This is a genomic window from Nocardia sp. NPDC004573 (assembly GCF_053602135.1).
Map to the genome: position 1 here is coordinate 1 of NZ_JBSGDA010000003.1, position 55,940 is coordinate 55,940.

The 55,940-nt window shown below is 70.2% G+C and carries 50 protein-coding genes (1 of these 50 running past the window's edge); 20 read left to right on the plus strand and 30 right to left on the minus strand.

The features are described 5' to 3' along the window. Both ACWEKR_RS05410 and ACWEKR_RS05415 read left to right on the plus strand, forming a co-directional pair. Nucleotides 1–8,280, plus strand: an 8,280-nt coding sequence (locus tag ACWEKR_RS05410; RefSeq protein ID WP_452353448.1) for an amino acid adenylation domain-containing protein, incomplete at its 5' end; no start/stop codon positions are given. 188 nt (nt 8,281–8,468) lie between these two features. Beyond that, nucleotides 8,469–10,085, plus strand: coding sequence for an MFS transporter (locus tag ACWEKR_RS05415; RefSeq protein WP_452353449.1), 1,617 nt, complete (start codon nt 8,469–8,471; stop codon nt 10,083–10,085). A gap of 108 nt (nt 10,086–10,193) precedes the next feature. On the opposite strand, the gene ACWEKR_RS05420 is transcribed toward ACWEKR_RS05415, so the two are convergent. Genes ACWEKR_RS05420 through ACWEKR_RS05430 form a run of 3 tightly spaced genes read right to left on the minus strand, consistent with a single transcriptional unit; the run spans nt 10,194 to nt 11,841 of the window. Then, a complete protein-coding gene (locus ACWEKR_RS05420; RefSeq protein ID WP_452353450.1) occupies nt 10,194–10,808 on the minus strand; it encodes an ATPase in 615 nt (204 codons plus the stop codon). Then, a complete protein-coding gene (locus tag ACWEKR_RS05425; RefSeq protein WP_452353451.1) occupies nt 10,805–11,287 on the minus strand; it encodes an anthrone oxygenase family protein in 483 nt (160 codons plus the stop codon). Before ACWEKR_RS05425 ends, ACWEKR_RS05420 begins: the two co-directional genes overlap by 4 nt. Further along, nucleotides 11,284–11,841 (minus strand): peroxiredoxin-like family protein, encoded by a 558-nt coding sequence (locus ACWEKR_RS05430; protein WP_452353452.1) that lies wholly within the window; start codon nt 11,839–11,841, stop codon nt 11,284–11,286. The genes ACWEKR_RS05425 and ACWEKR_RS05430 overlap by 4 nt, the downstream gene beginning before the upstream one ends. A gap of 72 nt (nt 11,842–11,913) precedes the next feature. On the opposite strand from ACWEKR_RS05430, the gene ACWEKR_RS05435 reads away from it, so the two are divergent. Continuing rightward, nucleotides 11,914–12,525: a TetR/AcrR family transcriptional regulator C-terminal domain-containing protein gene (locus ACWEKR_RS05435; protein ID WP_452353453.1), complete on the plus strand. Its 612-nt coding sequence runs from the start codon at nt 11,914–11,916 to the stop codon at nt 12,523–12,525. On the opposite strand, the gene ACWEKR_RS05440 is transcribed toward ACWEKR_RS05435, so the two are convergent. Then, complete coding sequence (locus ACWEKR_RS05440) at nt 12,500–13,672, minus strand: GDSL-type esterase/lipase family protein (RefSeq protein WP_452353454.1); 1,173 nt, start codon at nt 13,670–13,672, stop codon at nt 12,500–12,502. The genes ACWEKR_RS05435 and ACWEKR_RS05440 overlap by 26 nt on opposite strands. 109 nt (nt 13,673–13,781) lie before the next feature. On the opposite strand from ACWEKR_RS05440, the gene ACWEKR_RS05445 reads away from it, so the two are divergent. Beyond that, nucleotides 13,782–14,255 (plus strand): MarR family winged helix-turn-helix transcriptional regulator, encoded by a 474-nt coding sequence (locus ACWEKR_RS05445; RefSeq protein ID WP_452353455.1) that lies wholly within the window; start codon nt 13,782–13,784, stop codon nt 14,253–14,255. Here the strand turns inward: ACWEKR_RS05445 and ACWEKR_RS05450 are convergent. Then, a complete protein-coding gene (locus ACWEKR_RS05450; RefSeq protein ID WP_452353456.1) occupies nt 14,167–14,643 on the minus strand; it encodes a TetR/AcrR family transcriptional regulator C-terminal domain-containing protein in 477 nt (158 codons plus the stop codon). The genes ACWEKR_RS05445 and ACWEKR_RS05450 overlap by 89 nt on opposite strands. Between ACWEKR_RS05450 and ACWEKR_RS05455 the strand changes: the two genes are divergently transcribed. After that, on the plus strand, nt 14,629–15,072 hold the full coding sequence (locus ACWEKR_RS05455; protein ID WP_452353457.1) for a zinc-binding dehydrogenase: 444 nt from the start codon (nt 14,629–14,631) through the stop codon (nt 15,070–15,072). The genes ACWEKR_RS05450 and ACWEKR_RS05455 overlap by 15 nt on opposite strands. Here ACWEKR_RS05455 and ACWEKR_RS05460 read toward each other — a convergent pair. Together ACWEKR_RS05460 and ACWEKR_RS05465 are read right to left on the minus strand one after the other, a co-directional pair. Further along, nucleotides 15,033–15,809, minus strand: a complete 777-nt coding sequence (locus tag ACWEKR_RS05460) for an SDR family oxidoreductase (protein ID WP_452353458.1) — start codon at nt 15,807–15,809, stop codon at nt 15,033–15,035. The genes ACWEKR_RS05455 and ACWEKR_RS05460 overlap by 40 nt on opposite strands. 95 nt (nt 15,810–15,904) lie before the next feature. Beyond that, nucleotides 15,905–16,468, minus strand: a complete 564-nt coding sequence (locus ACWEKR_RS05465; RefSeq protein ID WP_195085572.1) for a CGNR zinc finger domain-containing protein — start codon at nt 16,466–16,468, stop codon at nt 15,905–15,907. Between the two features lie 30 nt (nt 16,469–16,498). Here ACWEKR_RS05465 and ACWEKR_RS05470 point away from each other — a divergent pair, with 30 nt between their 5' ends. Next, a complete protein-coding gene (locus ACWEKR_RS05470) occupies nt 16,499–16,897 on the plus strand; it encodes a RidA family protein (RefSeq protein WP_159842799.1) in 399 nt (132 codons plus the stop codon). A 33-nt stretch (nt 16,898–16,930) separates the two neighbouring features. Here ACWEKR_RS05470 and ACWEKR_RS05475 read toward each other — a convergent pair whose 3' ends face one another. From ACWEKR_RS05475 to ACWEKR_RS05490, 4 genes are all read right to left on the minus strand, one after another. Next, complete coding sequence (locus tag ACWEKR_RS05475) at nt 16,931–18,988, minus strand: 5-oxoprolinase/urea amidolyase family protein (RefSeq protein ID WP_452353459.1); 2,058 nt, start codon at nt 18,986–18,988, stop codon at nt 16,931–16,933. Further along, nucleotides 18,985–19,599, minus strand: a complete 615-nt coding sequence (locus tag ACWEKR_RS05480) for an urea amidolyase associated protein UAAP2 (protein ID WP_452353460.1) — start codon at nt 19,597–19,599, stop codon at nt 18,985–18,987. The genes ACWEKR_RS05475 and ACWEKR_RS05480 overlap by 4 nt, the downstream gene beginning before the upstream one ends. After that, nucleotides 19,596–20,348: a DUF1989 domain-containing protein gene (locus ACWEKR_RS05485; protein ID WP_452353461.1), complete on the minus strand. Its 753-nt coding sequence runs from the start codon at nt 20,346–20,348 to the stop codon at nt 19,596–19,598. The genes ACWEKR_RS05480 and ACWEKR_RS05485 overlap by 4 nt, the downstream gene beginning before the upstream one ends. A gap of 71 nt (nt 20,349–20,419) precedes the next feature. Next, nucleotides 20,420–21,955, minus strand: coding sequence for an amino acid permease (locus tag ACWEKR_RS05490; RefSeq protein ID WP_452353462.1), 1,536 nt, complete (start codon nt 21,953–21,955; stop codon nt 20,420–20,422). Nucleotides 21,956–22,175: 220 nt separating this feature from the next. Here ACWEKR_RS05490 and ACWEKR_RS05495 point away from each other — a divergent pair, with 220 nt between their 5' ends. Continuing rightward, nucleotides 22,176–22,850: a TetR/AcrR family transcriptional regulator gene (locus tag ACWEKR_RS05495; RefSeq protein WP_452353463.1), complete on the plus strand. Its 675-nt coding sequence runs from the start codon at nt 22,176–22,178 to the stop codon at nt 22,848–22,850. 3 nt (nt 22,851–22,853) lie between these two features. Here the strand turns inward: ACWEKR_RS05495 and ACWEKR_RS05500 are convergent, their stop codons facing one another. From ACWEKR_RS05500 to ACWEKR_RS05530, 7 genes are all read right to left on the minus strand, one after another. Then, on the minus strand, nt 22,854–24,542 hold the full coding sequence (locus ACWEKR_RS05500; protein WP_452353794.1) for a TerD family protein: 1,689 nt from the start codon (nt 24,540–24,542) through the stop codon (nt 22,854–22,856). 73 nt (nt 24,543–24,615) lie between these two features. Then, complete coding sequence (locus ACWEKR_RS05505; protein ID WP_452353464.1) at nt 24,616–25,182, minus strand: hypothetical protein; 567 nt, start codon at nt 25,180–25,182, stop codon at nt 24,616–24,618. 58 nt (nt 25,183–25,240) lie between these two features. After that, the gene (locus ACWEKR_RS05510; protein WP_159842813.1) at nt 25,241–26,041 is read right to left on the minus strand and encodes a family 1 encapsulin nanocompartment shell protein; all 801 of its coding nucleotides are present in this window, start codon (nt 26,039–26,041) and stop codon (nt 25,241–25,243) included. Next, on the minus strand, nt 26,038–27,096 hold the full coding sequence (locus tag ACWEKR_RS05515; protein ID WP_452353465.1) for a Dyp-type peroxidase: 1,059 nt from the start codon (nt 27,094–27,096) through the stop codon (nt 26,038–26,040). The genes ACWEKR_RS05510 and ACWEKR_RS05515 overlap by 4 nt, the downstream gene beginning before the upstream one ends. 57 nt (nt 27,097–27,153) lie before the next feature. Further along, entirely contained in the window at nt 27,154–27,480 is a 327-nt protein-coding gene (locus ACWEKR_RS05520; RefSeq protein ID WP_159842817.1) for a cupin domain-containing protein, read from the minus strand. 186 nt (nt 27,481–27,666) lie between these two features. Next, a complete protein-coding gene (locus ACWEKR_RS05525) occupies nt 27,667–28,173 on the minus strand; it encodes a dihydrofolate reductase (RefSeq protein WP_452353466.1) in 507 nt (168 codons plus the stop codon). Then, a complete protein-coding gene (locus ACWEKR_RS05530; protein ID WP_452353467.1) occupies nt 28,170–28,997 on the minus strand; it encodes a thymidylate synthase in 828 nt (275 codons plus the stop codon). The genes ACWEKR_RS05525 and ACWEKR_RS05530 overlap by 4 nt, the downstream gene beginning before the upstream one ends. Before the next feature lie 108 nt (nt 28,998–29,105). On the opposite strand from ACWEKR_RS05530, the gene cobF reads away from it, so the two are divergent. Then, nucleotides 29,106–29,849, plus strand: coding sequence for a precorrin-6A synthase (deacetylating) (gene cobF, locus ACWEKR_RS05535; protein WP_452353468.1), 744 nt, complete (start codon nt 29,106–29,108; stop codon nt 29,847–29,849). Between the two features lie 57 nt (nt 29,850–29,906). Then, complete coding sequence (locus ACWEKR_RS05540) at nt 29,907–30,776, plus strand: Fpg/Nei family DNA glycosylase (RefSeq protein ID WP_452353469.1); 870 nt, start codon at nt 29,907–29,909, stop codon at nt 30,774–30,776. A gap of 4 nt (nt 30,777–30,780) precedes the next feature. On the opposite strand, the gene ACWEKR_RS05545 is transcribed toward ACWEKR_RS05540, so the two are convergent. The 4 genes from ACWEKR_RS05545 to pdxR form a co-directional block, all read right to left on the minus strand. Then, complete coding sequence (locus ACWEKR_RS05545; RefSeq protein ID WP_452353470.1) at nt 30,781–32,289, minus strand: carboxylesterase/lipase family protein; 1,509 nt, start codon at nt 32,287–32,289, stop codon at nt 30,781–30,783. 13 nt (nt 32,290–32,302) lie between these two features. Further along, nucleotides 32,303–33,739: a dihydrolipoyl dehydrogenase family protein gene (locus tag ACWEKR_RS05550; protein WP_452353471.1), complete on the minus strand. Its 1,437-nt coding sequence runs from the start codon at nt 33,737–33,739 to the stop codon at nt 32,303–32,305. Nucleotides 33,740–33,747: 8 nt separating this feature from the next. Beyond that, nucleotides 33,748–33,993 (minus strand): DUF2630 family protein, encoded by a 246-nt coding sequence (locus tag ACWEKR_RS05555; protein WP_452353472.1) that lies wholly within the window; start codon nt 33,991–33,993, stop codon nt 33,748–33,750. 91 nt (nt 33,994–34,084) lie between these two features. Continuing rightward, nucleotides 34,085–35,455: a MocR-like pyridoxine biosynthesis transcription factor PdxR gene (gene pdxR, locus ACWEKR_RS05560; protein WP_452353473.1), complete on the minus strand. Its 1,371-nt coding sequence runs from the start codon at nt 35,453–35,455 to the stop codon at nt 34,085–34,087. 81 nt (nt 35,456–35,536) lie between these two features. Between pdxR and ACWEKR_RS05565 the strand changes: the two genes are divergently transcribed. Further along, a complete protein-coding gene (locus tag ACWEKR_RS05565; RefSeq protein WP_452353474.1) occupies nt 35,537–36,211 on the plus strand; it encodes a pyridoxamine 5'-phosphate oxidase family protein in 675 nt (224 codons plus the stop codon). Between the two features lie 132 nt (nt 36,212–36,343). On the opposite strand, the gene ACWEKR_RS05570 is transcribed toward ACWEKR_RS05565, so the two are convergent. The 3 genes from ACWEKR_RS05570 to ACWEKR_RS05580 all read right to left on the minus strand — a co-directional run bounded on the left by ACWEKR_RS05570 (nt 36,344) and on the right by ACWEKR_RS05580 (nt 39,425). Further along, entirely contained in the window at nt 36,344–37,111 is a 768-nt protein-coding gene (locus tag ACWEKR_RS05570) for an MspA family porin (protein WP_452353475.1), read from the minus strand. A gap of 293 nt (nt 37,112–37,404) precedes the next feature. Then, nucleotides 37,405–38,646, minus strand: coding sequence for a hypothetical protein (locus ACWEKR_RS05575; RefSeq protein WP_452353476.1), 1,242 nt, complete (start codon nt 38,644–38,646; stop codon nt 37,405–37,407). 5 nt (nt 38,647–38,651) lie between these two features. Continuing rightward, a complete protein-coding gene (locus ACWEKR_RS05580) occupies nt 38,652–39,425 on the minus strand; it encodes a crotonase/enoyl-CoA hydratase family protein (protein ID WP_452353477.1) in 774 nt (257 codons plus the stop codon). A 53-nt stretch (nt 39,426–39,478) separates the two neighbouring features. Here ACWEKR_RS05580 and ACWEKR_RS05585 point away from each other — a divergent pair, with 53 nt between their 5' ends. After that, on the plus strand, nt 39,479–40,129 hold the full coding sequence (locus tag ACWEKR_RS05585; RefSeq protein WP_452353478.1) for a TetR/AcrR family transcriptional regulator: 651 nt from the start codon (nt 39,479–39,481) through the stop codon (nt 40,127–40,129). Next, the gene (locus ACWEKR_RS05590) at nt 40,116–41,735 is read left to right on the plus strand and encodes an acyl-CoA dehydrogenase family protein (protein WP_452353479.1); all 1,620 of its coding nucleotides are present in this window, start codon (nt 40,116–40,118) and stop codon (nt 41,733–41,735) included. Before ACWEKR_RS05585 ends, ACWEKR_RS05590 begins: the two co-directional genes overlap by 14 nt. A 96-nt stretch (nt 41,736–41,831) precedes the next feature. Here ACWEKR_RS05590 and ACWEKR_RS05595 read toward each other — a convergent pair whose 3' ends face one another. Beyond that, nucleotides 41,832–42,233, minus strand: a complete 402-nt coding sequence (locus ACWEKR_RS05595) for a nuclear transport factor 2 family protein (RefSeq protein WP_452353480.1) — start codon at nt 42,231–42,233, stop codon at nt 41,832–41,834. 71 nt (nt 42,234–42,304) lie between these two features. Here ACWEKR_RS05595 and ACWEKR_RS05600 point away from each other — a divergent pair, with 71 nt between their 5' ends. Together ACWEKR_RS05600 and ACWEKR_RS05605 are read left to right on the plus strand one after the other, a co-directional pair. Further along, complete coding sequence (locus ACWEKR_RS05600; protein WP_452353481.1) at nt 42,305–43,231, plus strand: LysR family transcriptional regulator; 927 nt, start codon at nt 42,305–42,307, stop codon at nt 43,229–43,231. Nucleotides 43,232–43,324: 93 nt separating this feature from the next. Further along, nucleotides 43,325–44,026, plus strand: coding sequence for a nucleoside/nucleotide kinase family protein (locus tag ACWEKR_RS05605; RefSeq protein ID WP_452353482.1), 702 nt, complete (start codon nt 43,325–43,327; stop codon nt 44,024–44,026). On the opposite strand, the gene ACWEKR_RS05610 is transcribed toward ACWEKR_RS05605, so the two are convergent. Then, nucleotides 44,013–44,909, minus strand: coding sequence for an RNA polymerase sigma-70 factor (locus tag ACWEKR_RS05610; protein ID WP_195085548.1), 897 nt, complete (start codon nt 44,907–44,909; stop codon nt 44,013–44,015). The genes ACWEKR_RS05605 and ACWEKR_RS05610 overlap by 14 nt on opposite strands. Before the next feature lie 163 nt (nt 44,910–45,072). Further along, nucleotides 45,073–46,260 carry an NAD(P)/FAD-dependent oxidoreductase gene (locus ACWEKR_RS05615; protein ID WP_452353483.1) on the minus strand — a complete coding sequence of 396 codons (1,188 nt, stop codon included), beginning with the start codon at nt 46,258–46,260 and terminating at the stop codon, nt 45,073–45,075. A gap of 170 nt (nt 46,261–46,430) precedes the next feature. On the opposite strand from ACWEKR_RS05615, the gene ACWEKR_RS05620 reads away from it, so the two are divergent. Continuing rightward, nucleotides 46,431–46,979, plus strand: coding sequence for a potassium channel family protein (locus ACWEKR_RS05620; RefSeq protein WP_452353484.1), 549 nt, complete (start codon nt 46,431–46,433; stop codon nt 46,977–46,979). 21 nt (nt 46,980–47,000) lie between these two features. Here the strand turns inward: ACWEKR_RS05620 and pgi are convergent, their stop codons facing one another. Beyond that, a complete protein-coding gene (pgi, locus tag ACWEKR_RS05625) occupies nt 47,001–48,638 on the minus strand; it encodes a glucose-6-phosphate isomerase (protein WP_452353485.1) in 1,638 nt (545 codons plus the stop codon). Nucleotides 48,639–48,845: 207 nt separating this feature from the next. Between pgi and ACWEKR_RS05630 the strand changes: the two genes are divergently transcribed. Next, nucleotides 48,846–50,303 carry an NAD-dependent succinate-semialdehyde dehydrogenase gene (locus tag ACWEKR_RS05630; protein ID WP_452353486.1) on the plus strand — a complete coding sequence of 486 codons (1,458 nt, stop codon included), beginning with the start codon at nt 48,846–48,848 and terminating at the stop codon, nt 50,301–50,303. A 325-nt stretch (nt 50,304–50,628) separates the two neighbouring features. After that, nucleotides 50,629–51,819: a hypothetical protein gene (locus ACWEKR_RS05635; RefSeq protein WP_452353487.1), complete on the plus strand. Its 1,191-nt coding sequence runs from the start codon at nt 50,629–50,631 to the stop codon at nt 51,817–51,819. 152 nt (nt 51,820–51,971) lie between these two features. On the opposite strand, the gene ACWEKR_RS05640 is transcribed toward ACWEKR_RS05635, so the two are convergent. Then, nucleotides 51,972–52,265 (minus strand): chorismate mutase, encoded by a 294-nt coding sequence (locus ACWEKR_RS05640; RefSeq protein WP_159843126.1) that lies wholly within the window; start codon nt 52,263–52,265, stop codon nt 51,972–51,974. Nucleotides 52,266–52,648: 383 nt separating this feature from the next. On the opposite strand from ACWEKR_RS05640, the gene pcrA reads away from it, so the two are divergent. The 3 genes from pcrA to ACWEKR_RS05655 all read left to right on the plus strand — a co-directional run. Further along, a complete protein-coding gene (gene pcrA, locus ACWEKR_RS05645) occupies nt 52,649–55,234 on the plus strand; it encodes a DNA helicase PcrA (RefSeq protein ID WP_452353488.1) in 2,586 nt (861 codons plus the stop codon). Nucleotides 55,235–55,330: 96 nt separating this feature from the next. Beyond that, nucleotides 55,331–55,717 (plus strand): hypothetical protein, encoded by a 387-nt coding sequence (locus ACWEKR_RS05650; protein WP_452353795.1) that lies wholly within the window; start codon nt 55,331–55,333, stop codon nt 55,715–55,717. Nucleotides 55,718–55,765: 48 nt separating this feature from the next. Then, nucleotides 55,766–55,940, plus strand: partial view of a hypothetical protein gene (locus tag ACWEKR_RS05655; protein ID WP_452353489.1) — the 5' portion only. The gene runs 20 nt beyond the window's last position; the window shows 175 of its 195 coding nt (coding positions 1–175); its start codon is at nt 55,766–55,768; its stop codon lies beyond the right edge, outside the window.

The window sequence follows — 55,940 nt, forward strand, 5'->3', positions numbered from 1 at the left end:
CTGACGAATGCCGAAGCGGAGTTCGAGACCGATGTCGCGCCGGTGGTGCGGATCGATGAGCTCGATTTGTCGGGTGTGGACGCCACGCCGCTGGTTGATGCCGATCGTGTGAGGCCGTTGCGGCCGGAGAACACGGCGTATGTGATTTTCACGTCTGGTTCGACGGGTCGGCCGAAGGGTGTGGCGGTTCCGCATGGGGCTATCGCGAACCAGTTGCAGTGGAAGAACGTCGAGTTCGGTCTCGATGCCGCTGACGCGATTCTGTTGAAGACGGCGGCGACGTTCGATCTCTCGGTGTGGGAGTTCTGGTCGGCGGCGGTGTGCGGTGGTCGTCTGGTGATCGCTTCGCCGGATGGTCATCGGGATCCGGCGTACCTCAACGAGTTGATGGCTCGGGAGTGGGTCACCACGCTGCATGTGGTGCCGTCGATGCTGGACGCCTTGCTCACCGCCGGTATGCCGAACTCGCTGTGGCGGGTACTGGCCATCGGTGAAGCCCTGCCGGGTGCGGTCGCCCAGCGGTTCCTGCGGGAGCACCCGCGCACGGAACTGTTCAACCTCTACGGTCCGACCGAGGCGGCGGTGTCCATCACCAGCCACCGGGTCACTCTCGCCGACGAGACCTCCGTGTCGATCGGTGCGCCGGAATGGAACAGCCAGGTCTACGTCCTGGACTCCCGGCTGCGGCCGGTGCCGGACGGCGTCTCCGGCGAGCTGTACCTCGCCGGTGCGCAGTTGGCGCGGGGTTACTTCGGTCGTGCGGATCTGACCGCCGATCGGTTCGTGGCCAACCCGTTCCAGCCGGGTGCGCGGATGTACCGCACGGGTGACTTGGTCGCCTGGACCAGCACCGGTGAACTGGAATACCGGGGTCGCACGGACTTCCAGGTGAAGATCCGTGGCTTCCGTATCGAACTCGGTGAGATCGAAGCCGCGCTGCTCGCGCTGCCGCAGATCGCGCAGACGGCGGTGATCGCGAAGTCGGACCCGAAGACCGGTGACCGTTTGGTGGCCTACCTGGTCCCGAGTGATGCCGAGACCGGTCTCGATGTGGCGCAGGTGAAGTCCGAACTCACCGCTGGGTTGCCGTCGTACATGGTGCCCGCGGCGTTCGTGGTCCTGGATGCGTTGCCGTTGAACGTCAACGGCAAGCTCGACCGCAAGGCGCTGCCGGAACCCGAGTTCGAGGTTCAGGCCTTCCGTGCTCCGTCGACTCCGATCGAGGAGATCGTGGCGTCGGTGTTCGCCGAGGTACTCGGGGTCGAACGTGTCGGTGCCGACGACGACTTCTTCGCTTTGGGTGGTAACTCGCTGCTGGCGACGCAGGTCGCGGCGCGGATCGGTGCTGCGCTGGATGCTCGTGTGCCGGTGCGTGTGCTGTTCGAGGCCTCCACCGTCGCCGGATTGGCCGTGAAGGTCGAGCAGCACGCGGGAGCAGGCGGCCGTCGCGAGCTGGTGGCGGGGCCGCGTCCGGAGCACATTCCGTTGTCGCTGGCGCAGCAGCGCATGTGGTTCCTCAACCAGTTCGACACCGCCTCGGCGGTGAACAACATCCCGGTGGCCGTGCGGCTCACCGGCGAGCTGGATGTCGAAGCGCTGCAAGCGGCGGTCGGGGACGTCATCGCCAGGCACGAGACCCTGCGCACCGTCTACCCCGAACAGGGCGGCGCGGCGCACCAAGTCGTCGTGCCCGTCGAACGGGCCCTGCCCGACTTGCGGCCGGAAGCGGTCGCGCCCGAGGACATCCGCCACCGGATCATCGAGGTGATCTCGGCCGGATTCGACGTGACCACCGAGGTCCCGCTGCGGGCCAAGCTGTTCCGGGTGACGGACGGGTCAGCCGACACGTCGTATGTGCTCGTGTTCGTCGCGCACCACATCAGCGCGGACGGCTGGTCGATGGGCCCGCTGACGCGTGACGTGATGCTGGCCTACGCGGCCCGTTCGGCCGGGGTGGAGCCGGGCTGGGCGCCGCTGCCGGTGCAGTACGCCGACTTCAGCCTGTGGCAGCGCGACGTGCTCGGCTCCGAGGACGACCCGGAGAGCCTGATCTCGCAGCAGGCCCAATACTGGCGCACCGCGCTGGCCGGGCTGCCCGACGAGCTCAACCTGCCCGCCGACCGGGCGCGTCCGACGACGCAGTCGTTCGCCGGTGGGCGCGTGGTGTTCCCGATCTCCGGCGAGCTGCACGGCAGGCTCACCGAGATCGCGAGGGAGCAGAACGCGACGCTGTTCATGGTCGTGCACGCCGCGCTGGCGCTGTTCCTGGCGCGCATGTCCGGCACCGACGACATCGCCGTCGGCACGCCCATCGCGGGCCGCGGCGAAGCCGAACTCGACGATGTGATCGGCATGTTCGTCAACACCCTGGTGCTGCGGTCGCACGTGGACGGCGACCTGACTTTCGGTCAGTTCCTGGCCCGCACCAAGGACGCCGACCTGCAGGCGTTCGCGCACGCGGACCTGCCGTTCGAGCGGCTGGTGGAACTGCTCAACCCGGAGCGCTCCACCGCGCGCCACCCGCTGTTCCAGGTGGCGCTGTCGTTCGAGAACCTGCCCGAGAGCAGCTTCGAGCTGCCCGGACTGCATGTGGGCGCGGTCGATTTCGACGTCGACACCGCCAAGTTCGACCTGTCGCTGACCATCCGCGAGGCCGGGGACAACCCCGACGACGCGGGTATGTACGCGGAGTTCTCCTTCGCGCGCGACCTGTTCGACGACGAGACGGTGCAGGTGTTCGCCGAGCGCTTCACCAGGCTGCTCACCGCCATCACCACCGACCGCGAAACCCCCATCGGTGACCTGCCGCTGCTGGACGCGGCCGAGTACCACCTGCTCACGCACGTGGCGGGCGAGGACGTCATGGCCACCGGCCTGCTGCCGGACCTGCTGCAGCGCGGCGCGCGGCTGGACCCGGAGCAGATCGCGGTGCGCTACCAGGGCCGCTCGATCACCTACCGCGAACTGGACGAGTACTCCTCGCGCCTGGCGCGGGTGCTCATTTCGCGCGGGGTGGGCCCGGAGCGCATCGTGGCGCTGTCGTTCCCGCGGTCCTACGAGATGGTCGCCGCGTTCTGGGCGGTGGCCAAGGCCGGCGGCGCGCACGTGCCGGTCGACCCGACCTACCCCGAAGACCGCATGCGGCACATGGTCAACGACTCCGGCGCGGTCATCGGCATCACCGCGAGCGAGTACGTCGACCGGCTGCCGCGTGAGGTGGAGTGGCTGCGGATCGACGATCCGGAGCTGGGTGAACTGGTCGAAAGCCAGTCCGCCGAGCAGGTCACCGACGCCGACCGGATCTCGGCGCTGGCGATGCGCCACCCGGCGTACGTCATCTACACCTCCGGCTCGACCGGTATGCCCAAGGGCGTCACCGTGACCCACGCGGGCATGGGCGGCCTGGTCGGCGTGGCGGCGGATCTGTACCAGCTGGAAGCGCACCACCGATTCCTGCACATCTGCTCGCCCAGCTTCGATCCGTCGGTGCTGGAGTGGCTGTGCGCCGCCTACACCGGCGCGACGCTGGTGGTCGTGCCGTCGACCATCATCGGCGGCCCGGACCTGGCGGAGCTGCTGCGCACCGAGCGGGTGAGCCACACCATCATCACCCCCGCGGTGCTGGGCACGGTCGATCCGGAAGGGATGGAGGCGCTCGAGGTGGCGTCGGTCGGCGGTGACGTGACCACGCCGGAGCTGCTGGCCAAGTGGTGGCCGGGCCGGAAGTACTTCAACGCCTACGGCCCGACCGAGACGACGATCATCTCCTCCTACGCCCAGCTCACTCCGGGCAGGCACATCACCATCGGCCGTCCGGTGCGCGGCATGTCCGCGCTGGTGCTGGACAACCGGCTCAACCCGGTGCCGCCGGGCGTCGCGGGCGAGCTGTACCTGGCCGGTGGCGCGCTGGCGCGCGGCTACCACAACCGCCCAGACCTCACCGCGGAACGGTTCATCGCCAACCCGTGGAGCGACGAGGGCGCGCGGATGTACCGCACGGGTGACGTGGTGCGCTGGTTCGCCGAACCCGGTGAGCGGGCGGGCAACGCCGCGCTGGCGTCGGTGCCGTGGCAGCTGGACTACGTGGGCCGCTCGGACTTCCAGGTGAAGATCCGCGGCTTCCGCATCGAGCTCGGCGAGATCGACACCGTGCTGGCGAGCCACTCCGACGTCGAGTACGCGATCACGATCGGCCGCAAGACCGAGGCGGGCGCGACGATCCTGGTGTCCTACGTGCTGGCCGCGCCGGGCCGGGAGATCGACACCGCGCGGCTGACCGAATACGCCTCGCGCAGCCTGCCGCCGCACATGGTGCCGACGGCGATCGTGGTGATCGACGAGATCCCGCTGACCCCGGTCGGCAAGCTGGACCGCAAGGCGCTGCCCGAGCCCGAGCTGGCCCCGCGCGAGTACCGCGCGCCGGCCAGCGAGGTCGAAGCCGTCATCGCCGAGGTGTTCGCCGAGGTGCTCGGTGTCGAGCAGATCGGTTTGGACGACTCGTTCTTCGCGCTCGGCGGCGACAGCATCCTGTCCATCCAGCTGGTCTCGCGGGCCAAGGCGCGCGGCGTGCTGTTCACTCCGCGTGACGTATTCGAGCGGCGCAGCGTGGCCTCGCTGGCCGAGATCGCGGTGCTCGGCACCGGCGCCGAGCAGGCGCGGCTGGAGGAACTGCCGGGCGGCGGTGTCGGCGAGATCCCGCTGACGCCGATCATGCGGCAGATCCTCGCGAGCGGCTCGTCGTATCAGCGGTTCTCCCAGACCATGGCGCTGCGGCTGCCCGAAGGCATCGACCGGGAGACCCTGGTCGCCACCATCGCGGCGGTGTTCGACCACCACGACGTGCTGCGGTCGCGGCTGCGCCGCACCGGCACGGATTGGACGTTCGAGGCGCTGCCGCACGGTGCGGTGGACGTCGACGCCCTGGTGCGGCGGGTCGACCTGGCCGCCGACACCGACGAGGCGGAGCTGGCCCGGGTCGCCACCGAAGCGCTCGACGGGGCGATGGGCGGGCTCGATCCGGCGAATGCCGCGATGGCGCAGTTCGTCTGGTTCGCGTTCGAAGGCCAGCGGCGGGATGTGCTTTTGATCGTCGCGCACCACTTCGTGGTCGACGGCGTGTCCTGGCGCATCCTGATTCCGGACCTGGCGGTGGCCTGGTCGCAGCTGGTCGCCGGTCAGCCGGTGACGCTGCCCGCGGGCGGCACCTCCATGCGGCGCTGGGCCCACAGCCTGGTCGAGGCGGCGAGTTCGCCGGACCGGGTCGCGGAACTGCCGTTCTGGCAGCAGGTTTCGGCCACGCCGGACCCGCTGCTCGGCGAGCGCGCGTTCGATCCGGCGGTGGACACGTTCGCCACCGTGGAACGGGTCGAGGTCACCGTGCCCGCCGAGGTCACCGACGCGGTGCTCACCGCGATCCCGGGCCTGTACCGGGGCGGTGTGAACGACGGCCTGCTCTCCGCGCTGGCCATGGCGGTCGCCCGCTGGCGCGGCGACGGTTCGGACGCGGCACTGATCAAGCTGGAAGGCCACGGTCGTGAAGAGGACGTCGTGCCGGGCGCGGACCTCTCGCGCACGGTCGGCTGGTTCACCGCGGCCTACCCGGTCCGGTTGGATCTGGCCGGTGCCGACCTCACCGACGCGTTCGCCGGTGGCGCCGCGCTGGGCGAGATCGTGAAGTCGATCAAGGAGCAGTTGCTCGCGGTGCCGGACAAGGGCCTCGGCTACGGCCTGCTGCGGCAGCTGAATCCGGAGACGGGCCCGAGCCTGGGCTCACCCGGGCAGATCAGCTTCAACTACCTGGGCCGGATGTCGGCCGGGGAGATCCCCGAACAGCTCGCCGAGATCGGCTGGGTGCCGGTGGCCGACCTGGGGCAGCTGGATGTCGACATGGACCTCGACATGCCCGCGAACGCGACGATCGACATCAACGCGATCGTCACCGACTCCGACGAGGGTCCGCGCCTCGGCGCGTCCTTCGCCTTCCCGACCGGCCTGCTGACCCGGGAACGGGTGCAGGAGTTCGCCGAACTCTGGGTCCAGGCGCTCACCGCGCTGGCCACGCACGCGCGGCGGCCGGACGCGGGCGGTTTCACGCCGTCGGACATGCCGTTGGTCCGGGTGGGGCAGCGGGACATCGAGCAGTGGGAACAGGCCTACCCGGCGCTGTCGGAGGTGTGGCCGCTGTCGCCGCTGCAGTCGGGTCTGCTGTTCCACGCGATGATGACCCAGTCCACCGTGGACGTGTACACCATGCAGGCCGTGGTGGACCTGGGCGGCACGCTGGACGTGGCGCGGCTGCGGACGGCGGCCCAGGGCATCGTCGACCGGTACCCGAACCTGCGCACCGCGTTCGTCACCGACGCCGACGGGCAGGCCGTGCAGGTGGTGCTGGATCGGGTCGATGCGCCGTGGCGCGAGGTGGATCTCACCGAGCTGCCCGCCGACGAGCGGACCGCGGAACTGCGCAGGCAGGTCGCGGCCGATCAGGCGACGCACTTCGACATGGCCACCCCGCCGCTGATCCGGTTCACGCTGCTGCGCAGTGCCGAGGCGCAATGGCATCTGGCCATCACCACCCACCACATCCTGCTGGACGGCTGGTCGATGCCGCTGCTCATGCGGGACCTGCTGGTGCTGTACGCGGTGCGCGGCGATCAGACCGCGCTGCCGCGGGTGGCCTCCTACCGCAACTTCCTCGGCTGGCTGGCCGGGCGCGACCGGGACGCCTCGCTGCGCGCCTGGGCGGCGGCGCTGGAGGGCGTCAACGAACCCACCCAGCTCGCGCCCCAGCCGCGCGCCGCGGAGAACTACGAGATCGGCAAGGTGGTCACCGAGCTCGACGCCGACCGCACCCGCCGGATCGGCAAACACGCCGCCGAACTCGGCGTCACGGTGAACACCCTGGTGCAGGCCGCCTGGGGCATCCTGCTCGGGCGTCTGACCGGGCGCGGCGACGTGGTGTTCGGCGCGACGGTGTCCGGCCGCCCGGCCGAGCTGCCCGGCGTCGAGTCGATGGTGGGTCTGTTCATCAACACGCTGCCGGTGCGGCTGCGCATCGATGACCGCCAGTCCATCGGCGAGCTGCTGGGCCGGTTGCAGGGCGATCAGGCCGGTCTGCTCGAGCACCACTACGTGGGGCTCACCGACATCCAGCGGGTGGCGGGCACCGGCTCGCTGTTCGACACGCTGCTGGTGTTCGAGTCCTATCCGATGGACAAGGAGGCGATCTCGGCCGCCAGCTCGATCGACGGCATGTCGGTGACCGGCGTCGGCGTCAACGACGCCACGCACTACCCGATGACGCTGCTGGTCATGTCGGAGGCCACCATCGAGCTGACCCTGAAGTACCTGGGCAGCCGGTTCACCGCCGAAGAGGTCGAGACCCTCGCCGAGCGGCTGGTGCGGGTGCTGGACGCGCTGCTCGGCGATCCGGACGGCCTGGTCGGCGACATCGACATCCTCGACGAAGGCGAACGTGCCCGGCTGCTGGCCGAATCCGGTGTCACGGCCGCGGCTTCCACGCCGGAGCCGGTGAGCCGGGTCGGGGCGCGCACGGTGGCCAAGGTGCTCGCCGAGGTCGTCGAAGAGGACCCGGAAGCGCCCGCGCTGCTGGCCGGTGCGGAAGAGGTCGCCTTCCATCTGCTGGATCGGCGTTCCTCGCAGCTGGCCCGGGTGCTCATCGATCGCGGCGCCGGACCGGGCGACGTGGTCGCGGTGACGCTGCCGCGTTCGGTGGACGCGGTGGTCGCGGCCTGGGCGGTGCAGAAGGCCGGAGCGGCATGCCTGTTCGCGGGCGACCTCACCGCCGAGCAGATGACCGCCGCCGGCGCCGCATACGGCATCAGCTCGCAACCGGTGGCCGACAGCCACCTGCCCTGGGTGGCGCTCGATGACGCCCAGGTGCGCCACGACATCGCCGCGGCCGCCGCGCATCCGGTCTCCTACGCCGATCGGGTCCGCCCGCTCGGCGAGGAACACCCGGCGTTCGTCGTCGTCACGGCGGACGGGATCGTCTCGATCACCCAGTCCGAGGCGCTCGACGAGGCCGAACGGGTGCGCGAGGAATACGAGATCGACTACGAGTCGGCCACGTACGCCACCGCGACCTCCGGCCGCCCCGCCGTCCTGGAGTTCCTGGTGTCCGCCACCGCCGGAGCCCTGTCCGTCCTCCCGACCGGCGACCTCGACACCGACCTGACCGAGGGCGAGGTCACCCACTGGTTCGCGGCGCCGGGCGAAGCGACCGACGCGGCGGGCGAGGACATCACGATCGTCAGCTGATCGGAACACGCGAGCCCCCTCCCGACATGGGAGGGGGCTCGCCTGTAGTGGTGGCGCACTGGTACCGGGCGCCGCCACGGGTGATCCTCAGGGTCGGGAACGCGGCTTCGGTCGCGGTTTCTCTCCGTCCGCAATGGACTCGCTCGCAGGGCATCTCGCGGGCGGTGCGCGAACTTCACAAGGAAGACATGTCGACGATCGCAACCTCGTCCGGCGGCAAGCCGGACGGCTCTTCCGCAAGTCCGCTGCGCGCGCGGCTGGTGCTGTTCCTGGTCAGCGGGGCCATCTTCATGATGATGCTCGACCTGACCGTGGTCTCCGCCGCGCTGGCCGACATCCGCCGAGACTTCGACACGTCCATCGACGGACTGCAGTGGGTCATCGACGCGTACGCCATTCCGATGGCGGGCCTGCTGCTGAGCTTCGCCACGCTCGGCGACCGGTTCGGCCGGAAGCGGCTGTTCCTGGCGGGCATGACGGTCTTCACGGCGTCGTCGCTGGCATTGGCGCTGGCCGGCACCATCCTGCAGCTGAACATCCTGCGGGCCGTGCAGAGCGTCGGCGCGGCGATGATCTTCGCGACGGCGTTGCCGCTGCTCGCGGTGGCCTACCCGGACCCGGCCAAGCGTGCGAAGGCGATCGGCGTCTACGGGGCCGTCATGGCGAGTGCGACCGTGGCGGGGCCGGTGCTCGGCGGTGCGCTGGTCACCCAGTTCGGCTGGCGCTCTATCTTCACCGTCAACGTCCCGATCGGCATCGTCCTCGGCGTGCTCGCTCTGCTCCGGATGCCCGAGTCGGCGCGGATGGCTGGGCGCAAGGCCGACTGGCCGGGCTCGTTGTTGCTCACCGGTGGCTTGGTGACGGGTGTCTTCGGGCTGACCCGCGGCAACGCGCTGGGCTGGACCTCGGGCACGGTGCTAGGGCTCGGCGCCGCGGCGGCGATGCTGCTGACCGGGTTCGTAGCCTGGCAGTTCAAGGCCGAGCACCCGCTGCTCGACGTGTCCATGGTGCGCAAACGCGGCTTCACCGGCACGGCCGTCGTCTCGATCGGCCATATGGCGACGCTGATGGCCGCGAGCAACTACCTGGCGGTGTTCATGATCAACACGCTCGGCTACACGCCGCTGCAGATGGGACTGCGGTTGCTGCCGGTGAGCGGGGCCGCCCTGATCAGCGCGCCGCTGGCGATGGTGTTCGCGAAGCGGATTCCGTTCGCGGTCTCGCTGCCGGTCACGATGGCCTTCGTCGCGCTGGGCACCTGGCTGATCGGCGATTTCGATGCGGGCGACTCCTGGACGCATTTCCTGCCGGGACTGGTGATCGGCGGCCTCGGCCTCGGCGCGATCACGGCCGTCAACCAGGCCGCCTCGCTCACCTTCGCCTCCGACGAGAACGCGGGCATGGCCAGCGCGACCTTCGGCACCCTCCGGCAGGTCGGTCTCGCCGTCGGGGTGGCCGGGCTGGGCGCGATGTTCAACCACGCCGCCCGCGGTTCCGCGGCCGACGGGCTCGATGCGCTACCCGGCGCTGTCCCGCCGGGACCGCGTGAGCAGTTCCTGGAGGCGGCGGGCTCCGGCGCGGGGCGCTCGGTGGCCGACGGGCTGCCCGCGCAGTTCCAGCCGATCGCGTCGGACCTGTCGCACATCGCGGCCTCTGCCTCGATCGACGGGCTCAACTCCATGATCGGCCTGGCCGCTGTGATCGGCGCCGTCGCGGTCCTCGCCTCCGCGCTCGCCTTCGGCGTGGATCATTTGCGCGGCAGGAGAACTCCGGCCGAGCCCGCGCGGCGCACGGAACGGGCCTGACCGTCAGCCTCGCACCACTTCGCCGACGTAACGGGACCCGCGAATGGCACGTGGTCGAGGCAGAGTGCGAGAGAGCTCTCCACCGTGTGCCACTCGCGGTTGTCCTGCTCAGTGCGGGACGGCGTGGTCTTCGGTGAAGACTTTGCGGCAAGCCGGGGCGCAGAAGGCGTAGTCGATGCCGTCGTGGGTGAGGGTGAAGCGGGCGGTCGAGAGGTCGACGGTCATGCCGCAGACGGGGTCGATGGCGTGGCCTTCCGGGGCTTCGGGCCGGTCGCCGGAGGCGCGGAAGTCCTCCGTCATCAGTTTGGTGATCTCGGTGGTGGTGAGGGGGCGGCCGAAGGCGCCGAGGTTGTTCTCGCGCAAGCCGACGATCTGGACCACACAGTGCGGCCCGCGGGTCAAGCGGGCGGGGTCCGCCTCGCATTCGGCGATGGCATGGGTGACGAGCGGGATGACATGGCGGCCGAACTCGCTGTTGTTGGCCCAGGATCCGGGCACCGTGATGCGCGCCAGGTAGCGTGACGCGTCGTCCAGGGCGGGGCCGCCGGTCGCCCACACCTCGCCGTCGCGCACCAGTACATGGGTCAGTTCACGGGCTTTGGCCAGCACCGCGTCCGGTGCGGCCGGTTCGGTGGTGAGGTCGCGCAAGACGCGTTCGGCGAGGGCGCGTTTGCGGTCGGCGGTCCAAGTGCGGTCGGAAACGAACAGTTCCACTGTCATCATGGGCGGGCTTCTTTCGCGGGGAGCAGCGTCGTCGCCACGACGAGGAGGAAGGACACCAGCGCGCACGCGGTGCGCGTGAAGTGGAATACCTCCCAGCGGCTGAGGATTTCGGCGTAGTCGGCCGGGGGGCCGCTGATCGCCCATACCTTGATCTGCTGGTTGATCGGGACGTTGCCGAGGCGGGTGATGAGGAAGGCCGCTACCGCGAGCGCGCTCGCGGTAGCGGCGAGCAGGCGCAATCGGCCGGTGGAGCGGATGGCCGGCGCCAGTGTGCCGAGGATGGTCAGGCCCATCAGGGATTGCATGACCACACCGTTCACGCTCATCAGTGCGGTGTGGAAGGTGAAGCGCACGTCCAACGGGACTCTGCGGAACGCGTAGAGCACGTTGACTGCCCCATAGCCGAACGCTCCGGCGAGCAAGCCACCGGGAACCAGCGCGAATGCCCGCGCCGCGACGGGGCTTTCGGCAATTCTCATACGTGCCGCTCCGCCGGAACGAGCGCGAGGAGTTCGTCGACCGACCACTGATCGTAGACATGCGTGCCGTATTTCGCGGCGAGCAGGCGTCCGTCGGGGGAGATCAGGAAATCGGCGGGCAATCCGAGACTGCCGCCCGCGGGCGCGGTCGGCGGTGCGGCCTGCTTGCGGCGCAGCGCCGCGTAGGCATCGTGGGCCACGCCGCGCAGGATGGCGGGCCAGCCGCGCGGGTCGAGCAACGCTCGGGGCGAGGTCTCGACGCCGAATTCGCGGTAGAGCTTCCGCTCCGGATCTGCGATCACGTCCAGCGGCAGTTCGGCGGTGTACTTGCGCAATTCCGCCGCGCTGGAATGGAACACGACGACTTCGCGGATGCCCGCGGCGGTGATCTCCGCGTGACGCGTGACGATCGAGCGCAGGTGCAGGTTGCACACCGGGCATCCGGCGAACCGCCGGAATTGCAGATGGATCAGGCGATCCGGGTCCGGCACCGGGATCCGCGCACCGGAGACGGTGATCAGCGTCCGGTCCGAGACAGCGGTCGGCAGCGACATCGGGGGCTCCTTTCGTAGGTGTACCTTGTACACCTACGACCAGTATGCGCGTAACGCGTACGCTGTCAATCCGTGCCCCGCCCCCGCTCGCTGACCACCGCCGATCTCGCCGCGGCGGCCCTCGCCGTGCTCGATCGCGAAGGGTTGTCCGCCCTGACCATGCGTGCGGTGGCCAAGGAACTGGGCATGGCCACCATGGCCCTGTACCGCTACGTCCGCGACCGCGACGAACTGGAGGTCCTGGTGGCGGATCAGGTGTTCGCATCGATCGACACGTCGTTGCCGGAGGGAAGCGACTGGCGGGAGCGGGCGACCGCGCTGATGGCGAATATCCGGGACGGGTTCTCGGCCCATCCGGCTGCCGTGCCGATCGTGCTGCGGCGTCGGCAGTCGTCGGTCGAATCGCTGCGCGTCATGGAAACGATGCTCGCGGTGCTCACCGAGGGTGGTTTCACCGGCCGTGCCCGCGTCATAGCCCAGCGCACATTGGTCGCCTTCCTGATCGGCTACTTGCAGAACAAGCACTACGCCCCGCTGCGCGGGCAGGGGACGATCGTGCTTGCCGACCTGCCCGCGGAGCAGTATCCGCATCTGGCGCAGACCGCAGGGCAGGCCAAGACCATGTCGGCCGACGACGAATTCCGCGGTGGCGTCGAGATCATGCTGCGCGGGCTCCGGCCCTAGCGGCGCGGTCGTCCGCCGAAAGCGCTGCCACGTCGACGGTTTCGGCCATCGCCCGAGCCCCGGCGTCGTTGAGGTGCATGCCGTCGCCACTGTCGAACTCGGGACGGATGAAGCCGGGACGCTGTGGGTCCTCCACCGCCCGCGCCACGTCGAATACCGAGTCGAAGACATCGGTGCCGCGCAGCCACTCGTTCACCCGCCGACGGGCGGGCTGCGCCACCTCGACGTGCAGGCCTTCGTAGATGACGCCGGCGTAGGGGCCGATGGTGGCGGCGTGGACGGTGAGCCCCGCCGCGTGGGCTCGCCGCGCCAGGGTCGTGAAGCCCGCGATCAGTTCGTCGGCGGTCGCCGGTGGCTGCTCCAGCATGCCCCCCAGGCTCAGATCGTTGATGCCGAAGTTGATCAGCACGCTGGTCACACCGGGAACCTCCAGCACGTCGCGGTCGAAGCGCGCCAGGCCGGACTCGCCCACCTGGTCGGTCAGCAGCCGGTTGCCCGCGATGCCCTGGTTGACCACCCAGCCGCGGTCCAGTCGCGCGTTGAGGACGTCCACCGACCGCCGGTTGGCGCCGAGCGTGGTGCCGACGCCTTCGAACCAGGAATCGCCGAACGCCACGGCCACCGGGGTTCCCGCGGGCGCGAGCACGTCGACGCCGGCCACGTAGAACCGGACGGGAACCTCCTCGACGGTGCCGAGCGCGGCCTCGGAGACGACGTCGCCGTCCGCGATGTACGCCGTTTCGGCGGGCTGGTGCGAGAAGGTCGCCACCTCGGTGGGTCCGGGGAGGTAGAGGCTCAACGCCAGATCCGTTCCCGCGGAGACGGCCAGTTCCACCGGGTCGCTGAACACTTCGCCGCCTGCCGGGACGACGACCTGCTCGGCGCCGCCGAACCGGAGTGCGGTGTCGGTCTCGGCGACGATCTCGCTGCCCGTCTTGCGTAAGGCGACCCGTGCCGCGCCGACCGTCAACGGCGCCGTCCCATAGCGGTTGGTCAGCCCGATCCGCACGTGCGAACCGCCGCCCGCCAGGTGCAGGACCTGGCGCACTGTCTGGTCGCGGAAGGCGCGCGACTCGGCGAACTTGATCTGCTCGTCCGGACGGATCACGGCGGTGCGGAATCCGGCGATCCAGGCAGTCGACGACATGGGGGCCTCCATTACTTGCCACGAGGAATAATGCGTATGCATATTTCTACTCCCAACATATTCCTCGTGTCAACTATCCGCGCGGCAACAATCCGGGTAGATTCGCCGCATGGACGTGAACGAGCTGTTCGACGATCCGCGTCTGACGACGATGGGCCTGTTCTTCGAGGCGTACGCCGGCGTGGTCGCCAAGCTGGAGCCGGTGTGGAAGGCGCACGGCCTGTCCGGGCTGGATGTGAATGCGCTACTGCGGCTGAGCCGTTCGCCGGGGCGACGGCTGCGCATGTCGGAACTGGCGGTGCAGACCGCGCTGTCCACCAGCGGCGTCACCCGGCTGGTCGATCGCCTGGCGCGCGGCGAGCTGGTGGTGCGCGAGCTGGATCCCGGGGACCGGCGTGGCGCCTACGCGGTGCTCACCGAAGCGGGCGCGGCGCGGCTCGCGCAGGTGCTGCCGGACTATCTCGCCGCCGTCGACCACTGGCTCATCGGGTTGCTCACGCCCGAGCAGCTCGCCGCGTTGTCCGAGGCGTTGCGCATCGTGCGGGACACCTCCAATCCGGAGGCGACGTTCCGGGTGGACTGAGTGTCAGTCCGGTTTCTCGGTGAGCAGTCGTTCCAGGCCGTCCAGGATCAGTTCCAGGCCGAACCCGATCGGCGATACCCGAGTGCTTTCCGTCGATCACCAGCTGAGCGAGCGCGTTCATGTGCGGATACTCCGCGGCGGGGATGAGCGGTAAGAACTGTTGGGCGGCGGAGGAGTATTCGGCCGGTTGCAGCGGAAAGTTCAACTCCTGCAAGGTGAAGCCGTAGAGGTGACTGTCCAGCGCGTTCCAGGCGCGGTCTGCTTCGGGCAGCGAGAAACCCGCCTCGCGCAGGCAGCCGACGGTGGCGTCGATGTAGCGCAGCATGGCCGGGCCGACGTTGACCCTGGTGCCGATCAGCCCGGTCGCCCATGGATGGCGCAGCAGCACCTCTACACCACCGCGGATTTCACGCGCGAGCCGGGCCGCTACGACGTGCTACTCGATCTGGTGGGCAATCGAGCGCTGACCGCCTGCCGCCGGGTGCTCGCGCCGGAAGGCGTCTTCGTCTCCTCGGCGGGGGCGCCCGGCGGAGACTGGGTCGGACCATTGGTGTGGGTCGCCAAGGTGATGCTGACCGGCCTGGTGGTGAGGCAGACCATGCGGCCTCTGCTCATGCGGCCGCGCCGGGCGGATCTCGAGTTCCTGGCCGGGCTCGCCGCCGAGGGAAAGCTGCGCCCGGTGATCGAACGCCGCCATCCCCTGGTCGCGGCCGCCGCGGCGGTGGGCCACGTCGCCGACGGACACGCCCAGGGAAAGACGGTGATCGTTGTCCACGATCATCCTGCCCGGACCGCGCCTGCTCGCTCGGCGAGGTAATAAGCCCAGGTCAGCTTGCCGACATCGGCTCCGTCGGTGATCAGGTTCTCGCCCGCGCGGTACACCCGGCCCGCCTTGCCCGGCAACGGCATGGTCAGCAGCGCGCGCTTCTTGCCCAGCGTGGCCAGATAGTCCCGGACCAGCTCGCGCATGCCGATGGTCTCGGGTCCGACCAGATCCGCCACCCGCCCGGCGGGCGCGCCCACCGTCAGCTCGGCCAGCCGCGCCGCCACCTCGCGCACATGCACCGGCTGCAGGCGCACCCCGCCGAGGATCGGCAGCACCGGCGATTTCAGCATCGTGTCCACCAGCTTCGGCACGAAGTCGTGGAACTGCGCCGCGCGCAGCGTGGTGTAGGGGATGCCCGACGCGGCCACGGCCTGCTCGGCGGCGAACTTCGCGCGGAAGTAGGTCAGCGGAAGCAGCTCCGCGGCGGTCACCGAGATGTAGACGATGTGCCCGACACCGGCGGCCGACGCCGCCCGCAGCAGGTTCGCGGTGGCCACGTCGTCGCCTTTCGCGTCGCCCGCCAGGTGCAAGATGGTGCCCACGCCTGCCACCGCCGCATCGACGCCCTTGTCCCGCAGCAGGTCTCCCGCGACGAATTCGACGCCGTCGTGCGCGGGGCGTTCGGTGCGGCTCAGCACGCGCACGTCGGCGCCCGCTTCGCGGAGCAGGGGCAGCACCTCGCGGCCCAGGGTGCCGGTGCCGCCGGTGACCAGAACCTTCGCGGTCATGACTGTCTCCGATCTCGTCGGTGCCGATGGGTGTTCCCATCGCCGTCATCGAGACGACGACGTGCGGGTACGGACTGTGACACTCGTGGCGCGGGTCAGTCCTGCCCGCGGTAGCGGCGGACCTTGCTGAGGTTGCCGCAGCGGTCCATCGAGCACCAGCGGCGGCGGCCGGGACGCGACGCGTCGACGAACAGCAGGCCGCAGTCGTCGGCGGCGCAGACGCGGATGCGACCGGACAGCGGGCCGGAGAACAGGTCGACGGCGTCCCGGGCGAGCGTGGACAACGCCGCGGCCGCCGTCGGTCGCGCATAGCCCGCGCTGCGGTCGGTCCGCAGTTCCGGGATCAGCGGGGGCTGCGCGGCTACGGCGTTGATCGCCGCGACGTCCGCCGGGCGCAACGCTGTTCCGGCGGCCAAGCCGTACGCCGCGCTGGTGATCGCGGCCCGCAGGGTCCGCATCGTCGCCAGATCCGATTCGGCGGCGGCCGGCTCGTCCAGTTCGAGGATCACCCCCAGGAAGCGGCGTAGGTCCGCGACGGTGTGCACGATCTCCCACGCCGCCAGCTCGCCCTCGCCTCCGGTGTGCACCAGATCGAGGGCGGCGCGTCCGGTGCGGAAGCGGCGGCGCAGGTCGGGGGGCAGGCTGGCGCGGGATTGCATGACACCAGTTTAACTGGTTACAGTGCTCGCATGACGATCACGCACATCAATCCCGAAACTCTGCACAGCAGCCCGGCTTTCACCCAGGTCGTCCGGGTGTCGGCCGCGGCGGACACGATCTACGTGGGCGGACAGAACGGCGTGGACGCCACCGGTCGCGTGGTCGGTCCCGGCGTGGCCGAACAGACCCGCCGAGCCCTGGCCAATCTGCAGACCTGCCTGGCCGCCGCGGGCGCGTCGATCGAGCACGTGGTGAAGTGGACCATCCTGGTCCGCGAAGGCGAATCGATGCAGGAGGGATTCGCCGCGTTCAGCGAGGTGTGGGGCGGCCGCCCGAACCCGCCCGCGATCACCGTCGTGCAGGTGGCGGGGTTCGCGGTGCCGGGCGCCGTGTGCGAGATCGAAGCCGTCGCCGCCGTTCCGGCCTGAACCAGGTGAACGACCGCGACCCGCGCTCGCACCTCACCCCGACAATTCACCCGCCGAGCGCCAGGAATTCCGTTCGGCGGTGAAGGCTTCGGCTTGCTTCGCGCGGAACGACTCGATGGACGCGGCGTTCTCGGCGAGAAAGGCCCGGTAGTCCGCCAGGCGGAATTCGCCGTCCTCGGCCCGCACCCGGACGTCGCCCGCCGCGAAATCGGCACGCAGGTCGAGGAGTTCCTCCGCCTCGACGGGATACCAGCGGATGCGGTCGAAATAACGCAACAGCCAGGGTGTTTCGGCTCCTGACGCGGCACGGTCCGCGCCAGGGGAGACTCCCGGCGCCGCACCGGCCCGGTGATTCCACACCTGGGTGGTGCGCCCGACGAATTGATAGCCGCCCGGCCCCTCCATTCCGTAGATGCACAGATACGCGCCGCCGATGCCGACCGCGTTCTCCGGCGTCCAGGTGCGGGCGGGGTTGTACTTCGTGGTCACCAGCCGGTGCCGCGGATCGGTGGGGGTGGCCACCGGCGCGCCGAGGTAGACATCGCCGAGGCCGAGAACCAGGTACTCGGCCCCGAACACGGTGTCGTAGACGTCGGAGACGGAAGCCAAGCCGTTCATGCGGCGGATGAACTCGATGTTCCATGGGCACCACGGCGCGTCGGCGCGCACACCGTGCATGTAGCGGGTGATCGCCTCGCGGGTGGACGGGTCGTCCCAGGACAGCGGCAGATGGACCACCCGGCTGGGCACCACGAGCCGATCGGAGGCGGGCAGCTGCGCCTCCGACTCGGCGAGCAGCTCGAGCAGTACGGGCACCGACAGCACGTGCGGGTCGACCCGGATCTGCAACGACCGGATGCCGGGGGTCAGCTCGGTCACGCCGCGCACCCCGGCGGCGAGCAGGTGCTGGTGCAGAGCGTGCACACGGGCGCGCAAACCGAGATCCAGCATCATGGCGCCGTATTCGACGAGCACCCCGTCGTCGCCCGCGCGCCGGTAGGTCACCGCGGTCTCGTCGTCGGCCTCGGCGCGGCGCAGCACCCCGTCGTCGCCGTCGCCGCCTGTGGACAGCACCGTCGGCCAACCGGCGCGGCGCGCGGGACCGAGTTCCCGGATCGAGGCGGCGCGGTCGCCGCGCACCGGGACGAACCGCACGCGGTCACCGGGGGACAGCTGACCGAGCTTCCAGCGGTCGGCCGCGACAACGGTGACCGGGCAGACGAAGCCGCCGAGGCTCGGCCCGTCCGGACCCAGCAGGATGGGCGTGTCGCCGGTGAAGTCCAGCGCGCCGACCGAATACGGGGTGTCGTGGATGTTGGACGGGTGCAGTCCCGCCTCGCCGCCGTCGGTGCGCGCCCATTCCGGCTTCGGCCCGATCAGCCGGACGCCGGTGCGGTCGGAGTTGAAGTGCACCTCGTAGTCGGTGCCCAGGACGGTCTGGAAGTCGGCGCGCGTGAAGAACTCCGGCGCGCCGTGCGGACCCTCGGTGACCGCGAGTTCCCAGCGGCGGGTGAGCACGGGTTGTTCGTCCATCGGCACGGCGGTGGCGACCCGGCCGTGGGGCACGCCCAGCCCCAGCGACGCGCCGGTGCGCAGCGCGCCGCCGGTGCCGCCGCCGAATCGGCCGAGGGTGAAGGCGGCGGCGCTGCCGAGGTATTCGGGCACGTCGATGCCGCCCGCGATGAGCACGTAGCAGCGCATGCCCGGCCCGCGCACCGCGCCGACGTCCAGCACGCCGCCCGCGGGCACGCGCACGGTTCGCCACTGCGCCACCGCGACACCGTCGACGGTCACCTCCGCCGGTGCTCCGGTGACGCAGACCCAGGTGGCCGCCGTGAACCGGAGCGCGGGGCCGCCGAGGGTGCATTCCAGTCCGGCGGCGCCCTCCTCGTTGCCGAGCGCGCGATTGCCCAGACGGAAGGACAGATCGTCCATGGGTCCCGACGGCGGCACGCCGACATGCCAGTATCCGACCCGCCCCGGCCAGTCCTGCACGGTGGTGAGCATGCCTGGACGAACCACCTCGACTCGACCGGATCGCGCCGGTTCGGGCTGCGCCGTCGCGGCGAGCGGTAGTGCGGCGACGGTCATCGCGACACCACCATGCGCACCGGCGTCGGTTCGAAACCGTTGCACGGGTTGTTGATCTGCGGGCAGTTCGAGACCAGCACCAGCGTGTCGATCTCGGCGCGCAGCGTGACCCGCTTGCCCGGCGCGGACAATCCGTCCACGATGCCCAGCGTGCCGTCCGTCTCCACCGGAACGTTCATGAACCAGTTGATGTTGGACACCAGGTCGCGTTTGCCCAGGCCCCAGCGCAGGGCTTCGGTGAGGAAGTTCTCCACGCAGGCGTGCTGGTGGCGGGTGTGGTGCCCGTAGCGCAACGTGTTGGACTCCTGCGAGCAGGCGCCCGCGATGGTGTCGTGGTTGCCGACCTCGTCGGCCACCACGGTCATCAGCGCCGTCCCCGCGTCGGTCAGCAGCACGCTCCCGGCGGTGAGGAAGATGTTGCGTTGCGCGGTGACGGTGGCCTGGGCGCTGTAGCGGTCGGAGTGGTCGGCCGCCGAGTACAGCAGGCAGTCCACCGCCTGGTTGCCGTGCAGATCGATGATCTCCAGGTACTCGCCCGCCCGGACCACCGCCGACCACGGCGAGCGGGCGGGGACGGTTTCGTCGAGCACGATGGCGCGGGCCGTGGTCATGCGATTGCCTCCAGGGTCAGGGCGGCCGCCCACGCTTGTTCGGTGTTCTGCACGGCCCGCCGATACTCCGGGTCGTCGCTGCCGGGTGCGGCGAGGTCTTCCGGCGCGGTCCACGCGACGACGTCGAGGTCCGTCCCGGGCCGGTCGTCGAGCGGGTGCGTGGAGTTGGCGACCAGCACGGTGACCGGCAGGTGCACGAGCAGATCGACGGAGGAGCCCGCGGCGGCGCTGCCGGTCGGGACGAGGGCGCCGTCGCGCTCCACGCGCACGCCGCGGAAGAACGAGACCGTCGGCCCGATGTCTCGGGGTTCCAGGCCGTGCTTGGCGCCGGCCAGGCGCAGCGAATGGCGGGCACGGCCGGTCGGCCCGCAGAGTGCGTCGTGGTGGCCGGAGGTGTCGGCGAGCACGGTGGCCAGCACACGGCCCTGGTCCGACAGCAGCGGATGACCGCTGCCCAGGTACGCCTGCCACGGCACCTTGACCGTGTCGGCGACATTCAGGCGCTCCCATGGCGCGTCGGTGCGCACCAGGAGCAGGTGCGCGCAGGCCGCGCCGGCGGGATCGGACAGGCGGACGCGGGTGCCGCGCCCGAGCGCGATGTTCGCGTATCCGCCCGCTGGGATCCGCTGTGCGAAGGTGATTCGCGCGGAGTCGATCTCGGCGGGCAGCGTGGGTGTCGCGATCGCCGCCGCCGCGGCCTGCGCCCGTGCGTGCGCTCGCGCGCCGGAGGTGTCCGCAGTGCTTGTCACGGTGTGTCCTTTCGGATGCTGGTTCGTCGGCGTAGGCGGCGGTGCGGGCAGGGCACCGCCGCATCGGGCGTTCAGGCCGGTTGCGGTGCGGGTTCGGCGTTCGCGACCGGACGCGACCAGCCGACCACGAACCGGTGCACCAGGACACCGATGGTGAGCACCAGTGACACGAAAAGCGGTGCGGCCCAGAGCATCCACCAGCCGCCGCCGTCCGGGGTGTAGACCTCGGCCCGTGGCCAGGCCAGGTTCACCACCATCGCGACGCCCCAGATCACGGCGAGCGCGTTGACCGGAATACCGAACCGCCCCAGACCGAACAGCCGCGCGTCGGTGCCCGCGTCGGGCAGACCGGTGAACCGGCGGACCAGCAGTGGCACCGTCACCAGCAGATAGGCCAGATACAGCGTCACGATGCAGACGCTCGCCAGCGTCGCGAAGATCGCGGCGTTGCCGAGATTGAGCACCAGCAGGCCGATGCCGAGGACGCCGATCACGACGGCGGGCAACACCGGCGTGCCGTACCGCGGGTGCACCGCGGCGAGCCGGGCGGCGAACGGCAGCTTGCCGTCGCGCGCCATGGAGAACATCAGCCGCGAGCCCGCGGTCTGGATCGCCAAGGTGCACACGGTGATCGCGACCGCCACGCAGCCGAGCAGCACCTTGCCCGCCGGGCTGTCCAGTTTCGCGGTGAGCACGTAGGCGAGGCCGTCGGAGGCCAGCGCGCCGTCGGACAGACTCGGCGCGGCCATCAGCGCGCCCAGCAGCATCAGCCCGCCGCCCAGCGCCGAGATCGACAGCGCGGTGAGAATGGTGCGGGGCGCGACCCGGCGCGGGTTCTTGGTCTCCTCGGAAAGCTCGCCCGCGGAATCGAATCCGACCATGACATAGGCCGCCATGAGCCCGGACACCAGGAACGCGGCCCAATAGGGACCCGGCGCGGCCTGATCGGTCCGCAGCACCACGCCGGGTCCGCGCTCGGCGGTGGTGAAGAACAGCGCGATGATCGCGAGCACGCCGACGATCTCCACGGTGACGCCGATCGAATTGATCCGCGCCATCAGGTCGATGCCGAGGACGTTGATCAGCGTGGTGACCACGAGCAGGATGCTGCCCAACAGCACGGCGTTGGTCGCGCCGGACGGCGAGGTGAGCGCGGTGTCCGCGCCGACGAGCTGGAATCCGCTCCAGATCGAGGGCAGCACCACCTGGAGCGCGATCGCCGCCGCGGCGGCCGTGACGATCTGCGCGATGATCATCATCCAGCCCGCGAACCAGCCGACGAGTTCACCGCCCAGCCGTCGTGACCATTGGTAGATGCACCCCGAGATCGGGTAGCGCGCGGCCAGTTCGGCGAAGTTGAGCGCCACGAGGAACTGTCCGGCGAACACGATCGGCCAGGTCCAGAAGAAGGCGGCTCCGCCGAACGAATAGCCGAAGCCGAAGAACTGGAAGATCGTGGTCAGGATGGAGACGAAGGAGAAGCCGGCCGCGAAGGAGGCGTAGCGGCCGAGCTTGCGGTGCAGTACGGGCTGGTAGCCGAACCGGGCGAGGTCGGCGCTGTCACCGGTGAGATCGGGCGGCGGGGTCGGGGCGAGCGTGGTTGCCATGAGCGGTCCTTCGGCGTGCGACCAATAACTATCAGACGATAGTTTTGCGGTCGCGATCGCTCTTTCGGTGACCTGCGTGTATCGCTTCCGCGTCCCCCGGTAACTTCTGTGTTGCCCTTATTTCTATCAAGTGACAGAAAACGCACCGGGCCGCGCACCGTGCTCGAGCGGACGCCGACCGCACCGGAGCGTCCGCGCGCCGACCTGCCAGAATGGGCCCGTGGCAAACCTCGGTCCAGGACGGCCGCGCGTCGAACAGCGCCGCCGACGCGGATCCACGCCGCGCGCCGAAATCCTCGACGCCGCAGGCGAACTGTTCACCACCAACGGCTACGCCAACACCTCCACCCGCGCGATCGCCGACGCGGTCGGCATCCGTCAGGCCTCGCTGTATCACCACTTCGCGGCCAAGGACGACATCCTCGACGCGTTGCTCGCCGAAACCGTGGCCGCGCCGATCGAGCTGGCCGAACGGCTGCGCGCGCAGCGCGAGCCCGCGCCGGTCCGCCTGTACGCGCTGGCGCTGTTCGACGTGCGGCAGTTGTGCGCGTCGCGCTGGAATCTGGGTGCGCTGTACCTGCTGCCGGAACTGCGGACCGAGCGCTTCGCCGCGTTCCGCCTGCGCCGCGACGAATTGCGCGGACATTACGAGGCTTTGGCCGCGCAGGTGCTGGCCGAGGGGAGTGCGGCGAGCGTGCCGGGCGCCGAATCGCTGCCGTTCCGGTTGGTGGAGACGGTGATCGGCATCCGCTCGGACGAGGGCGCCGCGCCGAAGTACGCGGAGCGGACCATCCCGGCCGCGGTGCTGCGCACGCTCGGCTGGCCCGGCGATCTCGACGCCCTGCGAGCCGAGGCGGTCGTGCTGCTGGACCGGATCACGTCGCCGGCCTCCTGAAGCTCAGGACTTGCCGGTACCCCGGACCCAGTCCAGCCCCCAGCCGTATGCCTTGTCGACCTCGGTCACGCCCCAGCGCGGCCGGTTCGACGGCGGCGGGACGAAGCGGCCCTCCCGGCGTACCACCAGTTCCGCACCGGTGTTCTCGACGAGCGCCAGCACCACGTCCCGGGATCCGTCCGCGCAACCGTCGACGCTCAGTTCGATCGGCGGGGCGCTCGCCGGGTACAGTGTCGCGGTCACCCGGATACCCCGGAGGTCGTCCGCGCCGTCGTACAGCGTGGCGAAGATCAGGATTCGGCGGAACGCGGCCGCGTGACCGAGATCGAGCTCCAGGTTCTCCCCGGCGGCGCTCGCCCCGGAACGGTCGTCCGCGTCCAATCGAATGAACGGCGGCCGCTCCAGCGATCCGAAATCGCCGACCGGACGGATGTCCCCCTTGCGCCCATCCGCCAGTTCCCAGAAACAGCACAGGTCGAGATCCAAAGCGGCCGGACCCGAGATGCCGGATGCGGTCCAGTTCAGATTGATCCGCATGATGCCGGAGTTCGCGCCGTGCGCGATCAGCGACACCGAGGGGGACTCTCTCGTCAGCGCGAGTCGTCCGGAAGGTTGCGCCCCGGAAGCGTTGCCGCCCGGCGGAACCGGCTGTCCCGCCGCAGGCGCGGGCATGCGAGCCGGCGGGTACTGCCCCGACGCCGGGTACCGGCCGGGCGGCGCGTAACGGACTGGTGGAGGCGGGCTTATGTGGGGTGCCCCATACCGACCCGCCGACGGTGTGTACTGGCCCGGCGGTGGCGTGGGGTGGTCCGGCGGTGCCGTGGAGCCGCCCGGCGTCGGATACTGCGGAGCCACGGGCCAGTCGGAGGGAGCCGGGTACCCGCCCGCCGGGGCGTGCTGACCGTGCGGCGGTGCCGCATGGCTTCGCCAGGACGCGCCGGAAGGATCGGAGGGACTCGGTGCGGAATCGGCCGATCCTGCCTCAGGCGGGACGAATCCGCCCGCTCGCGGAACCTCCGGCGAAGTGCGCAAGTTCGGTTCCGCCGTGGGGGTGAGCGGTGGCAGCGCGGACTGACTGCGGCCCGGCTCCGGCGGCACCGCCCCGGTCGGCGGCGGTGGCGGGGTGAACTCGTGCGATGGCGCGGGCGGCGGTGGGGGTGGCGCGTACTCGTGCGGCGGGGCGGGCGCTTCGTCCACCGAGATCCCGTAGTCGGTGGCCAGCCCGGCCAGCCCGGAGGTGTAACCCTGGCCCACCGCGCGGAACTTCCACCCACCGTCGCGCCGGTACAGCTCGCCGAGCACCACCGCGGTCTCGCTCGTCGCGCCGATGCTGTCGAAGCGGGCCACCTCGGATTCGCTGCCCACCTCGACGACTCGCACGAACAGCCCGTCCAGCAGCCCGACGGCGCCGCCCTCGGTCGATGCGGCGACGATGATGCCGTCGATCTGCGGCTCGATCCGCGTCAAGTCCGCGAACAGCACATCCAGCACCGTCGAACCGGGCCGTTTGCCCTCGTACCGGACGGCGCCGGAGGGGTGGGCTGGTTGGTTGTAGAAGACGAAATCGGTGTCGGATCGCACTTTCCCGGACGCCACGAGCAGTGCGGAAGCGTCGGCGTCCGGCGCGCCCCGCCAGCCGACTTCGATCCGGACGGCGGAACTCGGCACGGGCACGTTGGCGCCCTTCGGCATGGACACGTCTGTCAACGTAACCGATACCGGCGCACGGCGTCCGGCATCCGCGTGCTCCCGAGCGGCCGGGATCTCAGTGCGTCGGCGGCGCGATCTGCCAGTGTTCCTGCAACGCCCCCGCGATCTGCGGAAGCACGGTCACCGGAACGCGCTTGTGCCGCAGAACCGCCCGGATCTCCATGACCTGATCGCGTTTACGCAGGTCGTAAGCGCCCGCGACCGGACGGACCACCGGCGGGATGGACAACAGGACCAGCTCGCCGTGCGGTTCGTCGCCACCGGACAGATCCAGCGCCAGCGACCAGCGGGCACGCTCGTCGAGGGTGAATCGCCCGGCCACCACCCGGTCCCACGGAATGCTGGACACCGTCCACGGCTTGCGCCGGTAGATGGCGTGATCGGTGAGCACGACGGCGTCCCTGGTGAACAGCGCGGCCAGCACGGCGATGCCGACGACGGCGCCGGCCAGCAGGCCGGTGAATACCCGATTCACGCCGAACGCCACGACGAACGAGCCGCAGATGGCGACGGTCGCCACGATGCCGAGCACGCTGTACAGGGCTGCGCGCTGCGTCGGGACGACACCTGCCCGCACCGTTGTCATCTCACCTGCCTGTCCGTGCCGCATTTCCCGGCTCACGCTACCGTCTCCGCGCACCGGCGCACATCTGGTCGTTTCCCAGATGTGGCCGGGGCGGTCACAGGGTCAGCGGGACCGCGGCCTCGGCGGTGTACACCAGGAACGTCAGACTCTGCTGGAAGTACAGCTGCACCGACGTACTGTCGTGCGACAGGTAGCCGATGGACAGGTCCTGGCCGATGCGCAGATCGAAGTCGCCGCCACGGGTGGTGAGCACGATCGCGCCGTCGATGGCGGGCGCCCAGATGATCTCCCCTTCCGGGATCAGCCGCTCGATGTGCGTGCGGATCATGTGCCCGTGGTCGGAGGTCTCGCTGACCGCTGTGTACAGATCGGCGCTGAGCAGCACCGAATACGGTCCGTCGACGCCGGCCAGCCGCAGGGCGCTCAACGCCTGCGCGATCGCCTCGGGCACCAGCCGGGTGTCGCTGGGCAGCGTGATCGGCTCGTTGGACGAGGCGGCCCGGATGCCGGTGATGTGCGCGGCCGGGTACCCCTCGAAGATCGCCCGGTCCTCGGCGAACGCGATCTTCTTCGCGGCGTCCTTCACCGGATCCAGGTCGGTGTCCTGCGCGCCGCGCTCCACGTTGTCGAGTTCCTCGCGGGAGAGCGTGAACGGCACGCGCAGTTCGACCAGCGGCGCGACCACCCGCTGACGGGCGAAGACCCCGGCATCGGGCGAGTCGATCGGGGTGGTGCGCCCCGTGCCCACCGCGGAGTAGTCGACGCCGTGCGGCCCGGACAGGTCGACGACGCGACGGCCCGCGATGTGCCGCTTGAACGTGCGCGTCGCCTCCTCCTCGATGGCCGCCCATGCCTCGGCGGTGATCGGCGCGAGTTCGCGATGGAGGTTGTTCATGACCGGATGCTCCTTTTCAACGAGCCGATACCGAGGACGCCGTCGCCGGAGGGCGCGGCGGTGCCGGGCGGACTTGCGAGACCGGCGCGGTCGGTGTCCACGGACACCGCGACGTCCGCCGTCTCCCACGGTGCGGGCGGCAGGTCGTCGAGGAAATCGACGGTGGGTGCGAAGAACGACGTGCCGGTGTGTGCGACGGAGAAGTCGAGGATGCGGTCGTAGGCGGCCTCGCCGGTGCCGAGGAACATGCGGGTGAGCATGCGTTCGGTGACGCTCGGCGTGGCGGCGTAGGCGATGTAGTAGGTGCCGAACACGCCGTCGCGCACGCTGCCGAAGGGCATGTTGCCGCGCAGGATCTGGCGCTCGGTGCCGTCCGGATCGATCAGCGTGTTCATCTCGACGTGCGAGTCGGCGGGCTTGATCTCGTCGGGGAGCTCGAAGTCGTCCAGTTTGGTGCGGCCGATCACGCGCTCCTGCTCCTCGACCGACAGCGCCCGCCAGTCCGCCAGCGGGTGGGTGTACTTCTGCACGATCACGTAGCTGCCGCCGGTGAAATCGGGATCCTCGTCGCCCACCAGCGCGGCCGCGGCGGCCGCGCGGCCCTCCGGGTTCTCGGTGCCGTCCACGAAACCGAGCAGGTCGCGCTGTTCGAAGTAGCGGAAGCCGACGGTCTCGTCCACGATCGTCCCCGCGCCCGCCAGCCGGTCGGCGATGGCCATGGCCAGTTCGAAGCAGGCGTCCTGGACCTCGGACTTGATGTGGAACAGCAGGTCGCCCGGTGTCGCGGGCGCGGTGTGACGGGCGCCGACGTACCCGGGGAACGGATGCAGCTCAGCGGGTTTCGGCCCGGCGAACAGCCGGTCCCAGGCGTCGGAGCCGATCGAGGCGACACAGGTCAGGTTCGCGCCGGGCAGCCGGAAGCCCACCGAGCGGCGCAAACCGGTGATGTCGGCGAGCAGGTCGCGGACTGCCGCTTCGCCGCCCTCGTCGATCGTGGCGACCAAGAAGATCGCCGACGGCGTGAGCGGTTCGAGGATCGGCTGCGGCTCACCCATGATCGACACCCTAACGCCCGGCCGGCCCGGCCACGGTGCGGACCCGCGTGGCGGCGGCTACATCGCTACGGTCAGCAGGAACGCGACGTCGTCGATGGCCTTGACGCTGTGGCGCGCCTTGGGCACCACGATCAGGTCGCCTTCCGAGCCTTTCCATTCGTTGGCGCCGCTGAGCAGGATCAGTGTGCCACTGAGCACCAGCAAGGTGGCCTCACCGGTGTTGTCGTGCTCGGCGAGGCTGTGCCCGGCCGTCAGGCCGACCACCGTCTGCCGCAGCGTATGCGTGTGGCCGCCATAGATTGTCTGGGAACTGCGTCCGCTCGTGGCGAGGGTCGCCAGCTTCAGTTGCTGGCGCGCTACCGCAGTCAGCGATTTCTTTTCCATGGACCGCCTTTCGCAGATCACCACAGCCGATGCCGGGCTGGTGGCAACGGCTCGAGGCGTTCGGCCGGACGCGGGGTCCGGCCGCCGCATATCGAGGAGTATGCCCGAGTCGGCTGCGGCGCGGGCCGGGTTTCACCGGCCCGCGCGTCGGGACGGCGTTCCGGGCTCGCGCGGTGTGGCTTTTCGCTAGGCCGTCGGCTGCCGGGTGTAGTGCCGGATACGGAAGCGCAGACCGGTGCTCGAGGTGCGCCAGCGCTCCGGGTCGTCGGGCTGCCACTCCGGTCCGATCGACGGCGCGAAGGCGTCGCCCTCGACCGCGGTATCGATCTCGGTGACGCGCAGATCGGTCGCGAACTCCAGCGCGGCGCGATAGATCTCGCCGCCCCCGGCGACCCAGACCGCGTCCGGGGCGCAGCGGGCCAGCGCCTCCGGCACCGAGGACGCGCGCTCGGCGCCGTCGGCCGACCAGTCGGGCTGTCTGGTCACCACGATGTTGCGTCGCCCGGCCAGCGGCCGGAACCGCGGCGGCAGCGAATCCCAGGTCCGTCGGCCCATGATCACGGGATGTCCCCAGGTGACGTCCTTGAACTGCGCCATGTCCTCGGGCAGCCGCCAGGGGATGGTGTTGCGGTATCCGATCACCCCGTCGAGAGTCTGCGCCCAGATGAGCCCGATCGTGCGGCCCTCGGTCACACCGCCACCGGGGCCTTGATGGCCGGATGGTGCCGGTAGCCGACTATTTCCACGTCCTCGTAGCGGTAGTCGAACAACGTCGGCGCGGGGTGCAGCCGTAGCGTGGGGAACGGGTAGGGGTCGCGCTGAAGTTGCTCGGTGACCTGCTCGAGGTGGTTGTCGTAGATGTGGCAGTCGCCGCCGGTCCAGATGAACTCGCCCGGCAGCAGCTCGGTCTGCTGGGCGACCATGTGTGTCAGCAGGGCGTAGCTGGCGATGTTGAACGGCACGCCCAGGAACAGGTCGGCGCTGCGCTGATAAAGCTGGCAGGACAGTTTGCCGTCGGCCACGTAGAACTGGAAGAACGCGTGGCAGGGCGCAAGCGCCATCCTGTCCAGCTCGGCGACGTTCCACGCCGAGACGATGATGCGCCGGGAATCCGGGTCGGTGCGCAGGGTCTGCAACACCTGGGCGATCTGGTCGATGTGGGTGCCGTCCGGCGTGGGCCACGACCGCCACTGCACGCCGTAGACCGGGCCGAGCTCGCCGTCGGCATCGGCCCATTCGTCCCAGATGGAGACGCCGTGTTCGCGCAGCCAGCCGATGTTGGAGTCGCCGCGCAGGAACCACAGCAACTCGTACACGATCGACTTCAGATGCACCTTCTTCGTGGTGATCAGCGGAAACCCGGCCGAGAGGTCGTAGCGCAACTGGTGGCCGAAGATGCTGCGCGTCCCGGTGCCGGTGCGATCGGCTTTCTTCGTGCCGGACGCCAGCACCAGCCGGAGCAAATCCTCGTATTGCGTGTCGGGAGCCGATGCCGGATCGAGCGCGTCATGAGCCACGTCTGGCAACTCTAGTCGTCGTCCACCCGTGCGCGATGAGCCGATCGGGCGCGTCCTCGGCGCCGCCTGGCCGCCGTGGCCGGGCGCGGGCCTGGCAAGCTCGAGCCCATGCGCAAGCTCTATGTGATCGGCATCGGCGCCGGTGATCCCGACCAGGTCACCGTGCAGGCGGTCAAGGCCATGCGTCAGGTCGAGACGTTCTTCGTCATCGGCAAGGGCGAGGCGAAACAGGAGCTGGTCGACGTGCGCACGGCGATCCTGGAGGCCCACCTGGACCGGCCGTACCGGATCGTCCCGATCGCCGATCCGCCCCGGGACCGGACGCCCGCCGACTACCTGGACGTGGTCGACGACTGGCACGATCGCCGCTCGGCGCTGCTGGAATCGGCGTTCGCCGCGGCCGACGGCGTCGGCGGCATCCTGGTCTGGGGTGATCCCGCGCTGTACGACAGCACGCTGCGGATGATCGAGCGGGTGCTCGCCCGCGGCGCGGTGAGCTTCGAGTACGAGGTCGTGCCCGGCATCACCAGCGCGCAGGCGCTGGCCGCGCGGCATCGCGTGGTGTTGCACGGGATCGGCGAGCCGGTGCGCATCACCACCGGCCGCCGCCTCCGCGAGGAGGGGCTCGGCGCGGAGAACACGCTGGTGATGCTGGACGGCGACTGCTCGTTCACCGCCGTCCAGGAGCAGGACGTGCACATCTGGTGGGGCGCCTACCTCGGCATGCCGGACGAGACCCTGATCGAGGGACCGCTGGCCGCGGTGCGGGAGGAGATCGTCCGCCGCCGCGCCGAGTTGCGCGACCGCAAGGGCTGGATCATGGACATCTACCTGCTGCGCCGCGGCGCGTGAGCCGTCCGCCGCGCGCGAACCGGCCGGTTGTCGGTGGCGCTGGGTAGTGTGGAACGCGTGCCAGAGCTACCGGAAGTGGAGGCGTTGGCTCAGTTCCTCCGGGAGCATGCGGTCGGCGCCGTGGTCGGTCGCGTCGACGTGGCCGCGCTGAGCGCCGTCAAGACGTTCGAACCCCCGGTCACCGCGCTGTCCGGTCGAGATGTCACCGGCGCGGGCCGCTGGGGCAAATTCCTCGGCCTGGAATGTGACGGCCTGTGGCTGGTCACGCATCTGTCGCGCGGCGGATGGCTGCGCTGGATCGACGAGCCGAGCCCGACGCCGCCGAAGCCGGGCGGCAAGAGCCCGCTCGCGCTGCGCGTGCATTTCTTCACCCCCGAAGGGGCGACGCCCGCGTTCGACCTGACCGAGGCGGGTACGAAGAAGCGGCTCGCGGTGTACGTCGTGGCAGACCCCAAGGCGGTGCCCGGCATCGCCCGGCTCGGCCCCGACGCGCTGGAGCTGACCGAGGCGCAGTTCGCCGATATCCTGCGGGGCACCTCGCAGCGGATCAAGACCGCGCTGGTGGACCAAGCGCTGCTGGCCGGCGTCGGCAACGCCTACTCCGACGAGATTCTGCACACCGCGCGGATCTCGCCGTTCGCGAATACCAAGACCCTTCCGGCCGACAAGGTCGCCGAGTTGTACACCGCCCTGCGCACGGTGCTCACCGACGCGGTGCGCCGCTCGGTCGGCCAGGACGCCGCCCGCCTCAAAGGCGAGAAACGCTCCGGCATGCGGGTGCACGCCCGCACCGGCCAGCCGTGCCCGGTCTGCGGCGACATGGTCCGTGAGGTGGCCTACGCCGAGCGGTCCTTCCAGTACTGCCCCACCTGTCAGACCGGCGGCAAGGTCCTCGCGGATCGGCGGATGTCGCGTTTGCTGAAATAGCGGCTCAGGTCAGCGTGGGCACCCGCACGCCCTGCCACGCGAGTCGTTTCGCCCGGTCCGGGTCGTGTTCGACGCGCGTCGGGTAGTCGATGATCAGCGTGGATCTCCTGGCCTCGGTATAGGCGGGCCAGGACGGCAGCGGAGCTCCGGTGCGGGCGAAGGCCAGCCAGTTGTCCTGGAACTGGTCGGTCACCGCCCGCAGTCCGCGCCTGCCGCCCGCCGCGGTGAAGGCCCGCCCGACCGGAGTGTCGCCGATGCCGAAGACCGGGATGAGATCGGTCGCGTGGGTCGCGCCGAGCCCGGCCAGCCGCAGCCCGCGCGGGGCGAAGTCGTAGCGGTAGGCGTAGGTCGGGGCGTGCCTGCTGTGTCCTTCCATGACGGCGACCGATGGACGCCAGAACGTGTAGTCGCCGCCCGCTCGCACCGCGGCCTTCGGCTGGGGATAACCGGGATAGGCCGCGGCGATCCGGGATTCGGCTTCGGCGGAGTGACCGAGCGCCGAACGCAGCCGGTCCGCGGTAGTGGGCAGTTCGTCGGCGAACCTGGCGAACAGCGTGCCCTCGTCCCGATTCGTCCCGATGATCAGCGGCACCCGGTGCGCGGAGCCCTCGGTGATCGCGTCGACCGGGGAGAGCGGCAGGAAATCGCCGTCCACGACCGGACAGACCGGGAAGGCGCCCGGCTGTTCGCGCACCACCTGTCCGATGGTGCGATCGACGGCGCGGCGGATGTCGTTGGCGCCCGCGGTGCTCAGCGTGGCGTGCGCGGTGTCGGGTGTGGCGCCCAGCGCGGCGACGCAGCGGCGCGCGAAGCCGCGGGCTTCCTCGGTGCTGATCGCCCAGTCGGCCGGCGGGCTCTGCGAAATGGCCCGATGGAACAAGCCTTTAGCCGCCGGGGTGGCCAGCAGGCCGAGCACGGCGTGCGCGCCCGCCGACTCGCCGAAGATCGTCACGTTGTCCGGATCGCCGCCGAAGGCCGCGATATTGGTGCGCACCCACTCCAGCGCCGCGAGCTGATCACGCAATCCGAGGTTCGAGTCGAACGGATGCTCGGCGGTGCCGAATTCGCTGAAGTCGACGTAGCCGAACGCGCCGAGCCGGTAGTTCAGCGACACCACCACCACGTCGCCGCGCACCGCCAGCCGCGCGCCGGAATACATCCCGAGTGCGGAGGTGCCGATGAGGTAGCCGCCGCCGTGGATGAAGACCAGCACGGGCCGCGGGTTCGCCGCCGCCGTCACGGGGGCGGTGACATTCAGTGTCAGCGCGTCCTCGCTGGTCGGCTGGTAGGCGCGCGGTCCGATCCGCGCTCCGGAGCGGTGTTGCATCGCCGCGGAGGTGAATTCCGTCGCGGTCCGGACGCCCGACCAAGGACGGACCGGCTGTGGAGCGCGAAAGCGCAGGTCCCCGATCGGAGGAGCCGCGTAGGGAATGGACCGCCAGCGCAGGACGCGGCGGCCCCGGCGACCGCGGACGACTCCGTCGGCGGTCGCGATATCCGTTGTTGCCACCATTTTCAAATGGTAGCTATGGGCGCCGCGCCTCCAACAGGCGCAGCCAGAACTCGCTGACCGCCGGGAAGGCTGGCACGGCGTGCCAGAGGGTGGACAGCGGCACCCGCCCGACCACCGCGATGGTCGCCGCGTGCAGTTGCTCGCCCACCTCGGGCCCGACGAACGTGGCCCCGAGCAGCGTGTCGGTGGCGCTGTCGACGACCAATTTCGCCTGACCCGCGTAGTCGTCGCGCGACAACGCCGATCCGGCCACCGCGATGTCCAGTTCGACGACCTCGACCGTGTGACCCGCGTCCCTGGCCGCGGCTTCGGTCAGCCCCACGGAGGCGACCTCGGGCGCGGTGAACACCACCTGCGGCACCTTGCCGTGATCGGAGCTCGCGACGAAGCGCGGATCGTCCAGCGGCCTGCCCTCGGCCCGTGCGGCGATCACGTCGCCGCACACCCGGCCCTGGTACTTGCCCATGTGCGTGAGCGCGGCGCGCCGGTTGAGGTCGCCGACCACGTACAGCCAGTCCCCCTCGACGTCGCGCGCGGTGAGGTGGTCGTCCACCGAGACATATCCGCCGGGCACCCCGACGGCGTCCAGGCCGAGCCCCTCGGTGGCGGGTGCGCGTCCGGCCGCCACCACGATCTCGTCCACCTCGAGCGCCGATTCGCCGTCGGGACCGCGCAACCGGACCGTCACCGGCCCGCCGTGGATGCGGCCTTCACCGGTGTCCTTCCCGGCCGGACGCTCGACGGCGGTGGGCTCGGTACGGCAGCGCACCCGCACCCCCGCCTCGGTCAACGCCGCCGCCACCCGCTCGCCCGCGAACGGCTCGGCCGCGGCCAGCAGCGCCGCGCCGCGCACCAGCAGGGTCACCTCGGCCCCGAGCGTGGCCAGCCAGGTCGCGGCCTCGCTCGCCACCACGCCGCCGCCGACCACGGCGACCCGCCGTGGCACCTCGTGCAGATTGGTGGCGTCGCGCGAGGTCCACGGCAGCGCGGCGCGCAGGCCGGGCACGTCGGGGACGTTGGCGGTGGTGCCGGTGGCCAGCACCACGGCATGCCGGGCGCGCAACTGCCGCCCGCCGACCTCGACCGAACGCACACCGGTCAGGCGGCCGCTGCCGCGCACCACGTCGATGCGGTGGTTCCGGGCCCACTCGGCCTGCGACGAGTCGTCGTGATCGTGCACGAAGGCGTCGCGCCGCCGCAGCACCGCCTCGACGTCGAGACCGGTGGCCGAGACACCCGGCATCGCCCGCGCGGCCGCGAGGACGTGGCCCGGCCGCAACAGCGCTTTGCTGGGAATACACGCCCAGTAGGAGCATTCGCCGCCGACGAGTTCGCGCTCGACGATGGCGGCCGTGCGGTCGCTGCCCGCGACGGCGTAGGCGGCGGCGTTCTCGCCCGCGGGACCGCCGCCGATCACGATGACGTCGTAGTCGGCTGCTGTGCTCGACATCGCCGGGCCTACTGCAGGTATCCCTCGACCTGCGCAACGGTATTCGCCCGGACGGTGTCCGGCGACTCACCCTGGTCGATCCGCGCCCGCCGATGGCGGAGCAGGTCCCAGGCCTGGTCCAACATGACTTCGAGTTCGGCGAGGCGCTGGCGCTCGGTCTTCGGATCCAGCTCGCCGTGGGTGGCTTGCGAGCGCAGCTGGTGCTCCTGGTCGACCAGTTCCTTGATGCGTGCCAAGATGTCCTGTTCGCTCATGCTCCATCCTTTCCGGCGCGCGCGAGACCATGCCTGGTCACGCTGCGCTGCCGTCTCCTGGCCCGACCGCTGATGCGCTGTCCCGACCATGCTACGGCCGGGTGAGGCACTCGGCGGCCCTCGGTACGGCCGCGGCGAGCTGCGGCCAGGGCAGTGCTGTGTAGCCCAGCGCGACGCCGAAGTGCTCCCGGCGCGCTCCGAGGTGATATCTGGCCAGCCCGTCGAGCGCGACGCCGCGCACGGCTCCCGCCGCCACCACGCGCCGCTCGGCCTCGGCCGATGCCACCGGCACGACGACGTGCGAACCCGCGTCGTCGCCGAGCACCCCGAGTCCGCGGCGGCGCAACTCGGTCACCACCAGCGCCCGGCGCGGCGGCAGCGCGCGACGCAGCCTGCGCAGGTGCCTGGCCAGATCACCGTGCGCGGCGAAAGCGACCAGCACGCGCTGGCCCGCCGGGCTCGGGCCGGTGCCGGTGCGTTCCCGGTGGGCAAGCACCGCGGCGGCGATCTCCGGCGTGGCGAGCAGCCAGCCGACGCCGAGGCTGGGGGACAAGATCTTGCTCGTCGTGCCCAAGTGGACGACCACGTCGGGAGCCATGGTGGCCAGCAGCGGCAGCGGCGCGGTGTCGTAGCGCAATTCACCGTCGTAGTCGTCTTCGATGACGAAGATCCCGGCCCGGCGCGCATGCTCGACGAGTTCGACCCGCCGCGCCGCGGGCATCCGCGCGCCCAGCGGGAACTGGTGTGCCGGAGTGCAATACACCGCTTTGATCCGGGACGGCAGCAGATCGACGCGCAGGCCGTGCGCGTCCACGGGCACCGGTACGACCTCGAGGCCTGCCGCCGCGAAGGCCCCGGCGGCGCGCGGATAGCCCGGGTCCTCCATGGCGACGGCGTCGCCCGGCCGCAGCAGCGCCGCGGCCAGCTCGCTCACGGCGGAACTGGTTCCGGCGGTGGCGAGCAGCACGGTGTCGCTACCCGCGCCGATCCCGCGGTGGCGCAGCAGGTGTTCGGCAACGGCCGTGCGGAACTCCGGTTCGCCCGCGCGGTCCTTGCGCACGAGCGGGGAGTGATCCGCCGCGGCGCGCCAGGCGCGGCGCCACGCGGCCGGGTCGATGGCGTCGGTGCACGGCGCTCCCGGCGCCAGGTCGAACAGCTGCGGTGCGGCGTCCGTGCCGGGCGGGGGGTCGGTGCGCGCGGGCGTGGCGGCCGGTGCGGTGGTCAGGTAGGTGCCGGACCCGCGTCTGCCGCTGATCCAGCCTTCCGCGTGCAGCTGGTCGTAGGCGGCCGCGACCACGGTGCGGCTCACGCCGAGCCGCGCGGCCAGCGCGCGGGTGGAGGGCAGCCGGTCGCCGCCGCGCAGCGGTCCGCCGGTCGCGGCGCGGCGCAGCTGGTCGGCGATCTGCACCGACAACGGCTGCCCCAGCTCGCGATCGAGGTCGAGGGGCAAGTCCTCGAGCATGGTCTCCCTCGCAAAATGGACTGCTGAAAATGATCTGAATTGGCGCTTTGATAGTGCCACTCCCGGCCGGATGCTGGGTGCATGACCGAAACCGCCAGCCCGCGCGCTCCGCTTTCGCCCACGCCGCGCAGCACGCCGACCCGGTTGACCGACCGCGCCAGGACCGACCGCGCCGACTTGGACGCGGTGCTCGACGCCGGGCTGATCTGCCACCTCGGGGTGCTGCTCGGCGGCACGCCGGTCGTGCTGCCCACCGCCTACGGCCGTGCCGGCGACACGCTCTACCTGCACGGCTCGACCGGCGCGGGCAACCTGCGCGCGGCGCTCACGAGTGACATCTCGGTGGCGGTGACGCTGGTGGACGGCGTGGTGTACGCGCGGTCGGCCATGCACTTCTCGATGAACTACCGTTCCGCGGTCGTGCTCGGCCGCGCCCGCGAGGTGACCGACCCCGATGAACGCCTGCACGCGCTGCGGGTCATCGTCGAACACGCCGCGCCCGGCTCGTGGTCGCGCGTGCGCCCGCCGAACAAGAAGGAACTCGCCGCGACCAAAGTGCTCGCCCTCGAGCTCACCGAGGCGTCGGTGAAGATCCGTGCGGGCGGCCCCAAGGACGACGAGGCCGACATCGAGGCGGGCGGGGCCTGGGCGGGTGTCCTCCCGCTGCGTCAGGTGTGGGACGCCCCCGTCGACTCCCCGGATCTGGCTCCTCGCACCCCCGTCCCCGCCGATGTTCTGCAGCGCGCCGGTTCCTGAACGCCCCATACGCACTTCGCACCGCCGACTGTCCTCCGCAGGCGTGAGAGGCAGATCGGCGGTGCGAAGGACGAATCACCACTCGCGGGAGGACATTACGTCCGCAAACTCGGATTACGTTGCCCGAGAGAATCAGAACACGAATTGTGGACCATAGCCGGTCGTTTGCGCGATGCCGTTGGTTGCTTCGGCCCGGACGGTGACGAACGGCATCGCGGAAGCGGGGGACAGGCATCCGTTGACATTCAGCGGGGTATTCGTGTGCGCGAAGGTGAACGGGAAGGTCGATTCTCGGTCCAGTTCCCCTTGCGCGATCACCGCCGCGGTCACACTGCCCGGGGCCAGATTGACGGTGATCTCGCCGCCGACTTCGCCGTTGACGCCGAAGGTGGTGTCCGCGCCGATGGCGATGGTGGGAGCGACGATGACCGGCAATTGCGCTTGCAGACCGGGCAGGTGCCCGTGCCCGTTCTCCTCGGGTGCGCCGAAACCGAATTCACCGAAATCGATGCCACCGAATTCGATGACGATCCCGGGCGTGAAGCCGACCTCGGCTCCGACGGCCCCGGCGATGGACACCTGGATGCCGTCGGAAATGTCCACCGCGCAGCCGATCAGATATCCGGCGACGATCTGTCCGCGACGCAGCGCAGCGGGGCCGTCGGACACGACCGAGAAGTCTCCGGACACCTTGACCGCGTGCGCGAACGGAACTCCCAATGTGACGTCGCCGCCAGGTACGACATTGTTGTAGTCCACCGACGCGATCACATGCAGCCCGCGGGTGCCTGCCTCGCCTGGTTCGGCCCCGGCCGTGCCATCGGAAACAGCGAAGGAGCCGGTAGCGGCCACTACTACCGCGATGATCGCGGCGAAGATTCGCGAATGCTTGCGGTTCATCATGCTCCAGTCGAGTATCGATCGAATCGGAACTTCGTACGCGGACTGACTCGCACAGCAAATCGTTCATCGCGGACGCCACCCGGGCGCGCGCGGCAGGAAAACTGTATCGGGCGGCGCGGCGCATATCGGTGATCGCGCCGACACGGCGAGTCGGCCGACGTGACCGGGGAGCCGGTCTCGTCGGCATCCTCCGAATTGTCGGATCAGGCGAGTGGACCATTGACTTTTATCAGATGCGAGGCGAAAGGGTCCGAGGCGACGCGGTCACATGTCGGTTGCGGCAGCGCGACTCACCACGCGTGAGCGCTCAGGCCCGCGGAACCCGTCGCGCGCACCGCCAGCTCACGCAACGCATCGGCCGACTCGATCCGCGCCGGATCGAGGCTGACCAAGCTGAGCACATAGTCCTCGCCGATGCGGCACAGATAGCCCGAGAGCCTGGTGCGTGGCAGCCGCGCGGAGGTCAGGCCGGGATGTATCGCGCGGGCGGCGACGCCGGTGCAGCGGTGCGGGCCGAGCGCGCGCAGCGAAGCGGGCAGCGTGCCGATGTTCGAGCACAGGATGTCGAGTTCGCCCGCCCCTGCGGACAACGCGTAGGCCCAGCGGTCCGGAATCACTTGGAGCAGTTCTTCGGGCATTCCGTTCGGCGCCGACATGCGGTGCTCGTAAGCGGAACGGGCCAGGGTGCGGATCGTCGCCGGGGTGTCGGCGCGGGTGACCGCGATGCGCGTCACGGCGAGGTCGTTGTCGACGCGAGGTTCGTCGCGGGTGTCGACGGGCAGGCTGGCTTCGATCATCTCGCCGGGAAACCCGCTGTCCCACAGCACGGTCGCGACCAGATGGATGAACAGGCTGTTGGCTGTGCCGCCGTCGAGCGCGGCGACGCGGTCCCACTCGGCGGCCGGGCATTGCAGGATCGCACTGCGCGTCGCGTCGCCCGCTGTGCGCGGCCGCTCGTCGCGGCACGACGCGGCGGGCTGCCGCGGTACCCCGTGGCGCAGCGCCGCCGCTGTGCCACGCAGCACGATCGACCATTGGCGCCGGGCGTCGGACCAGTCCGAGTCGCGCGCGGCGGCCTCCGGCGGGCACACTCGAGCGCCGCCCAGCGCGTCGTCCACCGCGAGCACCAGCGCGCGCCCGTCGGCCAGCGCATGCGAGCACGTGAGGGAGACGACCGAACCACCGTCGTCCAAGGCCGCCGTCGAAAGCCGCCATCCGGGACCGTATTCCGGATCGAGTCCGGCGCCTTGCGCGTCGGCCCAGTCGAGCAGTTCCGCGACCGGGAGCACGCCTTCGGCGCGATCGATCGGATACGCGCGGACATTCGGCCGCCAGGCCCGCCGAGCTCCCGGCACGCGCGCGCGAATCACCCTGCGTCCCAGTGGTCCCGATTGCAAGGCGGCGTGCACTCGTACCAGCAGCGTGTGGTCCACTCGATCGGCTGTGCGCCACAGCCCTTGCAGCGCTATCGGTGTGCCGAGCCCGCGGTGGCTGCGCAGAAAGATCTCGTCGACGACGCTCAGGCGGCCCATCGGGCTCAGGAACTCGCGCCGTGCCGGCCCGCACCCGCCGCGAAACGCTGAGCGCCGTCCAGCGCGCCGTCGGCCAGCGCGGTCAGCCCGTGGCGGAACTCGTTGCGCAGCGCGGACTCCTCGGTCATCCCCTCTTGCTCGAGCAGCGACATCCGGTCCGAGCGCAAGCAGGTCTGCGGCAGCGCGGCCAGTTCCGCGGCCAGCGCCTCGGCGGCCCGGCGGGCTTCGCCGGTGGGCACCACGCGATTGACCAAACCCATCTGCAACGCCTCGTCGGCGCCGACCGCCCGTCCGGTGAGCACCAGATCCATGGCGCGCCCGGTGCCGACGATCCGCGGCAGCCGGATGGTGCCGCCGTCGATCAGCGGCACGCCCCAGCGGCGGCAGAAGACGCCGAAGGTGCTGTCCTGTTCGGCGACCCGCAGATCGCACCACAGGGCGAGTTCGAGCCCGCCCGCCACCGCGAAGCCGGAGACCGCCGCGATCACCGGCTTGGACAGCCGCATCCGGGTCGGTCCCATCGGGCCGTCGCCGTCCTCGGCCGCCCGGTTGGAGCGCTCGGTGCCGAGCGCCTTGAGGTCGGCGCCCGCGCAGAACGTTCCGCCGTCACCCCACAGCACCGCGACCGCCGCCTCGGGGTCGGCGTCGAACTCGCGGAAGGCGTCGGCAAGCGCGGCGGCGGTCGGTCCGTCCACTGCGTTGCGCGCTTCGGGCCGATGCAGGATCACGGTGGTCACGGGGCCGCTGCGTTCGATCAGTACGGTCACGCGCTCGACCATACGCCGTAAAAGCACCCTTGTGTGAAGAAATGAATTCGTGCTTCACTTCTTGGGTGGCCTATCGCAGAACCCCCGCTGTACAGGCCCGCCTGGACGCCCAGGCGGGGCTGATCGTGCAGGCCGCCACCAAGGTGCTGTCCCGTGGCGGGTACGCGGCGCTGTCCATGGCGGCGGTCGCGGCCGAGGCGGGCGTGGCCACCGGCACCGTCTACAAGAGCTTCGACGGAAAATCCGCGCTGGTCCGCGCGGTGTTCCGGAAAGTGGTCGCCCGCGAGGTCGCGGCCGTGGCGGCGGCGGGCGCACGCGGCACGGCCGTCGAACGGGTCACCGCGGCGGTGGAGACCTTCGCGGGCCGCGCGCTGAAGAACCCGAACCTGGCCTACGTGCTGCTCGCCGAACCGGTCGACGCGGCCGTGGACAGCGAGCGCCTGCGCTTCCGGCGGGCGTTCGCCGAAACCTTCGAATCGGCGGTGGCCGAAGGCATCGCGCGGGGCGAACTCCCGCCGCAGGACCCGAGGATCAGCGCGGCCGCGCTGGTCGGCGCGATCGGCGAGGTGCTGGTCGGCCCGCTCGCGGACGCGCCGCACGGCGAGTCCGTCGTCCCCGAGATCACCGCTTTCGCGATCCGCGCGCTGGGCGTGCGCGGCGACCCGGGCGCGGCCTGCGCCCGGCTGGAACCAGGAGTGTCAGATGCAGACGCATGAAGTCTTCAACCAGGCGCCCGACATCGTGCCCTTCGACGTCTCGCGCAATCCGGCGCTGCTCGACAGCCTGCGCCGCGAGGGCGCGGGCTGGGCCGAAGCCGAGGTGCGCGAGCTCGGCGCGCTCGCGGGCGGTGCGCAGGCGCAGGAGTGGGGGCGGCTGGCCAACGAGTACCCGCCGGTGCTGCGCACGCACGACCGCTACGGCCGCCGCATCGATGAGGTCGAGTTCCACCCGCACTGGCACGATCTGATGCGCGTCGCCGTCGAGCACGGCCTGCACGGCGCGCCGTGGCTGGACGACCGCCCCGGCGCGCACGTGGCGCGCGCGGCGAAGTTCTACACCTGGGGCGTCGCCGACGCCGGCCACATGTGCCCGATCTCGATGACCTACGCGGTGGTCCCCGCGCTGCGGCACAACAAGGAACTCGCGGCGAGATACGAACCGCTGCTCGGTTCCCGGGTCTACGACTACGGGTTGCGCGAGCCGTCCACGAAGGCCGGGCTCATCGCGGGCATGTCGATGACCGAGAAGCAGGGCGGCTCGGACGTGCGTGCCAACACCACCACCGCGACGCCGCAGCCGGACGGCTCCTACCGGATCGTCGGGCACAAATGGTTCACCTCCGCGCCGATGTCGGACATGTTCCTCACTCTGGCGCAGGCGCCCGGCGGCCTGTCCTGCTTCCTGTTGCCGCGGGTGCTGCCCGACGGCGCCCGCAACCCGATCCGCATCCAGCGACTCAAGGACAAACTGGGCAACAAGTCCAACGCCTCGTCGGAGATCGAGTACGAGAACGCCACGGGCTGGCTGGTCGGCGCGGAGGGCGCGGGCGTCAAGACCATCATCGAGATGGTGAACATGACCAGGCTGGACTGCGTGATCGGCTCCGCCACGGGCATCCGGGCGGGCGCCGTCTACGCGGTACATCACGCGCGGCACCGGAAAGCGTTCGGCGCCACGCTCGTCGACCAGCCCGCCATGCGCAATGTGCTGGCCGACCTGGTGATCGAGTCCGATGCCGCGACCACGGTGATGATGCGGCTGGCCGGAGCCACCGACCGGGCCGGCCAGGATCCCGCCGAGGCCGCGCTGCGGCGCATCGCCCTGGCGGTCACCAAGTACTGGGTGTGCAAGCGGGCGCCCGCGCACGCGGCCGAGGCGCTGGAATGCCTGGGCGGCAATGGATATGCGGAGGAATCCGGCATGCCGCGGCTGTACCGGGAGGCGCCGCTGATGTCGATCTGGGAGGGGTCCGGCAACGTCGCCGCGCTGGACGCGTTGCGGGCCATGGGGCGTCAGCCGGAGACGGTCGAGGCGTACTTCAACGAAGTGTCGCTCGCGAAGGGTGAGAACCCGCGGCTGGACGACGCGATCGCCCGGGTCGGCAAGGAATTGTCCGATCTGAACGACATCGAATACCGCGCCCGGCGGGTCGTCGAGCTGATGGCGCTCGTGCTGCAAGGCGCGCAGCTGGTCCGCCACGGCCATCCCGCCGTCGCCGACGCCTTCTGCGCCACGCGGCTCGGCGACGACTGGGGCATCGCGTTCGGCACGCTGCCCACCGGCGTCGACACCGGCGCGATCATCGAGCGCGCGTTCGTCTGAGTGCGTTGCGCCCCTGTGGACCCGTTCGGGTGCACAGGGGCCGAGACTCCGGGCGTTCCTGTGCGGGGGGCCCGCGCCCGCTCGCGTATTCCGGTGTCAGGCGGGCCGGGTGAGGACGCGTTCGACCAACGCCGTATCGCAGTACTCGACGACCTCGCGCAACTTCCCGTCGGCGACGCGGAAGACGAAGCAGTAGGTCTGGTCGTAGGCCTCCCCGCGTGTGGTCATGGCCTCCGCGCGGGCCTGCACGACGACGTGGTCGTCCGCGGCGACGATCGTCTCCGCGGCGCTGCGGTATTCGGTGAACTGCTTCATCAACGGCCGCAACAGGTGTTCCAACACAACAGCTTTCGGCTCCCAGGTGCCGCTCCAGGACCAGTCTCCGGGGAAGATCCAGCGGAAATCGTCGGCCATGGCGTCGCTCAGCGCGCGGGTATTGCCGAGTGACATCTGCTCGAAGACGTCGGTGAGCAGCTTCTTGTTCTCCATCGCGGTCATGACGACGACGCTAGGGTCGCCGAATGCATGCGACAAGCGACTGTCTCGCATATCTGGTATGAGCAATACGCATGGAAGAATTCACCGTGGCCGGTCTGCGCGTGGTACGGGAGGCCGCCGCCTGCGGCTCGTTCTCCACCGCGGCGGAGCGCCTTGGCTACACCCAGTCCGCGGTGTCCAGGCAGATCGCGCTCATGGAACGGGCTGCGGGGCGCGCTCTGTTCGAGCGGCACGCCCGCGGCGTGCAGCCCACCGAGGCGGGACGCGTCGTGCTGCGCCACGCGGAGGTGATCCTCGGCGAACTGGACCAGGCCCGGCAGGACATCCATCAGCTCGCGGCGCGCCCGCCGGGCCGCTTGCGCGTCGGCGCGTTCTCGACCGCCATGGCCGCCTTGGTGCCGAGGGCCGTCGCCGCGACCGCCGTCCGCGACCGGCAGGTGCTCGTCTCGCTGCGGGAGGGACTCAGCCCCAGGCTGCTCACCGCCGTCGCACGGGGACGTCTCGACCTCGCCGTGGTGACCGCCCCGCAGACCCCGCCCGCCGGTGTCGAACTCGAGCCACTGGTCGACGACCCGTTGCTCGTCGCGGTCGCCGCCACCCACCCGCTCGCGGGCGCGGTCAGCGCGACGCCCGAGCTGCTGCGGGACGAACGATGGATCGCGGGCAGCCAGGACTCGTCCGGGACCCTCCTGGGCGCGTGGCATGATCCCGGCCGGGAGCCGGACATCGCATTCGTCGCACGCGACTGGTTCGCCAAACTCGGCCTCGTCGCGGCCGGACAGGGCAGCACAGTGGTGCCCGGTATCGCCGTCCCCGTCCTGCCGCCCGGCATCGCACTGCTGCGGATCGATCACCCGTCCGCGGTCCGGCGAACGGTCATCGCCCATCGCGGCGACCGCGGCACCGCCGAAGCGCGCACCGAGTTCGCCGAAGCGCTGCGCGACCAGGCGGCGGAACTATCCGCCCACGTGCGGCAACGCCTTCGGGCCGGTACGTGACAGCCCGCGCGCCGACAGGTCATCCTGTGGACGAGTGTGGATACCTTCGCGGACGTCGGTGCCCGGCGGGGAAGCGCGGGTAGTGTAGCGGCGGTGGCAGGGGAGTTCGTCGAGAGACCGTTGAGCCGGCTGGTCCGGCGGGTGCGGGCCCGGGCCGCGCGGGGGCGGTTCCTGCTCGGTATCGCGGGGCCGCCGGGCGCGGGCAAGTCGACGTTGTCGGTCGCGTTGCGCGACGCGATCAACGCCGAGGCGGGCGGCGTGATCGCCGAGATCGCCCCCATGGACGGATATCACCTGAGCAACGAGGTCTTGCGCGCCACGGAAAGCCTTGCGCGCAAAGGCGAGCCGGACACGTTCGACGTCGACGGTTATGTCGCGGCGCTGCTCCGCCTGCGCACCACACCGGTGGGCGAGCCGGTGCCGTGGCCCACGTTCGACCGGTCCGTCGATGCCCCGGTCCCGGGCGGGGTGGTGTTCGACCGGCATTCCATCGTCCTCACCGAGGGCAATTACCTGCTGCTCGACGACATCGGAACGCGGCGGTGGTCGGTGGTCCGCACCCTCCTGGACGAATGCTGGTACCTGGAGGCCGCGCGCGAGACGATCGAAGACCGCCTGCTGGACCGGCACCTTCGCGGCGGGCGCACGCCCACGGCGGCGCGCGACAAGGTGCACCGCAGCGACTTGCCGAACGCGGATCTCGTCGCCACCACCAAGGAGCGCGCCGACCTCGTGCTGCGCGAGCAGGCGGGAAGCTACACGGTGGTTGTCCCGCCGCCACTCAGCGCCGGGTGAGAACGGTCTCGGATTCGACGCGAGTCAGCTTCTCCGGGTTGCGGACGTAGTAGAGACCGGCGATGCGGCCGTTCTCGACACGGGCCGCCATCACACCGTCGAGTTCACCGTCCAGGCTGAACAGGAGTGCGGGATTGCCGTTGACCACGCTGGGGCCGATGGTGAGCGTGGCCGTGGTCCTGCCCAGACCGCCCGTGACGAAGCGAACCACCCTGTTCGCGCCGACGATCGGCCGCAGCGCCGCCTGCTTGACCCCACCGCCGTCGCTGACGACGACCACGTCGGGAGCGAGCACGTCCAGCAGGCCCTGCAGGTCCCTGGTCTCCAGCGCCCGCTGGAACGACTCCAGGACCGCCCGGGTCTCCTGCACGGAGACCACCGACCGCGGGCGGCGGGCGTCCACGTGCTTGCGCGCGCGGTGGGCGATCTGGCGCACCGCCGCCGGGGTCTTGTCGACGGCGGTCGCGATCTCTTCGTAGCCGATGCCGAACGCCTCGCGCAGCACGAAGACGGCGCGCTCGGTCGGCGACAGCGTCTCGAGCACGAGCATCAGCGCCATCGACATGCTCTCGGCGAGTTCCACGTCCTCGGCCACGTCCGGCGTGGTGAGCAGCGGCTCGGGCAACCACGGGCCGACGTACGCCTCCTTGCGCCGCCGCATCGTGCGCAGCCGGTTGAGCGACTGCCTTGTCGTGATCCGGACCAGATACGCGCGCTCGTCGCGCACCTGTTCGGAGTCGACCTCGACCCACCGCAGCCAGGTCTCCTGCAGGACGTCCTCGGCGTCGGCCGCGGACCCCAGCATCTCGTAGGCCACGGTGAACAGCAGGTTGCGGTGGGCGACGAAAGCCTCGGTCGCCGGGTCGGTGGCATGGCCGCTCATCGTTCGACCCGCTCCGGTTCGGCCGGGCACGGGTTGCCGTCCGCCTGCACGCGTCGCATCCACCGGCAAGGCCCCTTTCGTTGCGAGTCGTTCGATCCGTCCACCGGTCGGTGCGGTCGAGCGTAGGACACCGCCCGGCGCACGACGGTGGTGCACGAGCCGTTCAGGTGGCGGCCGGCGCGTTGCCGCGCTCGGCTTCCAGCAGCCGCCCGCGCTTGTCGTTGTCGAACCCCCAAGTGAAGGCACCCGGTTCACGCGCCTCGTCCGCCAATTCCTTGACGACGTTCCGACAGGCGAGCTCTTTGATCTTCGCCGCGAGCCGGCCGCCGATGTAGAACCGGTTCGCGATGTCGTCCCGGGAGGCGAACTGTACGGTGGCCGCCCGCCGGCCCAGGCCGATGCACTGGCCGAAGTAACCCACGTCGATGGCCGCGGGCCGGTCTCCCGCGATCCGGGCCAGCACCGTGTCGGCAGCGGGCGCGCCCAGCGGGCGCGCGGTCTGGCAGCTCATCCGCAACGGCAGGTCCGACGGCGCCGCCGAATCCCCGGCGGCGACGATGCGCTCGTCGTCCACGCTGGTCAACGTTTCGTCGGTGCGCAGACGGCCCACAGCGTCGGTGCTCAGTCCGCTGCGCGCGGCGAGATCCGGCACACCGAATCCGGCGGTCCAGATGGTCACCGCGCTCGACAGGGTGTGGCCGCCGCTGAGCCGCACGGCCGCACGGGTCACCGACGTCACCCTCGACTCGGCGCCTTCGAGCACGGTCACGCCGAGTCTCGCCAGCCGCTTGGCCACCGAGCGCCGACCCCGGGGGTGCAGAGACGGGCCGAGCGCGCCGCCGCACAGCAACGTCACCCGGCGGCCTTGCTCCGCCAGCTCTGCGGCTGTCTCGATGCCCGTGGCGCCGGCTCCCACGATTGTCAGCGAGGCGGTCGCGGGCACGGCGTCGAGCACCGGCCGCAGCCGCTGCGCGTCCTCCAGGGTGGCGATCGGGTAGGCGTACTCGGCCGCTCCGGGCACACGCGGATCGGCGCTGCCGCTGCCCACCGCGTAGATCAGGAAGTCGTAGCCGACCGGGCCGCCGGACGCCAACCACAGACGACGCTCCTCCGCGTCGATCCGGATCGCGATGTCGACCACCAGCCGGACGCTCTCGGCCAAGACCTCCCGGTAGTCGACCATCGCCTCGTGCGTCCCGCCCACCAGCTGATGCAGGCGGATCCGCTCGACGAAACGCGGTCGGGGGTTGACCAGGGTGACTGTCACCTCGTCCCGCTGCGTCAGGCGATTGGCTGCCATGACGCCGGCATATCCGCCGCCGACCACGACCAACTCGGTGTTGCCAATCATGGTGTCTCCTTCGCTTCGAGGGTTCGAGCACAAGACACCGGGCGAACGATCGGCGTGACGTACTGTGGTGTGGATCACATGACACGCATCCATCCGCGCATTCGAAGGTGACCTCTCGTCCTCCGGCGCGTGCCACGGCGCAGTGCTTTACCTGGGCTGATGATGGAGGTATGACGGAGAATCGCGCAGTCGGCAGACTTTCACGGGCCCTGCACAATTTGCTGGCCGTGGTGTGCGCTCTGCTCTTCTACTACTTCCTGCCGCTGGAGACGGTGTCCTTCGATCGGCTGTCCGGCGTAGCTGCGTTGGTCGCGTTCGTCGTCGGCGTCGCCGGGCTCATCTGGCTGGCCCGGTGGCGCATCCGGCGGTACATCCGGGACCCCCGCGCGACCGCCGGGCGGATCAACGACGTGCTGCTCGTGGTCTGCGTCGTCGTGACGTTCTTCGCCCTCTACTACTACGTGCTGGAACTGCGCGCTCCCGGCCAGTTCGAAGGCCTGCACACGCGGACCGACGCGCTCTACTACACGATTGTCACGCTGGGCACGATTGGCTACGGCGACGTGCACGCGGTCGGTCCCGCCGCGAAAGTGGCCACCATGGTGCAGGTCGCATTCGACCTCGGCGTCATCGGCATCCTGATCGCGATCTCGACCTCGCACATCATTCAGCAGTTGGACGAGGCTCAGCGCAACCGCCCGGCCGGCGGCGCCGACTGACGCTGCCGACCCGGGACGGGCTCAGCGGTGCGCGCGGTACCAGCGAATCAGTGAGTCGGTCGACGAGTCGTCCTGTGCCTGAGGCTCTTCCGCCGCCGTGAGCAGCGGGGCCAGGGCGAGCGCCTGCTGCTTGCCCAGTTCGACACCCCACTGATCGAAGCTGTCGATGCCCCAGATCGTGCCCTCCACGAAGACTTGGTGCTCGTAGAGCGCGATGAGCTGGCCGACGACGGACGGGGTGAGCCGCGGCGCGAGGATGGTGGTGGACGGACGGTTGCCCGGCATCACCTTGTGCGGCACGATCGCCGGATCGGTGCCCTCCGCGGCGATCTCCTCGGCGGTCTTGCCGAACGCGAGCACCTTGGTCTGCGCGAACAGGTTGCTCATCAGGATGTCGTGCATGCTGCCGGTGCCGTCGCTGGTCGCCAGATCATCGGTGGGCTGCGCGAATCCGATGAAGTCCGCCGGGACGAGCCGGGTGCCCTGGTGCAGCAACTGGTAGAAGGCATGCTGACCGTTGGTGCCCGGCTCACCCCAGAAGATCTCACCCGTGGCGGTGGTGACCGGGGTACCGTCGGCGCGGACCGACTTCCCGTTGGACTCCATGGTCAACTGCTGCAGGTAGGCGGGGAAACGAGCGAGATCGTTCGAATACGGCAGCACGGCGTGCGATTCCGCGCCGAAGAAATTCGAATACCAGACGCCGAGCAGCCCGAGCAGCACCGGGGCGTTGGCCTCCAGCGGCGCCTCGGCGAAATGCCGGTCCACCGCGTGCATGCCCGCGAGGAACTCGGCGAAGCGCTCCTTGCCGATGGTCGCCATCACCGACAGGCCGATCGCCGAGGCCACCGAATACCGGCCGCCGACCCAATCCCAGAAGCCGAACATGTTGTCGGTGTCGATCCCGAACTTCGCGACCCGCTCGGCATTGGTGGACACCGCGACGAAGTGCTTGGCCACGGCGTCTTCGCCGAGCGCGGCGACCAGCCAGCGCCGGGCCGCGGTCGCGTTGGTGAGCGTCTCCAGGGTGGAGAAGGTCTTGGACGCGACGATGAACAGCGTGGTGGCCGGATCGAGCCCGTCCAGTTTCGCGACCAGGTCGGCGGGATCGACGTTGGAGACGAACCGCGCGCCGATGCCAGCGTCCTCGTAGTGCCGCAGCGCCTGGTGCACCATGACCGGACCCAGGTCCGACCCGCCGATGCCGATGTTGACCACCGTCGTGATGCGCTCGCCGGTCGCCCCGCGCCACGCCCCGGAGCGCAGCGCGTCGGTGAACTCGCCCATCCGCCGCAGCACCCGATGCACCTCGGCGCCCGCGTCGACGCCGTCGATGATCATGGTCGAGCCTTCGGGCAGCCGCAGCGCGACGTGGCCGACCGCGCGGTCCTCGGAGGTGTTGATGTGCTCGCCGCGGAACATCGCGTCGCGCCGCTCGGGCACGCCCGCCTCGCGGGCCAATTCCACCAGCAGATGCAGGGTTTCCCGGTTCACGCGGTGCTTGCTGTAGTCGATGTGCAGGTCCGCCACCTGGACGGTCAGCTCGCCGCCTCGAGCCGGATCGTCGGCGAAGAACTCCCTGAGGTGTCGTCCCGCGACGGTGCCGTGGTGATCGTGCAGTTTCCGCCATGCCGCCGTCGCGGTGATGTCGCTGCTCACGTTCGCCGAGAGTACAAGCAGGCACCGTCGCGCGCACGGGCGCGTGCCCGGAGAGTCGGCCGGACCTGCGCCGATGCCGAGGTGAAAATCGCCTGGGCCACACCGGACTCGCCCGGTGGCGAGCGCCCGCGACACGCCGTGGCGGCCCCGGGTCGCGGTGGCGCGCGTTCCCGCTGTACCGGCGGCGGGGAGGCATAGGCTGGCGTCATGGTGTCCGAACGTGAACTTCTCGAATCCGTGCCGACGCAGTTGTGGATCGGTGGACGGCCGGTCGACGCCACCGGGGCGGGTACCTTCCCGGTGCACAATCCCGCGACCGGCGAAGTGCTGACGAATGTCGCGGACGCGACGCCGGAAGACGCGCTGCGCGCGCTCGACGCGGCCGTCGCGGCGCAGGACTCGTGGGCGGCCACGCCCGCCAGGGAGCGCGGCGAGATCCTGCGCGCGGTGTTCGAGCGGATCACCGCCCGCGCGGAGGAGTTCGCCCTGCTGATGACCCTGGAGATGGGCAAAGCGCTGCCGGAGAGCCGCAACGAGGTGCGCTACGGTGCGGAATTCTTCCGCTGGTTCAGCGAGGAGGCCGCCCGGGTGCACGGGCGTTACCTGCACGCGCCTTCGGGCACCGGTCGGATCATGGTGCACAAGCAGCCGGTCGGCCCGTGTCTGGCGATCACGCCGTGGAACTTCCCGCTCGCGATGGGCACGCGCAAGATCGGCCCGGCGCTGGCCGCGGGCTGCACGATGATCGTCAAGCCCGCTTCGGCGACGCCGTTGACCATGCTGCTGCTGGCCCGGCTGTGCAGCGAGGCGGGATTGCCCGACGGCGTGCTGTCGGTGCTCACCTCCAGCCGCTCCGGCGCGGTGACCCAACCGCTGCTCGACGATTCCCGGCTGCGCAAGCTCACCTTCACCGGCTCCACCGAGGTGGGCAAGAAACTGGTGGAGAAATCCGCGAACCGGTTGCTGCGCACCTCGATGGAACTCGGCGGCAACGCGCCGTTCGTGGTGTTCGGTGATGCCGACGTCGACGCCGCCGTGCAGGGCGCGATGCTGGCCAAACTGCGCAACGGCGGGGAGGCGTGCACCGCCGCCAACCGTTTCCACGTGCACAACAGCGTGCTCGAGGAGTTCACCACCAAGTTGGTCGAGGCGATGGAGAGCAGCGTGCGGCTCGGGCCGGGCACCGATCCGGACACCACGCTGGGCCCGCTGATCAGCGAGGAGCAACTGCGTACGGTCGGTGAGTTGGTCGACGACGCCGTGGCGAAGGGCGCGCGGGTGCTGATCGGCGGCAAGGCGCCCGCAGGCCCGGGCTGGTTCTACCCGGCGACGGTCCTGAGCGACGTGCCGCCACAGGCAAGGATCCTGCGCGAGGAGGTGTTCGGCCCGGTCGCCCCGATCGTCGGCTTCGACACCGAGGAGCAAGGGCTCGCCGCCGCCAACGACACGGAATTCGGACTGGTCAGCTACGTCTACACCCGCGACCTCGACCGCGCCCTGCGGATCGCCGAGGGCCTGGAATCCGGCATGGTCGGCGTCAACCGCGGCGTCATCTCCGACCCAGCCGCCCCCTTCGGCGGCGTCAAGGAGTCCGGCTTCGGCCGGGAGGGCGGCACGGAGGGGATCGAGGAGTACCTGTCCACGAAGTACATCGCGCTCACGTGAGAGAGTGCCGCGGGTTCCGCGCTACCGAAGGCGATCGGTCGCGCACCTGAGGGTTGAATCGTGCCGGTCGGCGGCTCTCACCCGTGGAGTTCGGCCGACCCGAGATCTGCGTCGGTCGGTCCGGTGCCGACCGGACGGCCCAGGTGGGTTCAGCATGCTCGGGGGCGCGCAGCTGGGCGGGTCTGCTCCGAACCCCAACTGTCTGTGCCCCGTGCTTTCGGGGGGCGACTTGATGCATCATCGACACTAGCCTCGGCCTTGGTTCCGCCGAGTGGGCTGATTGCGAGAGGGCGCAGGTGCTGGTGATGCTCGATTGAGCAACGGCGTGGTCAGAGCCGCGTTGCAGGTCGTGGACGCTTTGAAACGGCTGACCAAGAGGGAAGCCGAGGGCGTCGCGGGCATGAAATCGGGCGCAGCCCGCGCTTCCCGCCAAGTCATCGATGCGCACACGCACGGCGACGCCGACGGTGAGCTCGCGATCCGACGTGCGGCAGGCGGCGATGCCGGGCGGGATTTGTGCCCCCCGCCGCCGGACCGAGCGTCGTTGGCCCAGGCTGTACAGAGACTCGACGCCGAACTGAATCGACGTTTCGGCGAGAGCGGACCGACCGACGAGGAATTGTATGACCTCATAGCCCACCGTCGGCTGTCCCGGCTGGAGCAATACGCCATCATCGACAGAAGAATCGACGAAACAGCGGCTTCCCTCGGCCGGGACAGCGCCGAGTTTCGTGAGCAGATGCGGCGAGAGCTGAAGGACGCGCTGGACGGGAAGCCGTTGGCTATTCGTGTCCGCGAAGACAAACTCCTGGCGATCCTCGCGGAAGGGCGAATCAGGGGCATCCGCAACCCCGTGGGCAATCGCGCCCATGCCGAAGAAGAGTGGTTCGGCCCGCACGTCCATGACAACCCGCCCGTCTACGGCTACGTCGCCGTGGATGGAGTGCGCCCATCACAAGTCGGCATGATCGATGCGTTGTCGGAGCTGAACTACGGCGACAATCAGATCTACCTGAAGCCGGAGGTCCGGTCGAGAACGACCATCACGTTCGGTGACTCGCTGGTGGAGAGGGAGCGGGCGATACCCTCCCCCATAGACAACCCATCGGAATACTCCTATGGCGCCGGAGTGCACGATCTCGCTCCGATCGGCCGTGACTATCTCGGAGCGGATTTTCGCGCCGGCCATTTCTTCGAAGCCCAGATGTTCGATCTGACGACCGCAGACATAGATTTCATCGGGTTGCACCAGCCGCCCAGTGCGGCCATGCGAGAGGCGTTGGACCGATCCGGAATAGATTGGCGGGTGCTGGACAACCGCACGATCGCGGCGGAGGGCAGCCCCGCGGAACGAGCGGCCGCGATCGAACGGACGAGTCAAGACCTGGAGCATCTTCGCCAGGTGCATCCCGTTATGCGCTCGTATGCCGAACCGATCGAAGCCGAGCTGAGGGCCGACCTGCGGGTACTGAACGATTCCGCCGCAGGTGATGGACCGGCCGTGGATCCCGGATAGCGTCGGTGGGGCACCATTCACCGAGCCGACGGTCTCGGAACCTTCCGCCCCGGATGGTAGGCGGACATGAAGCGACCGCCCCGGGGTGAATTACACCCGGGGCGGCCTATTCGGAAGCGACGGTCTCGCGAGCGCGCCGCGTGGCTCTCAGTTCAGTGGCCGAGCCGGCCGCGGCCGAGGCGAAGCAGCAGCATGGCGAGAGTGTGGCCTTCCTGGCCGAGCTCGCTGAAACGCTCCAGCACCTTCATCTCGCGACTGTGCACCAGGCGCGGCCCGCCCGACGCCATGCGCGTCCGGCCGATGATCCGGGAGACTTCCGTCCGACGCTTGATCGCAGCCAGGATCTCCGCGTCGAGGCGGTCGATCTCCTTGCGGAGCTTGTCGATCTCGGCCTCGGTCTGCGGCAGCGCGGACTCGGATCCGGTCGTCGTGGCAGGGGTGCTCATCATTCATCTCCTCGTGTCAGAACATCGATCGGCGCGTGCTCGCGGCTCGTTACCGACCAGTTCTTTCACCGTGAAACAGACCTGGTGGGGCCTTGATTGTCCCCCCAGAAGGTGCGCTCAGGTACAGGCTCCGCGAACCCGGCGTCCGGCTGGCAGCCGAGTCGGATGTCTTGCGAAGACGCTGAGCATGTCGCCAGTGTGCCACGGGCTGGGGGGTATGCAAAACGTATACGTTTGGCAATCGCGCGAGAAACGCAGGTCGTTTCGCCGGTGCTTCCCACCAGGGGGAGTTCATCCGCCGTTCAGTCCGCCGGCGCCGAACCGATACCGATGTCACCCGGGGCTTCATCTCTGTCGGTGGCCGCCGGTAGCGTGGATGGGCGATGGACATCACGGTGGCTCCCAAGACGCAGGCCGGTCGGGTCGTGCACCCGGATCCGAACTCGAAACCGCAGTTCGCCGGCGGTAACGCAGCGGAGGGGTCGCAGCCTGCCGCCATTCCGGAGGCGCCGCCGACGGACGTCGAGCGCGAGCGGCAGCGCGCCGAGCGTGCGCAGCGTCGGGCCGAGGAGGCCGAACGGCTGCTCGACGGCCTGAATCCGCAGCAGCGCGCGGCGGTCGTGCACACGGGGTCTCCGCTGCTCATCGTGGCGGGCGCGGGCTCGGGCAAGACCGCCGTGCTCACCCGCCGCATCGCCTATCTGCTGGCCGCTCGCGGCGTCACCCCGGGCCAAGTGCTCGCCATCACGTTCACCAACAAAGCCGCCGCGGAGATGCGAGAGCGGGTGACCGGGCTGGTGGGTCCGCGCGCGAACAGCATGTGGGTGTCCACCTTCCACTCCAGTTGCGTGCGCATCCTGCGCACCCAGGCCGCGCTGCTGCCCGGGCTGAACTCCAACTTCTCGATCTACGACGCGGACGATTCGCGGCGCCTGCTCACCATGATCAGCCGCGACCTGGACATCGACCCCAAGAAGTACTCGGCACGCCTGCTCGCGACCGCGATCTCGAACCTGAAGAACGAACTCATCGATCCGGCCCGGGCCACCGCGGACGCGGAATCGGACGACACGGAGCTGCCCGGCCTGGTGGCCAAGGTCTACACCGAGTATCAGCGCAGGCTGCGCTCGGCGAACGCGCTCGACTTCGACGACCTCATCGGCGAGACGGTGGCGCTGCTGCAGAACCACCCGCAGGTCGCCGAGTATTACCGCCGCCGGTTCCGGCACGTGCTCGTGGACGAGTACCAGGACACCAACCACGCGCAGTACGTCCTGGTTCGCGAGCTGGTCGGCCACCACGTGGAAGAGGGGGCCGAGGACCGGGTGCCGCCGAGCGAACTGTGCGTGGTGGGCGACGCCGACCAGTCCATCTACGCCTTCCGCGGCGCGACCATCCGCAATATCGAGGAGTTCGAGCGCGACTTCCCCGACGCCGAAACCATCCTGCTGGAGCAGAACTACCGCTCCACCCAGCACATCCTCTCCGCCGCCAACGCGGTGATCTCGCGTAACGAGAACCGGCGGGACAAGAAGCTGTGGACCGATTCCGGCGAGGGCGATCTGATCACCGGCTACGTCGCCGACAACGAGCACGACGAGGCGTCGTTCGTCGCCCGCGAGATCGACCGGCTGGTCGACCAGGGCGAGGCCAACTACGGCGACGTCGCGGTGTTCTATCGCACCAACAACAACTCCCGCGCGCTGGAAGAGATCTTCATCCGGATGGGCTTGCCCTACAAGGTGGTCGGCGGCGTGCGCTTCTACGAGCGCAAAGAAGTGCGCGACATCGTCGCCTACCTGCGGGTGCTGGAGAACCCGGAGGACGCGGTGAGCATGCGCCGCATCCTGAACACGCCGCGCCGCGGCATCGGCGACCGGGCCGAAGCCTGTGTGGCGGTCCATGCCGAGCAGCGCGGGATCGGTTTCGCCGCCGCGCTGCGCGACGCCGCCGAAGGCAAGGTGGCGCTGCTGAACACGCGCGCGCAGCGAGCCATCGCGGCCTTCCTCGATCTGCTCGACGACATCCGGGCGGCGGGTGAGCGAGACGACTCCGACTTTCCCGACGTGGGCAACGTCGTGGAGGCGGTGCTCGAGCGCACCGGTTATCGCGCCGAACTGGAAGCGTCCGACGACCCGCAGGACGGCGCGCGGCTGGACAACCTCAACGAGTTGGTCAGCGTCGCGCGGGAGTTCAGCTCCGAGGCGCACAACAACGCGGAAGCGGCCCGGCAGGAGGGGCTGCTGCCCGAGGTCGGCGAAGGGGAGCCGGAGCCCGGTTCGCTCGCCGCGTTCCTGGAGCGCGTCTCGCTGGTCGCGGATACCGATCAGATTCCGGACGAGGGCTCCGGCGTGGTCACGATGATGACGTTGCACACCGCCAAGGGCCTGGAATTCCCCGTGGTGTTCGTGACGGGCTGGGAGGACGGGCAGTTCCCGCACATGCGGGCGCTCGGCGATCCGACCGAGCTGGCCGAGGAACGCCGCCTCGCCTACGTCGGCATCACCAGGGCGCGGCAGCGCCTGTATCTGACGCGTGCGGTGGTGCGTTCCGGCTGGGGCCAGCCGGTGTCGAACCCGGAATCGCGATTCTTGCAAGAGATTCCGGGGCATCTCATCGATTGGCGCAGGCTCGAGCCCGCCGGCTCGCCCGGGACGCGCGGCATCCGGCGGCGTGGCGGGGACGACGACGGGTTGGAGCGGGACTGGACGCGCGGCGACGGATGGTCGGAGCCGCGGCCCGGCCTGCGGGACCGCGGGCCGCGCAGGCCGGCTCCCGGCGGCGCGACCCGCAACAACACGAACCTGGTTCTCGCGGTGGGCGATCGGGTCAGCGACGACAAGTACGGTCTCGGCCGCGTGATCGCCGCGGAGGGCTTCGGCCCCCTGGCCACGGTGACCATCGATTTCGGCACCGCGGGCAAGATCCGATTGATCCCGCAGTACAGCCGGACCTTGGTCAAGCTCTGACCCGCGCGGGCCTTTGGACCCTGCCCGCGTTCGCCTCGCGCCGGTAGGGTCCGCGACGTGGATTCGATCGCACAGCATCTCCTGTGGTTCCTGCCCATGCTCTGGCTCGGCATGGTGCTGGCCATCTCGTTCCTGGAGGCGCCGCTGAAGTTCCGCGCTCCCGGCGTCACGCTGCCGCTGGGTCTCGGCATCGGCCGCTTGGTGTTCCGCGCGCTGAACATCGCCGAGGCCGTGCTGGCCGCGCTGCTGATCCTCGCGGCACTGATCGTCGGCCCCGGTACAACCACGTGGGTGTGGTTGGGCGTCGCCGCGATGACACTGGCCGTTCAGATCGTGGTGGTGCGCCCGCCGCTGACCCGCCGGTCCGATCGCGTCCTGGCGGGCGAGGACCTGCCGCGCTCCCACGCGCACTACTGGTACATCGGCCTGGAAGTCGCCAAGGTCATCGCGTTGGTCGGCCTCGCGATCGCCGCAGCGCCTTAGGCGCGATCGCAGCGGCCGGTTCTGCCGGTGGTACGTCATTCTGAATCCATGACGATCTCGCTCGACCGAGCCGAATCCGTGGTCGCCGCCGCCCGCCGAGTCGCGGCCGCCCGCCGAGTCGCGGCCGACCGCGCGGAAACGGTCACGATCGCAACCGTTCAGCGTGGCTCACGTGAAGTGTCCGGCTTCATCCGCCCGGCATCGATGAGCGTCTGCCGGGCCG

What these genes read in the sequence shown, in the direction of transcription:
- ACWEKR_RS05415 (WP_452353449.1), top strand. Translation starts at nt 8,469, where the DNA reads ATGTCGACGATCGCAACCTCGTCCGGCGGCAAGCCGGACGGCTCTTCC.
- ACWEKR_RS05420 (WP_452353450.1), bottom strand. Translation starts at nt 10,808, where the DNA reads ATGATGACAGTGGAACTGTTCGTTTCCGACCGCACTTGGACCGCCGAC.
- ACWEKR_RS05425 (WP_452353451.1), bottom strand. Translation starts at nt 11,287, where the DNA reads ATGAGAATTGCCGAAAGCCCCGTCGCGGCGCGGGCATTCGCGCTGGTT.
- ACWEKR_RS05430 (WP_452353452.1), bottom strand. Translation starts at nt 11,841, where the DNA reads ATGTCGCTGCCGACCGCTGTCTCGGACCGGACGCTGATCACCGTCTCC.
- ACWEKR_RS05440 (WP_452353454.1), bottom strand. Translation starts at nt 13,672, where the DNA reads ATGTCGTCGACTGCCTGGATCGCCGGATTCCGCACCGCCGTGATCCGT.
- ACWEKR_RS05445 (WP_452353455.1), top strand. Translation starts at nt 13,782, where the DNA reads ATGGACGTGAACGAGCTGTTCGACGATCCGCGTCTGACGACGATGGGC.
- ACWEKR_RS05455 (WP_452353457.1), top strand. Translation starts at nt 14,629, where the DNA reads ATGGCGCAGCAGCACCTCTACACCACCGCGGATTTCACGCGCGAGCCG.
- ACWEKR_RS05460 (WP_452353458.1), bottom strand. Translation starts at nt 15,809, where the DNA reads ATGACCGCGAAGGTTCTGGTCACCGGCGGCACCGGCACCCTGGGCCGC.
- ACWEKR_RS05465 (WP_195085572.1), bottom strand. Translation starts at nt 16,468, where the DNA reads ATGCAATCCCGCGCCAGCCTGCCCCCCGACCTGCGCCGCCGCTTCCGC.
- ACWEKR_RS05470 (WP_159842799.1), top strand. Translation starts at nt 16,499, where the DNA reads ATGACGATCACGCACATCAATCCCGAAACTCTGCACAGCAGCCCGGCT.
- ACWEKR_RS05475 (WP_452353459.1), bottom strand. Translation starts at nt 18,988, where the DNA reads ATGACCGTCGCCGCACTACCGCTCGCCGCGACGGCGCAGCCCGAACCG.
- ACWEKR_RS05480 (WP_452353460.1), bottom strand. Translation starts at nt 19,599, where the DNA reads ATGACCACGGCCCGCGCCATCGTGCTCGACGAAACCGTCCCCGCCCGC.
- ACWEKR_RS05490 (WP_452353462.1), bottom strand. Translation starts at nt 21,955, where the DNA reads ATGGCAACCACGCTCGCCCCGACCCCGCCGCCCGATCTCACCGGTGAC.
- ACWEKR_RS05500 (WP_452353794.1), bottom strand. Translation starts at nt 24,542, where the DNA reads ATGCCGAAGGGCGCCAACGTGCCCGTGCCGAGTTCCGCCGTCCGGATC.
- ACWEKR_RS05510 (WP_159842813.1), bottom strand. Translation starts at nt 26,041, where the DNA reads ATGAACAACCTCCATCGCGAACTCGCGCCGATCACCGCCGAGGCATGG.
- ACWEKR_RS05515 (WP_452353465.1), bottom strand. Translation starts at nt 27,096, where the DNA reads ATGGGTGAGCCGCAGCCGATCCTCGAACCGCTCACGCCGTCGGCGATC.
- ACWEKR_RS05520 (WP_159842817.1), bottom strand. Translation starts at nt 27,480, where the DNA reads ATGGAAAAGAAATCGCTGACTGCGGTAGCGCGCCAGCAACTGAAGCTG.
- cobF (WP_452353468.1), top strand. Translation starts at nt 29,106, where the DNA reads ATGCGCAAGCTCTATGTGATCGGCATCGGCGCCGGTGATCCCGACCAG.
- ACWEKR_RS05545 (WP_452353470.1), bottom strand. Translation starts at nt 32,289, where the DNA reads ATGGTGGCAACAACGGATATCGCGACCGCCGACGGAGTCGTCCGCGGT.
- ACWEKR_RS05550 (WP_452353471.1), bottom strand. Translation starts at nt 33,739, where the DNA reads ATGTCGAGCACAGCAGCCGACTACGACGTCATCGTGATCGGCGGCGGT.
- ACWEKR_RS05555 (WP_452353472.1), bottom strand. Translation starts at nt 33,993, where the DNA reads ATGAGCGAACAGGACATCTTGGCACGCATCAAGGAACTGGTCGACCAG.
- pdxR (WP_452353473.1), bottom strand. Translation starts at nt 35,455, where the DNA reads ATGCTCGAGGACTTGCCCCTCGACCTCGATCGCGAGCTGGGGCAGCCG.
- ACWEKR_RS05565 (WP_452353474.1), top strand. Translation starts at nt 35,537, where the DNA reads ATGACCGAAACCGCCAGCCCGCGCGCTCCGCTTTCGCCCACGCCGCGC.
- ACWEKR_RS05570 (WP_452353475.1), bottom strand. Translation starts at nt 37,111, where the DNA reads ATGAACCGCAAGCATTCGCGAATCTTCGCCGCGATCATCGCGGTAGTA.
- ACWEKR_RS05575 (WP_452353476.1), bottom strand. Translation starts at nt 38,646, where the DNA reads ATGGGCCGCCTGAGCGTCGTCGACGAGATCTTTCTGCGCAGCCACCGC.
- ACWEKR_RS05580 (WP_452353477.1), bottom strand. Translation starts at nt 39,425, where the DNA reads ATGGTCGAGCGCGTGACCGTACTGATCGAACGCAGCGGCCCCGTGACC.
- ACWEKR_RS05590 (WP_452353479.1), top strand. Translation starts at nt 40,116, where the DNA reads ATGCAGACGCATGAAGTCTTCAACCAGGCGCCCGACATCGTGCCCTTC.
- ACWEKR_RS05595 (WP_452353480.1), bottom strand. Translation starts at nt 42,233, where the DNA reads ATGACCGCGATGGAGAACAAGAAGCTGCTCACCGACGTCTTCGAGCAG.
- ACWEKR_RS05600 (WP_452353481.1), top strand. Translation starts at nt 42,305, where the DNA reads ATGGAAGAATTCACCGTGGCCGGTCTGCGCGTGGTACGGGAGGCCGCC.
- ACWEKR_RS05610 (WP_195085548.1), bottom strand. Translation starts at nt 44,909, where the DNA reads ATGAGCGGCCATGCCACCGACCCGGCGACCGAGGCTTTCGTCGCCCAC.
- ACWEKR_RS05615 (WP_452353483.1), bottom strand. Translation starts at nt 46,260, where the DNA reads ATGATTGGCAACACCGAGTTGGTCGTGGTCGGCGGCGGATATGCCGGC.
- ACWEKR_RS05620 (WP_452353484.1), top strand. Translation starts at nt 46,431, where the DNA reads ATGACGGAGAATCGCGCAGTCGGCAGACTTTCACGGGCCCTGCACAAT.
- ACWEKR_RS05630 (WP_452353486.1), top strand. Translation starts at nt 48,846, where the DNA reads ATGGTGTCCGAACGTGAACTTCTCGAATCCGTGCCGACGCAGTTGTGG.
- ACWEKR_RS05640 (WP_159843126.1), bottom strand. Translation starts at nt 52,265, where the DNA reads ATGAGCACCCCTGCCACGACGACCGGATCCGAGTCCGCGCTGCCGCAG.
- pcrA (WP_452353488.1), top strand. Translation starts at nt 52,649, where the DNA reads ATGGACATCACGGTGGCTCCCAAGACGCAGGCCGGTCGGGTCGTGCAC.
- ACWEKR_RS05650 (WP_452353795.1), top strand. Translation starts at nt 55,331, where the DNA reads ATGCTCTGGCTCGGCATGGTGCTGGCCATCTCGTTCCTGGAGGCGCCG.